Annotated in this window: 54 protein-coding genes (2 of these 54 cut by a window edge); 32 read left to right on the top strand and 22 right to left on the bottom strand. The window is 73.0% G+C overall.

The features are described from left to right. The 6 genes from ASG76_RS12055 to ASG76_RS12030 form a co-directional block, all read left to right on the top strand. On the top strand, positions 1-713 hold the 3' portion of the coding sequence (locus ASG76_RS12055) for a flavin-containing monooxygenase (protein ID WP_056603332.1). The gene continues 730 nt to the left of window position 1, outside the view; only the last 713 of its 1,443 coding nucleotides appear in the window; its start codon lies off the left edge, out of view; its stop codon occupies positions 711-713. 298 nt (positions 714-1,011) lie between these two features. After that, positions 1,012-2,319: an extracellular solute-binding protein gene (locus ASG76_RS12050; RefSeq protein ID WP_056604398.1), complete on the top strand. Its 1,308-nt coding sequence runs from the start codon at positions 1,012-1,014 to the stop codon at positions 2,317-2,319. A gap of 157 nt (positions 2,320-2,476) precedes the next feature. After that, positions 2,477-3,370 carry a carbohydrate ABC transporter permease gene (locus tag ASG76_RS12045; RefSeq protein ID WP_200948158.1) on the top strand — a complete coding sequence of 298 codons (894 nt, stop codon included), beginning with the start codon at positions 2,477-2,479 and terminating at the stop codon, positions 3,368-3,370. After that, positions 3,367-4,185, top strand: a complete 819-nt coding sequence (locus tag ASG76_RS12040; protein ID WP_056603327.1) for a carbohydrate ABC transporter permease — start codon at positions 3,367-3,369, stop codon at positions 4,183-4,185. Before ASG76_RS12045 ends, ASG76_RS12040 begins: the two co-directional genes overlap by 4 nt. After that, positions 4,182-5,693: a GH1 family beta-glucosidase gene (locus tag ASG76_RS12035; RefSeq protein ID WP_056603324.1), complete on the top strand. Its 1,512-nt coding sequence runs from the start codon at positions 4,182-4,184 to the stop codon at positions 5,691-5,693. Before ASG76_RS12040 ends, ASG76_RS12035 begins: the two co-directional genes overlap by 4 nt. 10 nt (positions 5,694-5,703) lie before the next feature. After that, positions 5,704-6,726, top strand: a complete 1,023-nt coding sequence (locus ASG76_RS12030) for a LacI family DNA-binding transcriptional regulator (protein WP_056604396.1) — start codon at positions 5,704-5,706, stop codon at positions 6,724-6,726. A gap of 4 nt (positions 6,727-6,730) precedes the next feature. Here the strand turns inward: ASG76_RS12030 and ASG76_RS12025 are convergent, their stop codons facing one another. Genes ASG76_RS12025 through ASG76_RS12015 form a run of 3 tightly spaced genes read right to left on the bottom strand, consistent with a single transcriptional unit; the run spans position 6,731 to position 8,558 of the window. Beyond that, complete coding sequence (locus ASG76_RS12025) at positions 6,731-7,126, bottom strand: arsenate reductase ArsC (protein WP_056603321.1); 396 nt, start codon at positions 7,124-7,126, stop codon at positions 6,731-6,733. Next, a complete protein-coding gene (arsB, locus tag ASG76_RS12020; protein ID WP_056603317.1) occupies positions 7,123-8,205 on the bottom strand; it encodes an ACR3 family arsenite efflux transporter in 1,083 nt (360 codons plus the stop codon). The genes ASG76_RS12025 and arsB overlap by 4 nt, the downstream gene beginning before the upstream one ends. Continuing rightward, on the bottom strand, positions 8,202-8,558 hold the full coding sequence (locus tag ASG76_RS12015) for a metalloregulator ArsR/SmtB family transcription factor (RefSeq protein WP_414858324.1): 357 nt from the start codon (positions 8,556-8,558) through the stop codon (positions 8,202-8,204). The genes arsB and ASG76_RS12015 overlap by 4 nt, the downstream gene beginning before the upstream one ends. Positions 8,559-8,634: 76 nt before the next feature. Here ASG76_RS12015 and ASG76_RS12010 point away from each other — a divergent pair, with 76 nt between their 5' ends. The 4 genes from ASG76_RS12010 (at position 8,635) to ASG76_RS11995 (ending at position 12,755) form a co-directional block, all read left to right on the top strand. After that, positions 8,635-9,054 (top strand): ArsI/CadI family heavy metal resistance metalloenzyme, encoded by a 420-nt coding sequence (locus tag ASG76_RS12010; protein WP_056603315.1) that lies wholly within the window; start codon positions 8,635-8,637, stop codon positions 9,052-9,054. Positions 9,055-9,286: 232 nt separating this feature from the next. Beyond that, positions 9,287-10,795 carry a DEAD/DEAH box helicase gene (locus ASG76_RS12005; RefSeq protein ID WP_056603312.1) on the top strand — a complete coding sequence of 503 codons (1,509 nt, stop codon included), beginning with the start codon at positions 9,287-9,289 and terminating at the stop codon, positions 10,793-10,795. Between the two features lie 183 nt (positions 10,796-10,978). Beyond that, on the top strand, positions 10,979-12,058 hold the full coding sequence (locus tag ASG76_RS12000; protein ID WP_056603309.1) for an LLM class flavin-dependent oxidoreductase: 1,080 nt from the start codon (positions 10,979-10,981) through the stop codon (positions 12,056-12,058). A gap of 10 nt (positions 12,059-12,068) precedes the next feature. Next, positions 12,069-12,755: a CPBP family intramembrane glutamic endopeptidase gene (locus tag ASG76_RS11995; protein ID WP_056603306.1), complete on the top strand. Its 687-nt coding sequence runs from the start codon at positions 12,069-12,071 to the stop codon at positions 12,753-12,755. 4 nt (positions 12,756-12,759) lie between these two features. Here ASG76_RS11995 and ASG76_RS11990 read toward each other — a convergent pair whose 3' ends face one another. The 3 genes from ASG76_RS11990 to ASG76_RS11980 all read right to left on the bottom strand — a co-directional run bounded on the left by ASG76_RS11990 (position 12,760) and on the right by ASG76_RS11980 (position 15,823). Beyond that, positions 12,760-13,665: an NAD(P)H-binding protein gene (locus ASG76_RS11990; protein WP_056603303.1), complete on the bottom strand. Its 906-nt coding sequence runs from the start codon at positions 13,663-13,665 to the stop codon at positions 12,760-12,762. A gap of 103 nt (positions 13,666-13,768) precedes the next feature. Further along, positions 13,769-15,088, bottom strand: a complete 1,320-nt coding sequence (locus ASG76_RS11985; RefSeq protein WP_056603300.1) for a cation:proton antiporter — start codon at positions 15,086-15,088, stop codon at positions 13,769-13,771. Positions 15,089-15,211: 123 nt separating this feature from the next. Then, complete coding sequence (locus ASG76_RS11980; protein WP_056603297.1) at positions 15,212-15,823, bottom strand: helix-turn-helix domain-containing protein; 612 nt, start codon at positions 15,821-15,823, stop codon at positions 15,212-15,214. An 84-nt stretch (positions 15,824-15,907) separates the two neighbouring features. Here ASG76_RS11980 and ASG76_RS11975 point away from each other — a divergent pair, with 84 nt between their 5' ends. The 4 genes from ASG76_RS11975 to ASG76_RS11960 all read left to right on the top strand — a co-directional run bounded on the left by ASG76_RS11975 (position 15,908) and on the right by ASG76_RS11960 (position 21,834). After that, positions 15,908-17,119 carry an acetyl-CoA C-acetyltransferase gene (locus ASG76_RS11975; RefSeq protein WP_056603293.1) on the top strand — a complete coding sequence of 404 codons (1,212 nt, stop codon included), beginning with the start codon at positions 15,908-15,910 and terminating at the stop codon, positions 17,117-17,119. Between the two features lie 115 nt (positions 17,120-17,234). Continuing rightward, positions 17,235-19,457, top strand: coding sequence for a 3-hydroxyacyl-CoA dehydrogenase NAD-binding domain-containing protein (locus ASG76_RS11970; protein WP_056603290.1), 2,223 nt, complete (start codon positions 17,235-17,237; stop codon positions 19,455-19,457). Positions 19,458-19,607: 150 nt separating this feature from the next. Next, complete coding sequence (locus tag ASG76_RS11965) at positions 19,608-20,306, top strand: ABC transporter ATP-binding protein (RefSeq protein ID WP_056603287.1); 699 nt, start codon at positions 19,608-19,610, stop codon at positions 20,304-20,306. Next, the gene (locus tag ASG76_RS11960) at positions 20,290-21,834 is read left to right on the top strand and encodes a hypothetical protein (protein ID WP_056603284.1); all 1,545 of its coding nucleotides are present in this window, start codon (positions 20,290-20,292) and stop codon (positions 21,832-21,834) included. Before ASG76_RS11965 ends, ASG76_RS11960 begins: the two co-directional genes overlap by 17 nt. A gap of 24 nt (positions 21,835-21,858) precedes the next feature. On the opposite strand, the gene ASG76_RS11955 is transcribed toward ASG76_RS11960, so the two are convergent. Then, positions 21,859-22,359: a DUF4282 domain-containing protein gene (locus ASG76_RS11955; RefSeq protein WP_056603281.1), complete on the bottom strand. Its 501-nt coding sequence runs from the start codon at positions 22,357-22,359 to the stop codon at positions 21,859-21,861. 169 nt (positions 22,360-22,528) lie between these two features. Between ASG76_RS11955 and ASG76_RS11950 the strand changes: the two genes are divergently transcribed. The 12 genes from ASG76_RS11950 to ASG76_RS11895 all read left to right on the top strand — a co-directional run bounded on the left by ASG76_RS11950 (position 22,529) and on the right by ASG76_RS11895 (position 36,605). Continuing rightward, complete coding sequence (locus ASG76_RS11950; protein ID WP_056603278.1) at positions 22,529-23,152, top strand: PadR family transcriptional regulator; 624 nt, start codon at positions 22,529-22,531, stop codon at positions 23,150-23,152. Next, the gene (locus ASG76_RS11945) at positions 23,149-23,871 is read left to right on the top strand and encodes an ABC transporter ATP-binding protein (RefSeq protein ID WP_056603275.1); all 723 of its coding nucleotides are present in this window, start codon (positions 23,149-23,151) and stop codon (positions 23,869-23,871) included. The genes ASG76_RS11950 and ASG76_RS11945 overlap by 4 nt, the downstream gene beginning before the upstream one ends. Next, positions 23,868-26,498, top strand: coding sequence for an ABC transporter permease (locus ASG76_RS11940; protein WP_056603272.1), 2,631 nt, complete (start codon positions 23,868-23,870; stop codon positions 26,496-26,498). The genes ASG76_RS11945 and ASG76_RS11940 overlap by 4 nt, the downstream gene beginning before the upstream one ends. 57 nt (positions 26,499-26,555) lie before the next feature. Further along, complete coding sequence (locus ASG76_RS11935) at positions 26,556-27,224, top strand: TetR/AcrR family transcriptional regulator (RefSeq protein WP_321164089.1); 669 nt, start codon at positions 26,556-26,558, stop codon at positions 27,222-27,224. Then, positions 27,221-28,000 (top strand): TIGR03084 family metal-binding protein, encoded by a 780-nt coding sequence (locus tag ASG76_RS11930; protein ID WP_056603269.1) that lies wholly within the window; start codon positions 27,221-27,223, stop codon positions 27,998-28,000. Before ASG76_RS11935 ends, ASG76_RS11930 begins: the two co-directional genes overlap by 4 nt. Beyond that, on the top strand, positions 27,997-29,703 hold the full coding sequence (locus ASG76_RS11925) for an acyclic terpene utilization AtuA family protein (RefSeq protein ID WP_056603266.1): 1,707 nt from the start codon (positions 27,997-27,999) through the stop codon (positions 29,701-29,703). The genes ASG76_RS11930 and ASG76_RS11925 overlap by 4 nt, the downstream gene beginning before the upstream one ends. Beyond that, complete coding sequence (locus ASG76_RS11920) at positions 29,700-30,845, top strand: acyl-CoA dehydrogenase family protein (protein ID WP_056603263.1); 1,146 nt, start codon at positions 29,700-29,702, stop codon at positions 30,843-30,845. Before ASG76_RS11925 ends, ASG76_RS11920 begins: the two co-directional genes overlap by 4 nt. Positions 30,846-30,867: 22 nt before the next feature. Beyond that, a complete protein-coding gene (locus ASG76_RS11915; RefSeq protein WP_157559090.1) occupies positions 30,868-31,341 on the top strand; it encodes an SRPBCC family protein in 474 nt (157 codons plus the stop codon). Positions 31,342-31,355: 14 nt separating this feature from the next. After that, entirely contained in the window at positions 31,356-32,993 is a 1,638-nt protein-coding gene (locus tag ASG76_RS11910; RefSeq protein ID WP_056604382.1) for an acyl-CoA carboxylase subunit beta, read from the top strand. Continuing rightward, the gene (locus ASG76_RS11905; protein ID WP_056603261.1) at positions 32,990-34,951 is read left to right on the top strand and encodes a biotin carboxylase N-terminal domain-containing protein; all 1,962 of its coding nucleotides are present in this window, start codon (positions 32,990-32,992) and stop codon (positions 34,949-34,951) included. Before ASG76_RS11910 ends, ASG76_RS11905 begins: the two co-directional genes overlap by 4 nt. Further along, a complete protein-coding gene (locus ASG76_RS11900; RefSeq protein ID WP_056603258.1) occupies positions 34,948-36,108 on the top strand; it encodes an acyl-CoA dehydrogenase family protein in 1,161 nt (386 codons plus the stop codon). The genes ASG76_RS11905 and ASG76_RS11900 overlap by 4 nt, the downstream gene beginning before the upstream one ends. A gap of 113 nt (positions 36,109-36,221) precedes the next feature. Next, a complete protein-coding gene (locus ASG76_RS11895) occupies positions 36,222-36,605 on the top strand; it encodes an MmcQ/YjbR family DNA-binding protein (RefSeq protein ID WP_235529562.1) in 384 nt (127 codons plus the stop codon). A gap of 1 nt (position 36,606) precedes the next feature. Here ASG76_RS11895 and ASG76_RS11890 read toward each other — a convergent pair whose 3' ends face one another. The 14 genes from ASG76_RS11890 to ASG76_RS11825 all read right to left on the bottom strand — a co-directional run bounded on the left by ASG76_RS11890 (position 36,607) and on the right by ASG76_RS11825 (position 49,657). Continuing rightward, positions 36,607-37,158: a protein-L-isoaspartate O-methyltransferase family protein gene (locus ASG76_RS11890; RefSeq protein ID WP_056603253.1), complete on the bottom strand. Its 552-nt coding sequence runs from the start codon at positions 37,156-37,158 to the stop codon at positions 36,607-36,609. 16 nt (positions 37,159-37,174) lie between these two features. Continuing rightward, complete coding sequence (locus ASG76_RS11885; protein WP_056603250.1) at positions 37,175-37,654, bottom strand: cupin domain-containing protein; 480 nt, start codon at positions 37,652-37,654, stop codon at positions 37,175-37,177. Next, entirely contained in the window at positions 37,651-38,115 is a 465-nt protein-coding gene (locus ASG76_RS11880) for a VOC family protein (protein WP_056603247.1), read from the bottom strand. Before ASG76_RS11880 ends, ASG76_RS11885 begins: the two co-directional genes overlap by 4 nt. 20 nt (positions 38,116-38,135) lie before the next feature. Then, complete coding sequence (locus ASG76_RS11875) at positions 38,136-38,573, bottom strand: helix-turn-helix domain-containing protein (RefSeq protein ID WP_235529560.1); 438 nt, start codon at positions 38,571-38,573, stop codon at positions 38,136-38,138. A 206-nt stretch (positions 38,574-38,779) separates the two neighbouring features. Continuing rightward, complete coding sequence (locus ASG76_RS19115) at positions 38,780-39,658, bottom strand: hypothetical protein (protein ID WP_056603242.1); 879 nt, start codon at positions 39,656-39,658, stop codon at positions 38,780-38,782. Between the two features lie 34 nt (positions 39,659-39,692). Next, positions 39,693-40,244, bottom strand: coding sequence for an RNA polymerase sigma factor (locus ASG76_RS11865; RefSeq protein WP_200948157.1), 552 nt, complete (start codon positions 40,242-40,244; stop codon positions 39,693-39,695). Between the two features lie 108 nt (positions 40,245-40,352). After that, on the bottom strand, positions 40,353-41,129 hold the full coding sequence (locus ASG76_RS11860; RefSeq protein ID WP_235529558.1) for a DUF1295 domain-containing protein: 777 nt from the start codon (positions 41,127-41,129) through the stop codon (positions 40,353-40,355). Beyond that, a complete protein-coding gene (locus tag ASG76_RS11855; RefSeq protein WP_056603239.1) occupies positions 41,123-42,445 on the bottom strand; it encodes an SAM-dependent methyltransferase in 1,323 nt (440 codons plus the stop codon). The genes ASG76_RS11860 and ASG76_RS11855 overlap by 7 nt, the downstream gene beginning before the upstream one ends. After that, entirely contained in the window at positions 42,442-43,782 is a 1,341-nt protein-coding gene (locus tag ASG76_RS11850) for an SAM-dependent methyltransferase (RefSeq protein WP_235529557.1), read from the bottom strand. Before ASG76_RS11850 ends, ASG76_RS11855 begins: the two co-directional genes overlap by 4 nt. Next, a complete protein-coding gene (locus tag ASG76_RS11845) occupies positions 43,779-45,788 on the bottom strand; it encodes an FAD-dependent oxidoreductase (RefSeq protein WP_056603236.1) in 2,010 nt (669 codons plus the stop codon). Before ASG76_RS11845 ends, ASG76_RS11850 begins: the two co-directional genes overlap by 4 nt. Positions 45,789-45,849: 61 nt before the next feature. Further along, positions 45,850-46,590, bottom strand: a complete 741-nt coding sequence (locus ASG76_RS11840) for an anti-sigma factor domain-containing protein (RefSeq protein WP_056603233.1) — start codon at positions 46,588-46,590, stop codon at positions 45,850-45,852. Further along, entirely contained in the window at positions 46,587-47,201 is a 615-nt protein-coding gene (gene sigK / locus ASG76_RS11835) for an ECF RNA polymerase sigma factor SigK (protein WP_056603230.1), read from the bottom strand. Before sigK ends, ASG76_RS11840 begins: the two co-directional genes overlap by 4 nt. Before the next feature lie 25 nt (positions 47,202-47,226). Continuing rightward, the gene (locus ASG76_RS11830; protein ID WP_056603227.1) at positions 47,227-47,877 is read right to left on the bottom strand and encodes a fasciclin domain-containing protein; all 651 of its coding nucleotides are present in this window, start codon (positions 47,875-47,877) and stop codon (positions 47,227-47,229) included. Positions 47,878-48,103: 226 nt separating this feature from the next. After that, positions 48,104-49,657, bottom strand: a complete 1,554-nt coding sequence (locus tag ASG76_RS11825) for a molybdopterin-dependent oxidoreductase (RefSeq protein WP_056603224.1) — start codon at positions 49,655-49,657, stop codon at positions 48,104-48,106. 65 nt (positions 49,658-49,722) lie between these two features. On the opposite strand from ASG76_RS11825, the gene ASG76_RS11820 reads away from it, so the two are divergent. The 3 genes from ASG76_RS11820 to ASG76_RS11810 all read left to right on the top strand — a co-directional run bounded on the left by ASG76_RS11820 (position 49,723) and on the right by ASG76_RS11810 (position 51,684). Then, a complete protein-coding gene (locus ASG76_RS11820; RefSeq protein ID WP_321164088.1) occupies positions 49,723-50,478 on the top strand; it encodes an enoyl-CoA hydratase-related protein in 756 nt (251 codons plus the stop codon). A 70-nt stretch (positions 50,479-50,548) separates the two neighbouring features. After that, positions 50,549-51,259 carry an SDR family NAD(P)-dependent oxidoreductase gene (locus tag ASG76_RS11815; protein ID WP_200948155.1) on the top strand — a complete coding sequence of 237 codons (711 nt, stop codon included), beginning with the start codon at positions 50,549-50,551 and terminating at the stop codon, positions 51,257-51,259. Further along, complete coding sequence (locus tag ASG76_RS11810; protein WP_056603218.1) at positions 51,256-51,684, top strand: hypothetical protein; 429 nt, start codon at positions 51,256-51,258, stop codon at positions 51,682-51,684. Before ASG76_RS11815 ends, ASG76_RS11810 begins: the two co-directional genes overlap by 4 nt. Before the next feature lie 7 nt (positions 51,685-51,691). Here the strand turns inward: ASG76_RS11810 and ASG76_RS11805 are convergent, their stop codons facing one another. After that, positions 51,692-52,651, bottom strand: a complete 960-nt coding sequence (locus ASG76_RS11805) for a hypothetical protein (protein ID WP_157559089.1) — start codon at positions 52,649-52,651, stop codon at positions 51,692-51,694. 198 nt (positions 52,652-52,849) lie between these two features. On the opposite strand from ASG76_RS11805, the gene ASG76_RS11800 reads away from it, so the two are divergent. The 3 genes from ASG76_RS11800 to ASG76_RS11785 form a co-directional block, all read left to right on the top strand. Further along, positions 52,850-55,024, top strand: coding sequence for a HelD family protein (locus ASG76_RS11800; RefSeq protein WP_056603212.1), 2,175 nt, complete (start codon positions 52,850-52,852; stop codon positions 55,022-55,024). Then, a complete protein-coding gene (locus tag ASG76_RS11795; protein ID WP_056603209.1) occupies positions 55,024-55,854 on the top strand; it encodes a hypothetical protein in 831 nt (276 codons plus the stop codon). The genes ASG76_RS11800 and ASG76_RS11795 overlap by 1 nt, the downstream gene beginning before the upstream one ends. 323 nt (positions 55,855-56,177) lie before the next feature. Then, positions 56,178-56,513, top strand: partial view of a glycosyltransferase family 2 protein gene (locus ASG76_RS11785; protein ID WP_056603203.1) — the beginning only. It continues 1,788 nt past the right edge of the window; the window shows 336 of its 2,124 coding nt (coding positions 1-336); it begins with the start codon at positions 56,178-56,180; its stop codon lies beyond the right edge, outside the window.

Raw genomic sequence — 56,513 nt, 5'->3', positions numbered from 1 at the left:
CGGTGCAGTCCGCGCTCTACCAGCTCAGCCGGCGCCGGCCCGCCCTCGTGCGCGGGCTGGTGCGCAAGGCCAACGTCGCGATGCTGCCGCCGGGCTACCCCGTCGACACCCACTTCCGTCCGACCTACGACCCGTGGGACCAGCGGATGTGCCTGGTGCCCGACGGCGACCTGTTCCGCGTGATCAAGCAGGGCCGGGCCGACGTCGTGACCGACCGGATCCGCACCTTCACCGAGACCGGTCTCGAGCTCGAGTCGGGCGCGCACCTCGACGCCGACCTCGTCGTCACCGCCACCGGCCTCAACGTGCGCGTCTTCGGTGGGGCGACGCTCAGCGTCGACGGCGAGGTCGTCGAGCCGTCGCAGACCATGGCCTACCGCGCGATGATGCTCTCGGGCGTGCCGAACTTCGCCTTCACCATCGGCTACACCAACGCGTCCTGGACGCTCAAGGCCGACCTCGTCGCGGAGTACGTCGTCCGCGTGCTGGCGCGGATGCGCGCCACCGGCACCCGGTCGGTCGTCCCGGTGCGCGACGAGTCGGTCGCCGAGGTGCCGCTGATGGACTTCGACGCCGGCTACGTCCAGCGGGTGGTGCACACGCTGCCGCGCCAGGGCACCGTCGCCCCGTGGGCGCTCAAGCAGAACTACCTCTACGACGCCCTCGCGCTGCGGCGGGCCCGGCTCGACGACGGGGTGCTGCGCTGGTCGTGACACGGTGTCGCGATCCCCGGATATCCGGGGAAGCTCGAGCCTCCACCCCGAAGCTTCGGGGGTGAACCTCCAGTTTCCCCGGATATCCGGGGAAACCGACAGAGCCCCAATGCCGAGCCTAATGGAAGCGCTCCCACAAATATGACCGAGATGCGCGAGCGACCATTGACACCTCGATGTGACGGCCGCCATAGTGAGCCGCGGACGGAAGTGGAAGCGCTCTCACACCTTCTCCCACCGTCCACTCCCGGCCCGGGCGACCAGTCCCGGCATCTCGCAGGACGGCAGGAGTGCAGTGGTGCAGACATCAGGGCAGACATCAGGTAGGCCTTCGAGGCCCCGGCGGGTCCGACTCGCCACGAGCGCCCTGCTGGCGCTCACCCTCGCGACGACGGCGGCCGCGTGCGGCGGCGGCGGCGACGAGGGCACGACCGCGGACGGCAAGATCAAGCTCACCGTGGCGACCTTCAACGAGTTCGGCTACGAGGAGCTCATCGACGAGTACAACGCGATGCAGGACGACGTCGTCGTGGAGCAGAAGAAGGCGGGCACCGCCAACGAGCACCAGGACAACCTCTACACCAAGCTCGCCGCGGGCTCCGGCCTCTCCGACATCGAGGCGATCGAGGTCGACTGGTGGTCGGCGCTGATGGAGCAGTCCGACGCCTTCGCCGACCTCTCCGACCCCGAGGTCGAGGGCCGCTGGCTGGACTGGAAGGCCGAGGCGGCGACCACGCCGGACGGCAAGCTCATCGGCTACGGCACCGACATCGGCCCCGAGGGCATGTGCTACCGCTCCGACCTGTTCAAGAAGGCCGGGTTGCCCACCGACCGCGAGGAGGTCGCAGCGCTCTTCGCCGACTGGGACTCCTACTTCGAGACCGGTCGCCAGTTCGTCAAGAAGGTGCCCGGCACCGCGTGGTACGACTCCTCGGGCGGCACCGCGCAGGCGATGATCAACCAGGTCGAGTACTCCTTCGAGGACGAGGACAACACCGTCATCGCGGCCGACAACCCCGAGGTGAAGGCGGTCTTCGACGCCGTCACCCAGAATGCCGCCGACGGCCTGTCCACCGGCCTCACGCAGTGGAGCGAGGACTGGACCGCGTCCTTCCAGGACGACGGCTTCGCCACCATGGCCTGCCCGGGCTGGATGCTCGGCGTCATCGAGGGCAACGCCGACGGCGTCGAGGGCTGGGACATCGCCAACGTGTTCCCCGGCGGCGGCGGCAACTGGGGTGGCTCCTACCTCACGGTCCCCGCGCAGGGCGACCACATCGAGGAGGCCAAGGCGCTCGCCGCGTGGCTCACCGCGCCCGAGCAGCAGATCAAGGCCTTCGAGGCCAAGGGCACCTTCCCCAGCCAGGTCGACGCCCTCGACGACCCGACCCTGACCGGCGCGACCAACGCGTTCTTCAACGACGCACCGACCGGCGAGATCCTCGCCGAGCGCGCCGAGGCGGTGCCGTTCATCGCCCACAAGGGACCGAAGTTCGCCGACATCAACACCGCGTTCCAGCAGGCCATCCAGCGCGTGGACGAGGGCAAGGAGTCGCCCGACGAGGCCTGGGACTCCTTCCTCGCCGACGTCGAGCGGCTGGGCTGAGTCGATCCCGATGGAAGCAGCGCCCACCGCAGTGAACCCTGCAGTGAACCCCGCGGTGAACCCTGCCGCGGCGCCAGTCGGGGACACCGGTGCGCCGGTGCCCCCGACTGGGGCGCGGCCCACCGGTGCCGGTCCCCGGCCCGCGTGGCGGCAGGCGATGACGCGGCTGGACACCAGGCTCACGCCCTACGTGTTCGTCTCGCCGTTCTTCCTGCTCTTCCTGCTGGTGGGCATGTTCCCGCTCGGCTACACCGCGTGGGTCTCGGTCCACCAGTGGGGCCTGCTGTCGGGCCAGGGCGACTACGCCGGCCTCGACAACTACCGCCGCGTCCTGGAGGACCGCTACTTCTGGAACGCGCTGCGCAACACCTTCAGCATCTTCCTGCTCTCCTCGATCCCGCAGGTGCTCGTCGCGCTGGGCCTCGCCGGCCTGCTCGACACCCAGCTGCGCGGGCGCACCCTGTGGCGGATGAGCGTGCTGCTGCCCTTCGTGGTGGCCCCGGCCGCGGTCGCGCTGATCTTCGGCAACGTCTTCGGTGACCGCTACGGCCTGGCCAACGAGGTGGTGCAGGCCGTCGGGCTCGACCCGATTCGCTGGCACGTGGACACCCTCGCCAGCCACGTCGCCATCGCCTCGATGGTCAACTGGCGCTGGACGGGCTACAACGCGCTGATCTTCCTCGCCGCCATGCAGGCCGTGCCGCGCGAGCTCTACGAGTCCGCCGCGCTCGACGGCGCCGGACGCGTACGCCAGTTCCTGTCGGTGACGGTCCCGATGATCCGCCCCACGCTGGTCTTCGTGGTCATCACCTCCACCATCGGTGGCCTGCAGATCTTCGCCGAGCCGCGCCTCTTCGACACCCAGGGCCTCGGCGGCTCCGACCGGCAGTACCAGACGCTGACCATGTACCTCTGGGAGCTCGGCTGGCGGGTGCGCGACCTCGGCATGGCCTCGGCCGTGGCGTGGCTGCTGTTCCTCATCATCGTGGTCTTCGCGGTGCTCAACCTGGCGATCAGCCGCCGGGCCGGATCCCTGCGAGGTGCCCGATGAACCGTCGCCCCGGCTACCTGGTCTACGGCCTGCTCACCGCCTTCGTGCTCGGCTCGTGCGCGCCGCTCTACTGGTCGTTCCTCGTGGGCTCGCACAGCCGCGAGGTGCTGACCAAGCGGGTGCCGCCGCTGATCCCGGGCGGCCACTTCTGGGACAACGCGCAGCGCGCGTTCGACGCCGTACCGTTCTGGAAGGCGCTGGGCAACAGCCTCGTCGTCTCGGGCACGGTCGCCACCTCGGTCGTCTTCTTCTCCACCCTGGCCGGCTTCGCCTTCGCCAAGCTGGCGTTCAAGGGACGTACGCCGCTGCTGGTCTTCGTGGTGGCCACGCTCGCGGTCCCCACCCAGCTCGGCGTGATCCCGCTGTTCATCGTGATGGCCAAGATCGGCTGGGTCGGCTCGCTGTGGGCGCTGATCGTGCCGGGGATGGTGACGGCGTTCGGCGTGTTCTTCATGCGCCAGTACCTCCTCGACGCCGTGCCCGACGAGCTGATCGAGGCCGCGCGCGTCGACGGCTGCTCGGTCTTCCGCACCTTCTGGAGCGTCGCGGTGCCCGCCGCCCGGCCGGCCGCCGGGATCCTGTGGCTGTTCACCTTCATGGCCACCTGGACCGACTTCTTCTGGCCGCTCATCGTGCTGCCGGCCAGCAACCCCACGGTCCAGATCGCACTCCAGCAGCTCCAGAGCGGCTACTACGTCGACTACAGCCTGGTGCTCGCCGGCGCCACGGTCTCGACGGTGCCGCTGCTGGTCCTCTTCGTCCTCGCCGGTCGCCAGATGGTCGACGGCATCATGCAAGGAGCAGTCAAGGGATGACCGTCCAGACCTGGCCCGTCGCCACGCCGAGCCCCGACCAGCGCGCCGTCCGCTTCCCGCGCGACTTCGCGTGGGGCATGGCCACCGCGTCCTACCAGATCGAGGGGGCCGTCGACGAGGACGGACGTACGCCGTCGATCTGGGACACCTTCTCCCACACGCCCGGGGCCGTGCTCGGTGGCGACACCGGCGACGTCGCCTGCGACCACTACCACCGGATGCCGGCCGACGTGGACCTCCTCGCCGACCTCGGTGCCACGACGTACCGCTTCTCGGTGGCGTGGCCGCGGGTGCGCCCGGACGCGGGGCCGGTCAACGCGGCCGGCCTCGCGTTCTACGACCGCCTCGTCGATGCGCTCCTCGCGCGCGGCATCGCGCCGTGGCTCACGCTCTACCACTGGGACCTGCCCCAGGTCCTCGAGGACGCAGGGGGCTGGACCAACCGCGACACGGCGCACCGCTTCGTCGACTACGCCACCGCGGTGCACGACGTGCTGGGCGACCGGGTGCCGACGTGGACGACGCTCAACGAGCCGTGGTGCTCGGCGTTCCTGGGCTACTCCGCGGGCCACCACGCCCCGGGGCGGCAGGAGGGGCCCGCGGGCCTCGTCGCCGCGCACCACCTGCTGCTCGGCCACGGCCTGGCCGCTGCCGAGCTGCGCAGCCGTGGCGCCGACGGCGTCGGCCTGAGCCTCAACCTCACCGTGCCCGACCCCAGCGACCCGTCCGACGCGGTCGACGTCGACGCCGCGCGTCGCATCGACGGACTGCACAACCGGCTGTTCCTCGACCCGGTGCTGCGCGGGTCCTACCCCGCCGACGTCCTGGGGGACACCGCCCACCTGGAGTGGCAGGGCGCCCCGTGGACCGACGTCGTGCGCGACGGCGACCTCGAGGTCATCTCCACCCCGATCGACGTGCTGGGCGTGAACTACTACCACGGCAACGAGGTGTCGGGTCATCCGCGCACCGACGTCGTGGGCCTCGACGCCGACCACCCCGACCGCGTCGCGCTGTCGCCGTTCGTGGGCTCCGAGCACGTCACCTTCCCCAGCCGCGGGCTGCCCCTGACCGACATGGGCTGGGAGATCCAGCCCGACGGGCTGCACCGGCTGCTGCGCCGCCTGCACGACGACTACCCGCACCTCCCGATCCACCTCACCGAGACCGGCGCCGCGTTCGCCGACCGGCCCGGCGCCGACGGCGAGGTGCACGACCCGGACCGGATCGCGTTCCTCGACTCCTACCTCCGCGCCGTGCACCGCGCGATCGAGGAGGGCGTCGACGTGCGCGGCTTCTACCAGTGGTCGTTCATGGACAACTTCGAGTGGGCCTTCGGCTACGCCAAGCGCTTCGGCCTGGTCTACGTCGACTACGAGACGCAGGCGCGCACGCCGAAGTCGAGCGCACGGTGGTACGCCGCCGTGGCCCGTTCGGGCGAGCTGCCGCCGCCTGCCGCCGGTCCGGGTGTGGAGGAGATGGCCGCGCCGGGGCCCGCGGGCGACTAGCGTGGCGCGGGTGAAGACGCCACACGCCGGGTCACCCACCCTCGACGAGGTGGCTCGCGTCGCAGGCGTGTCGCGGGCGACCGCGTCGCGGGCGATCAACGGCGGGCAGCGGGTCAGCCCGCGCGCCCAGTCGGCCGTCGACACCGCGGTGCGCAGCCTGGGCTACGTGCCCAACCCGGCGGCCCGCAGCCTCGTCACGCGGCGTACGGACTCGATCGCGGTCGTGGTGCCCGAGCCCGACGACCGGGTCTTCTCCGACCCCTTCTTCGCCGGCACGCTGCGGGGCGTCAACCGGGTGCTCGCCGAGCGCGACATCCAGCTGGTGCTGCTGCTCGCCCGCCCGGGCGCCTCGACGGCGCGCACGCTGCGCTACCTCACCAACCGCCACGTCGACGGCGCGCTCGTGACCTCGCACCACCGCGACGACCGGCTCGCCGAGCACCTGGCCGACATCGGCCTGCCGTGCGTCTTCGGCGGCCGGCCGTGGACCGGCGGCGACCGCGTGGCCTACGTCGACGTCGACAACACCGCCGGCGAGCGCGAGGCCACCGAGGTGCTCATCGCCCGTGGCTGCACCCGCATCGGCACGATCGCGGGGCCCGCCGACATGACCGCCGCGGCCGACCGCCTCGAGGGCTGGCGCAAGGCGATGGCGATGGCCGGCCTGCGCGACGACGCCGTGGTCCACGGCGACTTCACCGAGGCCAGCGGCGAGACCGCGGCCCGCGAGCTGATGCAGCGCCACCCCGACCTCGACGGCCTCGTGGTCGCCTCCGACCTCATGGCGGTCGGGGCCCTGCGCGTCCTGGCCGAGCTCGGCCGTCGCGTGCCCGACGACATCGCGGTGGTCGGCTTCGACGACCTCGGCGTCAGCGAGCGCACCACCCCGCCGCTGACCACCGTGCGGCAGCCGGTGGAGGAGATGGCCGAGCGCGCCACCCGCCTGCTGCTCGAGCGGGTGGACGCGGCCGACGGGGCGCACCCGATGCGGCTGATCATCCCGCCGACCGTGGTGCGGCGCGCGAGCGCCTGACGGCTCACGACAGCGAGGCGATGAGCTCCTCGACGCGACCGCGGATCTCGTCGCGGATCGGGCGCACCGCCTCGATGCCCTGCCCGGCCGGGTCGTCGAGCGCCCAGTCCTCGTAGCGGGTGCCGGGGTAGAACGGGCACGCGTCGCCGCAGCCCATCGTGATCACGACGTCGGAGGACTCCACGGCCGCGTCGCTGAGCAGCTTGGGCTGCTCGCCGGCGATGTCGATGCCGACCTCGGCCATCGCCTCGACGGCGACCGGGTTGATGCCCGCGGCGGGCGCGGACCCGGCGGACAGCACCTGCACGCGGTCGCCGGCGAGGTGGCGCAGCCAGCCGGCGGCCATCTGGGAGCGGCCGGCGTTGTGGACGCAGACGAACAGGACGGTGGGCGTGCTCATCGGGTGGTCTCCTGCGGGATGAAGGGATGGGGGAAGCGGTTGCGCAGCGCGAGGCTGACGTAGACGAGGCCGACCAGCACGGGCACCTCGATCAGCGGACCGACCACGCCGGCGAGCGCCTGGCCCGACGTGACGCCGAACGTCGCGATCGCGACGGCGATGGCGAGCTCGAAGTTGTTGCCGGCCGCGGTGAACGCGAGCGTCGTCGTGCGCTCGTACGTCATCCCGAGCCCGCGCCCGAGCGCGAAGCCGCCGCCCCACATCAGGGCGAAGTAGGCCAGCAGGGGCAGCGCGATCCGGGCCACGTCGAGCGGCTTGCTGGTGACCTGGTCGCCCTGCAGGGCGAAGAGCACCACGATCGTGAACAGCAGCCCGATGAGCGCCCAGGGTCCGACGCGCGGCAGGAACGTCGACTCGTACCACTCGCGGCCGCGCAGCCGCTCGCCGTAGGTCCGCGAGAGCCAGCCGAGGAGCAGCGGGATGCCGAGGAAGATCAGCACGGACTTGGCGATCTGCCACGCCGAGACGTCGAGCGCGGCGCTGTCGAGCCCGAGCCAGCCGGGCAGGACCTCGAGGTAGAACCAGCCGAGCCCGGCGAAGGCGATGACCTGGAAGACGGAGTTGAGCGCCACCAGCACGGCGGCGGCCTCGCGGTCACCACAGGCGAGGTCGTTCCAGATGATGACCATCGCGATGCACCGCGCGAGCCCGACGATGATCAGCCCGGTGCGGTAGGCCGGCAGGTCGGGGAGCAGCAGCCACGCCAGGGTGAACATCAGCGCCGGCCCGACCACCCAGTTGAGCACCAGCGACGCGACGAGCATCCGGCGGTCGGCGGTCACCGTGTCGAGCCGGTCGTAGCGCACCTTGGCGAGGACGGGATACATCATCACCAGCAGCCCGATGGCGATGGGCAGGGAGATGCCGTCCACCTCGACCGCGGACAGCGCGTCGTCGAGCCCGGAGACGGCCCGTCCCAGCAGCAGTCCTGCCGCCATCGCCAGCCCGATCCACAGGGGCAGGAAGCGGTCGAGGGTGGAGAGTCGCTCGACGACGTGGGTCTCGGCGGGCGCGCTCATGCGGCACCGCCGATAAGGGCCGCCACGTCGGCGAGCACCTCACGGCGTACGCCGTAGTAGACCCACACCCCGCGCTTGGTCCGGTCGAGCAGGCCGGCCTCGTGCAGTACCTTGAGGTGGTGGCTGATGGTCGGCTGGGAGAGGTCGAAGGCGTCGTTGAGGTCGCACACGCACGCCTCGCCGCCCTCGCTGGCTGCGACGATCGACACCAGCCGCAGTCGGACCGGGTCGGCCAGTGCCTTGAGCAGCGGCGCGAGCCGCTCGGCCTGGTCGGCGGAGAGGGGTTCGCGCATCAGGGGCGAGCAGCACGCGGCCGTCTCGACGGGGGTCAGGGTCAGCTGAGACTTCGACACAGATCAATATTGACAGAGGTCGATGGATGCGGCAATCTCGGACATAGACATTCATCAATATATGGAAGGACCCACCATGTCCCGCCTGCAGCTCGCCCTCAACGTCGACGACCTCGAGACGTCGATCGCCTTCTACTCCACCCTCTTCGGCACCGAGCCGCACAAGGTGCGCCCGGGGTACGCCAACTTCGCCGTCGCGCAGCCGCCCCTCAAGCTGGTCCTCATCGAGAACACCGGCCAGGGCGGCAGCATCAACCACCTCGGCGTCGAGGTGGAGGACGTCGACACCGTCGACGCCGAGCTGACCCGCCTGGCCGCGGCGGGCTTCGCCACCACCGAGGAGCGCGACACCACCTGCTGCTACGCCCAGCAGGACAAGTTCTGGGTGCAGGGCACCCCGGACGGGGAGCGCTGGGAGGTCTACACGATCACCGACGACGCGCCCGTGGAGGCGGTCGAGGCGGTCGAGGCGGCAGGCTCGGTCTGCTGTGCGTGACCCCCGGCCGGGCGGCTGAGGGGAGGCTCACATGGCGCGGGATTCAGCGGAACACCACCAGCCCCGCTAGTGTTGAGCACTCAGACGCCCGGCCGGTCTTGCCCCGGGCGCAGGCCTCGCCCGACACGCTCGTGGCGAGACCCTTCCTCACACTGAGGCACGTACGCCGCACATCCCGTCGAGAACGACGCAGCGGCTCACGGTGGCGAGACGCCAACCGAAAGCAACTCACATGAACTTCGCCGAGCTCGGCGTGCCCTCCTCGCTGGTCCAGATCCTCGAGCAGCAGGGCATCACCACCCCCACTCCCATCCAGGCCGCGACGCTGCCCGACAGCCTCGCCGGCCGCGACGTCCTCGGCCGTGGCCGCACCGGCTCCGGCAAGACGTACGGCTTCCTGCTGCCGCTGGTCGCCCGCCTCGACGCGAGCAAGCTGCCGGCCATGCCGCGCAAGCCGCGCGCACTGATCCTGGCCCCGACGCGCGAGCTCGTCGGCCAGATCCACGCCTCCCTGGCCCCGCTCGCCAAGGCCACCGGCCTCTCCAGCGTCGTCATCTACGGCGGCGTCGGCCAGGGCCCGCAGGTCACCGCGCTCAAGAAGGGCGTCGACATCGTCATCGCCTGCCCCGGTCGCCTCGAGGACCTCATGGGCCAGGGCCACGCCGACCTGTCCGCCATCGAGGTCACCATCCTCGACGAGGCCGACCACATGGCCGACCTCGGCTTCCTGCCCGGCGTGCGGCGCATCATGGACAAGACGCCCCGCAACGGCCAGCGGATGCTGTTCTCGGCCACGCTGGACAAGGCGATCGACGTCCTGGTCAAGCGCTTCCTCACCAACCCCGCCACGCACGAGGCCGACTCGGCGCAGTCGCCGGTCGGCACGATGCACCACCACGTGCTGCACCTCTCGCGCGAGCAGCGCGTGCCGGTGCTCGTCGACCTGACCAGCGCCCCCGGCCGCACGGTGGTCTTCACCCGCACCAAGCACGGCGCGAAGGCGCTGACCCGCCAGCTCAACAAGTCGGGCGTGCCCACCGTCGAGCTGCACGGCAACCTGTCGCAGAACGCGCGCACCCGCAACATGGCGGCGTTCCACGCCGGCGAGGCGAGCACGCTCGTCGCGACTGACATCGCCGCGCGCGGCATCCACGTCGACGACGTCGCGCTCGTCGTCCACGCCGACCCGCCGGTCGAGCACAAGGCCTACCTGCACCGCTCGGGCCGTACGGCGCGCGCGGGCAACGAGGGCACCGTCATCACCCTCATGACCGACGAGCAGCAGCGCGACGTGCGCGACCTGACCCGTCTGGCCGGCATCAAGCCGACCACCACCAAGGTCAACGGCCCCGGCCACCCGATGCTCGCCGAGCTCGCCCCGGGCGAGCGCACGCTCGTGCCCGGCGGCCTCGTCGTCGAGGCGCCCGCCTCGACCGGCGGTGGCGGTCGCTCCACCGGCGCCAACGCACAGCGCAAGCGCGCCCGCCGCACGGGTGCGACCAACGGCCAGTCGCGTCGCGGCAACCCGACGTCGTACACCAGCGAGACCCCCAGCGGCTCCGCGGGCGGCTCCACCGGTGGCGGCCAGCGTCGACGCTCCGGCGGCGGCCAGGGTTCGGGTGGCGGCCAGTCCTCCCAGGGTGGCGGCGGCAACCGCCGTCGCAGCGGTGGCGGCCAGTCCGGCGCCTCCTCCAGCGGCGGCCGCGCGCACAGCGCGTCGTCGTTCAGCCGCGGTCGCTGACCTCGCGCCCCGCGAAGGGGCATGACTCCTCATCAGGGATCCCCGGTCAGCCGGGGATCCCTGATGTTGTCAGGCGTTGCAGCGGCCGACAACGTCAGCGATCCCCGGYCAGCCGGGGATTCCTCCGAGGAATGGATCCCCGCTCCGACTCGTTGACCCTTCAACGACCTACGGAGGAGCGACATGACCGAGCCCGAGCGCACGACGTTCGACCACAGCGTCCTCGGCACCCGCGAGCACATCTCGCTGGGCCTGGACACCTTCGGCGACGCGCCCCTCGACGGCGCCCCGGGCAACCATGCCGAGACGCTGCGCGAGGTCGTCGCGGAGGCGGTCCTGGCCGACCGCGTCGGCGTCGACTACATCGGCCTCGGTGAGCACCACCGCGCCGACTACGCCATCTCGGCCCCCGACGTCGTGCTCGCCGCGATCGCCGGGCAGACCGAGCGGATCCGGCTCGGTACGGGCGTGACGGTGCTGTCCTCCGACGACCCCATCCGGGTCTACCAGCGCTTCGCCACCCTCGACGCGGTGAGCAACGGGCGTGCGGAGGTGCAGCTCGGGCGCGGCTCGTTCATCGAGTCGTTCGGGCTCTTCGGCCTCGAGCTCGGCGACTACGACCGGCTCTTCAGCGAGAAGCTCGACCTCTTCGCCACGCTCCAGCACGAGCAGCCGGTCACGTGGGAGGGCAGCGTCCGCCCGCCGCTGGTCGAGGCGAAGGTCTACCCGACCACCACCGCGGGCAAGGTCCCTGCGTGGGTCGGCGTGGGCGGCACCCCCGAGTCCGTCGTCCGCGCGGCGCGCTACGGCATGCCGCTGATGCTCGCCGTGATCGGCGGCTCGCCGGCGGCGTTCGTCCCCCTCGCCGAGCTCTACCGCGACGCCCTCGGCCAGCTCGGGCACCCCGAGCTCCCGATCGGCATGCACTCCCCGGGACACGTCGCCGCGACCGACGAGCTGGCCCGCGAGCAGCTCTACCCGCATCAGGCCGACCTCTACACCCGCCTCGGCCGTGAGCGCGGCTGGCCGCCGTACTCCCGCATCCAGTTCGAGCAGGCCGCGTCCGCGCAGGGTGCGCTCTTCGTCGGGTCCCCCGAGACCGTCGCGCAGAAGATCGCGTGGGCCGCGCGGACGCTGGGCCTCTCGCGCTTCCAGCTCAAGTACTCCGTCGGCTCGCTGCCGCACGACCAGCGGCTCGAGTCGGTGCGGCTCTACGGCGAGGAAGTGGTGCCTCGGGTCCGCGAGCTGTTGGCGGGCTCCTAGGCTGGAGGCCATGCGCACCTTCATCCGACGATCGCTGTGGGACGTGGTCCCGCGCGACCAGCGCGACAGCGACGAGGCCTTCCGGCGCCGGCAGGTCGTCGCCGCCATCGTCGTGCTCGTCGGTGCCGGGGTGCTCGGCTGGTCGCTGCGCCTCGAGCCGGGTGGCAACACGTTCTACGTCGCCGCGGTGCTGCTCGCGGGCATCTGGGCCGCCGGCGCGTTCCTGTCCGGCCGGCTCCACCTGGGCCGGATCTCCGGCGGCGAGGTCTTCATCCGGCCGGTGGTCGCCCCGATCCTGCTCGGGCTGCTGCTCGTCGGGATCTTCGTGCTCGGCTCGCTGGTGGTGCGCGAGATCGGCCCGCTGGCCGACTACGTCAGCTCTGTCCTGGCCTACGCCGACGAGGGATCGCTGACCGTGCTGGCGGTCATCACCTTCTTCAACGGCATCGCCGAGGAGCTGTTCTTCCGCGGTGCGATGTACGCCGCCATCCCGCGCCACCCGGTGCTGTGGACCACCCTGGCCTACGTCGTCGCGACGCTGGCCACCGGCAACATCATGCTCGGCTTCGCCGCCATCATCCTCGGCGCGGTGTGCGGGCTGGAGCGCCGTGCGAGCGGCGGCGTGCTGGCGCCGATCCTCACCCACATCACGTGGTCGCTGTCGATGCTCTTCCTGCTGCCGCTGCTGTTCTCGTGAGCCCTCAGGGCTGGGCGCGCGCCGCCGCGTCGCGCTCGGCCAGCGCGCGGCGTACGGACTCCTCGTAGGACACCGGCTCGCCCGGCACCACCTCGCGGATCGAGGTGTCAGTCACGACGACCTCGTGCGACATCGAGTCGATGAGGTTGCGCCCCGTCGTGGCGTCGACGTCGGTCACGAGCGCGAGCCACCGCGACGATAGCCGCGGCGTCAGCACCGGCACCGTGATGATGGGGATGGAGCGACCGTTGATGAGCTCGGCCGCCACTCGCATCATCTCGAGGTAGGTCAGCTGCTCGGTGCCACCGATCTCGAAGACCCGCCCCAGTGCGCGCTCCTCGTCGACGACACCGACGATGTAGCGGATCACGTCGTCGAGGGCGATCGGCTGCGTGCGGGTGTGCACCCACTTGGGCACCACCATCGCCGGCAGGTTCTTCACCAGCTGGCGGGTGATCTCCCACGAGATGCCGCCGTGCCCGACCACGATCGCGGCCCGCAGCACCGTCACCGGTACGCCGTCCTCGCCGAGCAGGTGCTCGACCTCGCGCCGCGAGCGCAGGTGGGCCGAGAGGTCGTCGTCGTCGTCGCCGAGGCCGCCCATGTAGATGATCTGCTTCACGCCCGCGGCCGCGGCAGCAGCGCTGAAGTTGCGCGCCGCCTGCGCGTCCTTGCGCTCGAAGTCGGGGTCGTCGAGGGAGTGCACGAGGTAGACCGCGACGTCCACGCCCTCGAGCGCCGGGACCAGGGAGTCGGGGTCGGAGACGTCGGCCCCGACCGGCCGGCCCTGGCCGTCGTAGGAGTCCGGGCGCCGCGTCATCGCGCGCACGTCGTGGCCGGCCTCGACCAGGGCGGGGACCAGGCGGCGACCGATGAAGCCGGTCGCACCGGTGACGAGAACTGTGCTCATGCGGGGTCCCCTCGGCGTTGGTCGGAGGAGCGTAGCGGGGGAGAGGAACGTCGTGGGGTGCTCGACATGCCCCCACTCTGTCAGCCCGGTCCGCACCGGCGCCTCACCGCGACCGCGCCGCCGCCTCCCGGCGCGCGTCGAGGCGCGACATCGCGGGGGTCGCCGTGGCGCCGTGCAGCAGCACCGAGACCACCACGGTGAAGGCGACCGTCGACCACAGCCAGCCCTCGCCGGGCACGTGCTCGTGGCTCGCTGCGTAGGCCAGGTAGAACAGCGAGCCCACCCCGCGCACGCCGAAGAACGCGACGGCCAGCGTCTCGCCGCGGTCGAGCCCGCCGTCCTCGCCCTCGGCGCGGGGCCGCACCGCCAGCGCGACCCAGCCCGCGAGGGGGCGCACGACGAGCACCAGCGCCAGCGCGACCACCACGCCGCGCCAGTCGAGCTGCTCCAGCACCCCGCGCGTCATCGCCATGCCGAGGAGCAGCAGCACCATCAGCGTCATCAGCCGCTCGAGGCGCTCGACCACACCGTGCATGGCGCGTTGGTAGGAGTGGCCCCGCTCGGACGCGCGCACCCGCATCGCGCACACGAAGACCGCGAGGAAGCCGTAGCCGCCCACGATCTCCGCGGCGCCGTACGCCGTCAGCAGCGCGGCGAGCGCGAGGAGGGGCTCGCCGTGCTCGGCCAGGCGCAGGTTGTCGTTGCGGGCCCGGAACGCCTGTCGGCCGAGCAGCCAGCCGATGCCGAGGCCGATGGCCACACCGAGCGCGATCTTGCCCAGGACGTACCACCCGACCCACGTCACGGCGTCCGTGGCGGCGAACCCGCCGGCCAGCAGGAGCAGGGCGAGGTGGACGAAGGGGAACGCCAGGCCGTCGTTGAGGCCGGCCTCGGCGGTGAGGGAGAAGCGGATGTCGTCGTCCTCCTCGCGCTCCTCGCCCTCGGGGTCGTCGATGTCGTCGGTGAGCGGCTCGCCGACCTGCACGTCGGAGGCGAGCACGGGGTCGGTCGGGGCGAGCACGGCGCCCAGCAGGAGGGCCACCGCCGGCGTCAGCCCGGCCACCCACCAGCCGAGGAGTGTCGTGCCGAGGATGGTCAGCGGCATCGTCACCAGCAGCAGCCGCCACACCGGCGACCAGGTCCGCCAGGAGCGCCACGAGCGCATGTCGAGGCCCCGGTCGATCGCCAGGCCGACGCCCATGAGGGCGACCAGCACCGTGAACTCGGTGACGTGGGTGAGCAGCTCGCGGTTGTCCTCGGGCTGCAGGCTGATGCCCTCGGGCAGCGGCAGCAGGCCGATCGCCATGCCGACGGCGACGAGCACCATCGGCGGCGACAGCGCGATGCGCCGGGTGAGCTGCGGCAGGACGATCGCCAGGAGGAGTGCCAGGCCGAGGAGCAGGTAGACCGCGGCCCCGGTCATCGGAGGCGGCGGGTCGGGACCGGCAGGTCGGGCGTCAGGGGCGGGGGCACGTCACCAGCCTCCCAGTGCTGCCCGCCGGGCGTGACATCCCGACGGGCGTCCCGTGCGTGGGGCCCGGTCGGCTCAGTGCGGACGACGCGCGTCGTAGGAGGCCTGGCTCTCGTCGATCGCCTGCTCGTAGGCCATGACCAGGCCGGCGATGGTCAGCGGCTTGAGGCGGTGGACGAACTCGCGCAGCTGCTCGGCGGTGTAGCCGGCCTCGCGGAACTGTGGCCACACCTTGGTGCGCACGATCTCCGAGAGCTCTTCGGCGACCTGCCTGCCGTGCTCGGCGTAGACCTCGGCGACGGCCTCCGCGGCCTCGGCCGAGATGCCCATCCCCGACAGCCCTCCCGGCACGTCGACGTCGCGGTCGCCCGTCACCGGCGCCAGCAGCGAGAGGTGGAGGGCGATGTCGGAGGGGGTCGCGGCCTCGGGGATCTGCTCGACGTACTTCTCGATCGCCGAGAGCGTGAAGCCGTGGCCCTGCAGCTCGCGGACGAGCTCGAGGCGGGCGACGTGGTCGGGGCCGTAGTAGCCCGAGCGGCCGCGCCGCACGGGGGAGGGGACCAGGCCGCGCGAGGCGTAGAAGCGGACGTTGCGCGCGCTCACCCCGGTGCGCTCGGTCAGCTCGTCGAGCGTCAGCAGGTCGGTCTCCGGCTCGATGTTCGGGTCGGTCCCCAGCTCGGTCTCCACCGCTCCATCCTCTCGTGGCGTCGCTGCGCGTGACGCGGGACACACCCGTTTGACTGTGACAGTAATGGTGTCACAATCAGCCACATGGCAGAAGCATTCGTCTACGACCACATCCGCACTCCTCGCGGCCGCGGCAAGGCCGTCGGTTCGCTCCACGAGGTCAAGCCGGTGGACCTGGTCGTCGGACTCCTCGACGAGCTCAAGACCCGCAACCCCACCTTGGACACCGCACGCGTCGACGACGTCGTGCTCGGCGTCGTGACCCCCATCGGCGACCAGGGCGGCGACATCGCCAAGACCGCCGCGCTCAAGGCCGGCTACCCCGAGACCGTGGCGGGCGTGCAGCTCAACCGCTTCTGCGCCTCGGGCCTCGAGGCGGTCAACCAGGCCGCCCAGCGCGTGCGCTCCGGCTTCGAGGACCTCGTCATCGCCGGTGGCGTGGAGTCGATGAGCCGCGTGCCGATGGGCAGCGACGGCGGCGCGTGGGCGATGGACCCGGCCACCGCTCTCGAGACGGGCTTCGTCCCGCAGGGCATCGGGGCCGACCTCATCGCCACGATCGAGGGCTGGAGCCGCGCCGACGTGGACGCCTACGCCGCCGAGTCGCACCACCGCGCCGCCAAGGCGTGGGCCAACGGCTACTTCGACGACGCCGTCATCCCGGTCAAGGACCTCAGCGGCGTGACGGTGCTGGAGCGCGACGAGACCGTGCGCCCCGACACCTCGGTCGAGGGCCTCGCCGGCCTCAAGCCGTCGTTCGCCCAGATCGGTCGCGACGCCGGCTTCGACGACGTGGCGCTGGAGAAGTACCACTGGGTCCCCGCGATCGACCACGTCCACCACGCCGGCAACTCCTCGGGCATCGTCGACGGCGCGGCCGTGATGGCGATCGGCACCGAGGAGATCGGCACGTCGCTCGGCCTCACGCCGCGTGCGCGCATCATCTCGACCGCCGTGTCGGGCGCCGACCCCACGATCATGCTCACCGGTCCCGCCCCGGCCGCCCGCAAGGCGCTCTCGCGCGCCGGGCTCGAGGTCGACGACATCGACCTGTGGGAGATCAACGAGGCCTTCGCCGCCGTCGCGATGCGCTTCATGCGCGACATGGGCATCAGCCACGACGTCACCAACGTCAACGGCGGCGCCATCGCGATGGGCCACCCGCTCGGCGCCACCGGCGCGATGATCCTCGGCACCCTGATCGACGAGCTCGCCCGTCGCGACCAGAAGCGCGGCCTCGCCACGCTCTGCGTCGGCGGCGGCATGGGCATCGCCACCATCGTCGAGCTCGTCTGACCTTTCCCTCCGTTGGTCGAGGAGGTCGCGAAGCGACCGTCACGAGACCATCCCCACCTGCCCAGCCTGGTCTCGTGACGGGACTTCGTCCCTCCTCGACCAGCGAAGGAGAGCAATGAGCACCACTGACACCCAGACCGCGGTCCGCTACGACCGCGACGCCGACGGCATCGTCACCCTGACCCTCGACGACCCGACCGCCAGCGCCAACACGATGAACGAGCTCTACCAGTCGTCCATGGAGGCGGCCGTCCAGCGCCTGCACGACGAGGTCGACGACGTCACGGGCGTCGTGCTGGCGAGCGCGAAGAAGACCTTCTTCGCCGGCGGCAACCTCAAGAGCATGGTGAAGGCGACGCCCGACGACGCCGACGAGATCTTCGCGATGGGCGAGGCGGTCAAGGCCAGCCTCCGCAAGCTGGAGACCTACCCGCGTCCCGTCGTCGCCGCGGTCAACGGCGCCGCCCTCGGTGGCGGGCTCGAGATCGCGCTGGCGGCCAACCGCCGCATCGCCGTCGACGACCGCTCGGTCAAGATCGGCCTGCCCGAGTCGACGCTCGGCCTGCTGCCCGGCGGCGGCGGGGTCACCCGCGTCGTACGCATGCTGGGGCTGCAGTCCGCGCTGATGGACGTGCTGATGCCCGGCACGCAGTTCGACCCGCAGGGGGCGCTGGCCAAGGGGCTCATCGACGAGGTCGTGCCGACCCGCGAGGAGCTCGTGCCGGCGGCCAAGGCCTGGATCCTCGAGCACCGCGACGACGAGGACGCCGCGCGCAACCCGTGGGACCGGGCGGGCTACAAGATGCCCGGCGGCACCCCGAGGACCCCGGCGCTCGCCCAGTTCCTGCCGGCGTTCCCGGCGCTGCTGCGCAAGCAGACCAAGGGCGCGGTCTACCAGGCGCCCCGCGCGATCATGAGCGCCGCGGTCGAGGGTGCGCAGGTCGACTTCGACACCGCCTCGCGCATCGAGAGCCGCTACTTCACCAACCTCGTGGTCAACCAGCAGGCCAAGAACATGATCCAGGCCTTCTTCTTCGACCTCCAGGCGATCAACTCCGGTTCGCTGCGCCCGCAGGGCGTCGAGCGCTGGCAGGCCACGAAGGTCGCCGTCCTCGGCGCCGGGATGATGGGTGCGGGCATCGCCTACTCCTGCGCCCGCGCCGGGATGCAGGTCGTGCTCAAGGACGTCTCGGTCGAGGCTGCCGAGAAGGGCAAGGCGTACACCGAGAAGCTCAACGCCAAGGGCGTGGAGCGCGGCAAGCTCTCGCAGGCCAAGGCCGACGAGCTGCTCGGCCGGATCACCGCCACCGCCGACGCCGCCGACCTCGCGGGCTGCGACCTGGTGATCGAGGCCGTCTTCGAGGACCCGTCGCTCAAGGCGAAGGTGTTCGCCGAGGTGGCGCCGTACGTCGACGCCGACGCGCTGCTGTGCTCCAACACCTCGACCCTGCCGATCACCGAGCTCGCCACCGGCGTCGACCGCCCGGCCGACTTCATCGGGCTTCACTTCTTCAGCCCCGTCGACAAGATGCCGCTCGTCGAGATCATCCGCGGCGCGGAGACCTCCGACGCCGCGCTGGCCAAGGCCTACGACGTCGTCCAGCAGATCCGCAAGACCCCGATCGTGGTCAACGACTCGCGCGGCTTCTACACCTCGCGCGTCATCGGCACGCAGATCAACGAGGGCCTCGCGATGCTCGCCGAGGGCGTGCACCCGGTCTCGCTGGAGCGCGCCGCGACGTCGGCCGGCTTCCCGGTCGGGCCGCTGCAGATCAGCGACGAGCTCAACATGGAGCTGATGGCCAAGATCCGCAAGGCCACCGAGGACGCCGCCGAGCGTGAGGGCATCGACCTCGGCGACTACCCGGCCGGCGAGGTCATCTCCACGATGATCGGCCTCGGTCGCCCCTCGCGGCTCAAGGGCGCGGGCTTCTACGACTACGACGACAACGGGCGGCGTACGACGCTGTGGCCCGGGCTCGCCGAGACGTTCCCCGTCGCCGAGCAGCAGCCCCCGATCCGCGACGTGCGCGACCGGATGCTGTTCATCGAGGCGCTCGAGACCGCGAAGTGCTTCGAGGAGGGCGTCATCACCTCCGCGGCCGCGGCCAACATCGGCTCGATCATGGGCATCGGCTTCCCGGCGCTCACCGGCGGCGCGGCCCAGTTCATGACCGGCTGGCAGGCGCTCGACGAGACCGGCCACGGTGTCGGCCCGATCGGCTTGGCCGCCTTCGTGGCCCGCGCCGACGAGCTGGCCGAGGCCTACGGCGAGCGCTTCCGCCCGACGGCGGGCCTGCGCGAGATGGCGGAGAAGGGCGAGACCTTCCCCGCCTGAGCCTCGCCGGCTCGGCGCTGTAACGCCGGGTTGGTGGATGTTCTACCTATGTTCTGCGGTAGGTAGAACAAGCACCAACCCGGCGTTACAACAGGTGCCGGCTCTCGCAAAGCGCCCGCACGGAGGCCGCCGGTCGGGGAGAATCACCGGGTGACCCCCACCCCCGCGGTCGTCGTCCGCGACCTGCACGTGCGCTTCGGCGACGTCGAGGCCGTCTCCGGGGTCGACCTGGTGGCCGCGAGCGGCCGGGCGACCGCGCTGCTCGGGCGCAACGGCGCCGGCAAGTCGACCACCATGAAGGTCCTCGCCGGCGTGGTGCCACCGACCGCGGGCGAGGTGACCGTCGCCGGGATCGACGCCGCCAGCGACGCCCTCGGCGTCAAGCGGGTGGTGGGCTACTGCCCTGACGTCGGCGGCCTCGTGCCTCGCGCGACGCCGTGGGAGCACCTGCAGCTCAGCGCGCGCCTGCGTCGCATGGACCACTGGGAGGAGCGCGGGCGCGACCTGCTCGAGCGCTTCGAGCTCGGCGACGTCGCGCACCGCGTCGTCGGCGGCTTCAGCCACGGCATGAGCCGCCGCCTCAGCGTCGTGCTCGCCGCGCTCCACGAGCCGGCCGTCCTGCTGCTCGACGAGCCGTTCGACGGCGTCGACCCCCTCGGGGTCGAGGCCACGCTCGAGGTCGTCGCCGACGCCCGCGCCCGTGGCGCGTGCGTGCTGCTGTCCACCCACCTGCGCGACCTCGCCCTCGAGGCGTGCGGCGACGCGGTCGTGCTGCGCGGAGGCAACCGGGTGGCGGCGATGGATGCCGCCGACCTCACCGGCGAGGCCTACCGTGCGCTCCTCGACTGACCGGCGCGGCTGGGCCGACGCCGCGCGCGACACCGCGCACCTGGTGGCCTTCCGCGCCCGGACCGTACGCCGACCAGCGGGCACCGTGATCGGTGCGGTCGTCGCCCTCGCGCTCACCGCCGGCTTCGCGCTGGGGCCGGCGCTCGTCAACCTCTCGGCCCTCGACTCCCCGGCCCTCGACCGGGCGCTCGCCACGCTGCAGGGCAACCTCGGCGGGGCCTTCGTGGGCATCCTGCTGCTGGCCGTGAGCTCCTCGATGGGCAGCGGCGGCGGCCGCGAGCTGCTCTCGCGCAGCGAGGCCGCGATCCATCCGATCAGCCCGGTGACCGAGCACCTCGGCGCGCTGCTCCTGGCTCCGCTCAACCTCGCCTGGCTCGTGCAGACCTGGGGCCTGCTCGCCGTCACGGCGCTGGTCACCGCGCTCGAGCGTCTCCCCGGTGCCCAGCTCGTGGTGCTCGCCTGGGTGCTCGCCGCCACCGCTGCCGGCCAGGCGCTCGGCTGGACCGCGGAGGGCGTGCGGCGCACCACCCACGGCGTGGTCGTGGTGCGGGTCGTCGCGGGCGCGGTCGTGCTGGTCGTCGCCGGCCTGCACCTCGCCGGCGCGCTCGGGCCCCTCGTGCGCGCGCTGCCCACGACGTGGGTGGCGCAGACGGGGCAGACGTCGCAGTGGCCGGTGGCCGTCGCGGTGCTGCTCGTGATCTTCCTGGCGGCGGTCGCCCTGGGTGCGCGGCCCGCGGCCTGGGCGCTCGGCCTGCCGCCGCGCGAGGAGCTGCGCGTGCAGTCCGGTGTGCACGAGGCGCGCCCGGCACCCGAGCCGCGGTGGGGCTCGCCCGACCGCGCGCTGCTGCACCGACTCGACCGAGGGTCGGTGTGGCGCTCGGTCGGCATGCGCCGCGGCCTGGTGGTGCTGGGCCTCGGCCCGGGGCTGGTCGCGCTCGTCGCAGGCCTGGAGTGGAGCTCGGTGATGCTGCTGCCCGGGCTCACCGCGAGCGGCGCCGCGCTGCTCTTCGGCGTCAACGCCTGGTGCCTCGACGGCAAGGGCATGGTCTGGCGCGAGACCCTGCCGGTGTCGGCGCGCGACGTGTTCGACGTACGGGCGCTGGTGGTCGCCGAGTGCACCGCCGCGGTGTCGGGTGCGACCGTGGTGCTTGCGCTGCTGCGCAACGGGCTGCCGCCGCTCGTCGTGGGCGCGAGCGTGCTGTCGTGCTGGGCGGTGGTGCTCGTGCAGGTGCTGGCGATCGTGATGACGTGGTCGATCCGCTCGCCCTACTCCGTCGACCTGTCCTCCCCGCGGGCCACACCGGCGCCCCACGCGGCGATGGCGGGGTACGCCGGCAAGCTGTCGCTGGTCACCACGCTCACGGGCATGTTCTTCACCGGGCTGGCCTCGCTGCCGTGGGTCTGGGTGCCGCCGCTCCTCGCGCTGCCCTTCGTGGCCTGGTCGGGCTGGCGCCTGGTGCGGGCCCGCCGGCGGTGGCTGGCTCCCGCCGAGCGCGCCCGTGTGGTGCTCACCGTGGCGGCGGTCTGAGCCGACCCGCCGCCACGGCGCGCCTCACGTGCGCGGCAGGCGCCGGTTGATGTCCTCGCTCATGCGGGTGATGGCGATGTAGAACTCGCACATCATCCGGAACAGGCAGAGGTAGAGCAGCCCGACGATCGGGCTCACGACGAGCGTCAGGATGCCGAGCCCGGGGCTGTCGCTGAAGAAGCCGCTGAGCGCGAAGAAGAGCGTGCCGAGACCGATGACCACCAGCCCGATGATGTAGACGACCTTGATGATCATCGGGGTCACGAACGTCGCGAAGCTGAGGTCGAACAGCGCGCCGACGAAGCCCTTGCGGCCGGTGCCCGTGGGGCCCCCGCCGTAGCCGCCGCCGTAGCCACCGGTGTCGTAGCCGCCGTAGGAGCCCGAGGTCGGGGGCTGCCCGTAGGAGCCGCTCCCGTAGGAGCTCGCGGCCGGGGGCTGGCCGTAGGAGCCCGCCGGCGGCTGTCCGTAGGGGGAGGTGGGCTGGTCGCCGTAGGGCTGCTGCGGGGTGTCGCCGGACTGCGTCATGGGGCTCTCCTGGTGGGTGCGGCCGCGCGCTTCGGTGCGCCGGTCGCACCCCTCCTGCCCCTCGAGCCCCGTCCCAAACACTCCTCGGGACGCGCGCGACGAGGATGCATACGTGGTATACATACCCGGTATCCATCGGCCACGGGGGGCGATGGTCGAGGAGGCGCGGATGTCGATCAGGCAGGCGATGCTGGCGATCCTGGAGCAGGGGCCGATGTACGGCTACCAGCTCCGGGCCGAGTTCGAGCAGCGGACGGGCGAGACCTGGCCGCTCAACATCGGGCAGGTCTACACAACCCTGACCCGGCTCGAGCGCGACGGGCTCGTCGAGGTCGTCGGACACGGGGGTGCCGACGACGGCGAGGAGGCCGCGAGCGACCGCCAGCACGTCAGCTATCGCGCCACCGAGGCGGGACGGAGCGAGGTGTCGATGTGGTTCGCCACGCCGGTGCCTCGCTCCCAACCGCCGCGCGACGAGCTCGCCATCAAGCTCGCGCTCGCGGTGACGCTGCCCGGGGTCGAGGTGGCCGGCATCATCCAGCGCCAGCGCAGCGCGACGATGTCCTCGCTGCAGGACTACACCCGCCTCAAGCGCAGCGGCCGTGCCGCGGCGCCCCAGGAGCCGGCCGACCTGGCCTGGAGCCTGGTGCTCGACGCGCTCGTCTTCGACGCCGAGGCCGAGGTGCGCTGGCTCGACCACTGCGAGGCGAGGCTGCGGCGGGCGGCGCTCGACCGCAGCGACGTACGCCGTGACGCCCCGGCGGCGTCGACCACCGAGGGGATCACCCGATGAACGCCGTGGTCCACCTCGCCGCCGTGTCCCGGGTCCATGGCGAGGGCGCCACCGAGGTCCACGCCCTGCGCAGCGTCACCTTCCGCGCCCACCCCGGCGAGCTCGTCGCCGTCATGGGCCCGTCGGGTTCGGGCAAGTCCACCCTGCTCACCCTCGCCGGCGGCCTGGACGCCCCGACCACGGGCTCGGTGTGGATCGAGGGCACCGACCTGGCCTCGCTCGACAACGCCGGGCGCGCGCGCATGCGGCGTACGTCGGTGGGCTACGTGTTCCAGGACTTCAACCTCATTCCCGCCCTCACCGCCGCCGAGAACGTCGCCCTCCCGCGCGAGCTCGACGGGGAGAAGGGCAAGGTGGCGCGGCGCCTCGCGCTCACCGCGCTGGAGGAGGTGGGCATCGCCGATCTCGCCGACCGCTTCCCCGACGAGATGTCGGGCGGGCAGCAGCAGCGCGTGGCCATCGCCCGCGCGATCGTCGGCGAGCGCCGGCTGATCCTGGCCGACGAGCCCACCGGCGCCCTCGACACCGACACCGGCGAGGAGATCCTGCGGCTGCTCCGCGCCCGCTGCGACGCGGGCGCCGCCGGCGTGATGGTCACCCACGAGGCGCGCCACGCCGCGTGGGCCGACCGCGTGGTCTTCCTGCGCGACGGCGTGGTGGTCGACGAGACCGGCGCCGACGAGCCCGAGGCGCTCCTCGCCGGCGAGGCCGGTCGGTGAGGGGCTGGCGCCCGGCCCTGCTCATCGCCTGGCGCGACGCGCTGCGCCACCGGGGCCGCAGCGCGCTGGTGCTGGTGATGATCAGCCTGCCGGTGCTGGCGGTGAGCGCGGCCGCGGTGCTGATCCAGACCGCCGAGGTGAGCGGCACCGAGGGCGCGGACCGCACCCTCGGTGCGGCCGACGCCCGGGTGCGCACGGAGGGCGGCGGGCAGGTCGTCCAGGGTGTCGACCCCAGCCGCGGCGAGTACGCCCAGCTCGAGGTGGACCCCGACGACCCGCTGACCGCTGCCGACGTCCGCGCGGTGCTGGGCGCCGACGCGCGCCTGGTGCCGATCGCCACCGGGTGGCAGCGCGCGCGGCTCGGCGACCGCGTCGTCGACTTCTCCACGACAGGTGTCGACCTCGGCGACCCGCTCGCCGAGGGACTGTTCGACCTCGAGCGCGGGCACCTGCCCGGTGCGCCCGGCGAGGTCGTGGTCAACGACGCGATGCTCGCCAAGGGCTTCGCGCTCGGCGACGAGATGCAGGTCGGCGGGTCGACGCTGACGATCGTGGGGGTCGGCCGCGATGCCACCGTCCGGAAGTACCCCGTGGTCCTCGGCGCGCCCGCGGACCTGCCCGACGAGTCGGTCGACCGGCGCGAGTGGCTGGTCGCCGCGGGTCCGGTGTCGTGGGCCCAGGTGCGCGAGCTCAACGCGGCCGGGGGCATCGTCACCTCCCGCGCCGTGCTGGCCGACCCGCCCGACGTCGCGTCGATGGCCGAGCAGATGGGCTACGACACCGGCCGCAACGAGATGGCCGCGATCGTCGCGCTCGTGATCGTGATGGCGCTCATCGAGGTCGTGCTGCTGGCCGGGCCGGCCTTCGCGGTGGCGGCGCGGCGCCACGCCCGCACCCTCGCGCTGATCGCCGCGTCCGGCGGCACGCCCGCCCAGGCGCGGCGCGTGATCCTCGGCAGCGGCGTCGTGCTGGGCCTCGTGGCTGCGGGCCTGGGCCTGGTCGCGGGTGTGGTGGCCGCGTGGCTGCTGGTGCCTGCGGTCCAGCGCTTCAACGGGGAGTGGTTCGGGCCGTTCGAGCTCCCCTGGCTCTACCTGCTCGCGATCGCGGTCTTCGGCGTGCTGTCCGCGATCCTCGCCGCCGTCGTGCCGGCCTGGCTCGCGAGCCGGCAGGACGTGGTCGCCGTGCTCGCCGGACGCCGTGGCGACCGCCGCCCGCGTGCCTCCACGCCCGTGGTGGGCGTGGTGATGCTCGGTGTGGGCATCGCCGCGTCGTCCTACGGCGCCCTCACCTCCGACAGCGGCAACGGCGCGCTCTGGATCGCCGGCTCCGCCATCGTCTCCGTGCTGGGGATGGTGCTCGTGGTGCCGGTCGTGGTGTCCGGCGTGGCCCGGGTCTCGGGCCGCCTGCCGCTGACCGCGAGGTACGCCGCCCGCGACGCCGCGCGGCACCGCACCCGCACCGTGCCGGCCGTGGCCGCCGTCGCCGCGACCGTGGCCGGTGTCGTCGCGCTCGGCATCGCCAACGCCAGCGACGAGCGGCAGAACGAGATGACCTACATGCCCAACGCACCCATGGGCACCGGCGTCGTGTCGTGGGGGCCGGGCGTGCTGCCGGGCGAGCAGGCACCCGACCCCGACGAGGTGTGGGACCGGATCGAGGCCGCTGTGCGCAGCGCGGCCCCGGAGGTCGGCTTCCAGCCCATCCGCGGCCTGGAGGAGAGCTACGACCCCGAGGGCTGGACCTCCACCAACGTCGAGGTCCCCGGACAGGACCAGGAGCTGTGCTGCCTGAGGACCTACGGGCCCAGCGTCGCGATCGCCGACTCGGCCGCCGAGCTCGGGATCGAGGGCGACACCGCCCGCCGGGTCGACGCCGCGCTCGACGACGGGCTCGTGGTGGTGCTCAACGGGAGCGTGGACGGACGCAGGGACGCCGTGCTGAGCCAGCAGACCTATCGCGAGGGGGTGGACGAACCCGCCGCCTCCTCACGGCAGACCGTCCCCGCCGAGCTGGTGGCCTGGGACCAGCGGGCCTACGGCGCGGCGCCCGCGAGCTCGATCATCCCGACCGCCACCGCCGCGCAGCTCGACCTCGACGTGGTCGTGGGCAGTGCCCGTCTCACCGGTGACCTGGACGCCGCCACCTCGACGCGGATCAAGGAGGCCGTCGAGGCCGTCGACGGTGCCTCGCTGTACGTCGAGCGCGGGTACCAGCGCCCCGACGAGGCGGTCGTGATCCTGCTGGTGCTGGGCGCCCTCGGGGGCGTGCTGATGCTCGGGGGCACGCTGACCGCCACCTTCCTCGCGCTCTCCGACGCCCGCCCCGACCTCGCCACGCTGTCCGCGGTGGGGGCCGCTCCGCGCACGCGGCGGCGGGTGGCGGCGTCGTACGCCCTCGTCGTCGGGTTCGTCGGCGCCGTGCTCGGCGCCGCGGTCGGCTTCATCCCCGGGGTCGCGATCTCGCGTCCGCTCACCTCGGGCTACGGCGGGTTCGGGCCTGATGGCCCCTTCCTCGACGTGCCGTGGCTGCTGATCGCGGTCATCGTCCTGGCGTTGCCGCTGCTCACCGCGGCGGTCGTCGGGATGACGGCCCGCTCGCGGCTGCCGTTGGTGGCTCGGCTGGACTGACCACCCCCACAAAAAGTCAGGCTTGACTGTTTGTTTGTACGACGGCAGGCTGGGCCCGTGACCTCCCCGACCCAGGCCCCCCGGGTGCCGCAGGCCGACCGGAGCCGCGCGATGCGCGCCCGGCTGCTGGAGGCGACGGTCGAGCTGCTGGTCGAGCGCGGCTTCGCCGGCACCTCCACCACGCTCGTCTCCGAGCGGGCGGGCGTCAGCCGGGGCGCGCAGCTGCACCACTTCCCGACCAAGAACGACCTCGTCGTGGCGGCCGTCGAGCACCTCACCGAGCGTCGCGGCGCCGAGCTCGCGGCGTCGTTCGCCGAGCTGGGTCCCGGGTCGCTGGGGTCGGGTGCGGAGCGGCGCACGCGCCTGCGGCGGATGCTGGAGATGCTGGGCGAGCACTTCGCCTCGCCCGTCTTCGCGGCCGCGCTCGAGCTGTGGGTCGCCGCACGCACCGACGACACGCTGCTCGCCGCGGTCGCGCCGCTCGAGCAGCGGGTCGGGCGCGAGCTGCACCGCATGACCGTCGCGGCCCTGGGGGTCGACGAGTCGCAGCCGGGCGTGCGCGAGCTGGTGCAGGCCACCCTCGACCTGGTCCGCGGCCTCGGGCTGGCCGCGACCATCTCCGACGACTCGGCGCGACGCCGCCGCATCCTCACCGAGTGGGCCGCCGTGCTCGACCGTGAGCTGGCCCGACAGACCGACACCGAGCTCGCGGAGGAGCGACCATGAACGACGTCCTGAGCCAGGTGCTCGCCGACCTCGCGGCCGAGGGGGAGCGCCTCGACGCGCTCGTCGCCGGCCTCGACGAGGCCGGCTGGCGCACCCCGACGCCCGCGGCCGGGTGGGACGTCGCCGCCCAGGTCGCCCACCTCGCCTGGACCGACGAGGTCGCGATCAAGGCGGCGACCGACAAGGCCGCGTGGGACGAGGTCGTCCTCGGCGCGATCGCGGACCCCGACGGCTACGTCGACGCCCAGGCGCACGCGCTCGCCCAGGACGACGACCTCCTCGGCCGGTGGCGCCGATCGCGCGCCGACCTGCGCCGCGTCCTGGAGGAGCGGCCGGCCGGGGAGAAGATGCCGTGGTTCGGTCCGCCCATGTCGGCGACCTCGATGGCCACCGCGCGGCTGATGGAGACCTGGGCCCACGGGCTCGACGTGCACGCGGGCCTCGGCGCCGCCGTGGAGGACACCGACCGCATCCGCCACGTCGCGCACCTCGGCGTCCGCAGCCGCAACTTCGCCTACGCCGTCCACGGGCTCGACGCACCCGCCGAGGAGTTCCGCATCGACCTCCTCGCGCCGTCCGGGGACGTGTGGACCTGGGGGCCCGACGACGCGGCGCAGACCCTGACCGGGAGCGCCGGCGACTTCTGCCGGCTCGTGACCCAGCGCGTGCACCGCGCCGACACCGACCTGGTCGCCACCGGCGCCGACGTCGACCGGTGGCTCGACATCGCGCAGGCCTTCGCGGGCGAGCCGGGCGAGGGGCGGGCGCCGAGATGAGCGTGCTGAGGATCGGCAACTGCTCCGGCTTCTACGGCGACCGCCTCAGCGCGATGCGCGAGATGCTCGAGGGAGGTGAGCTCGACGTCCTCACCGGTGACTACCTCGCCGAGCTGACCATGCTGATCCTCGGACGTGACCAGCTCAAGGACCCGTCACTGGGCTATGCCCGGACGTTCGTGCGGCAGGTCGAGGACTGCCTCGGCCTGGCCCTCGAGCGCGGCGTGAAGATCGTCGCCAACGCCGGCGGACTCAACCCCGCGGGCCTCGCCGACCGACTCCGCGAGGTCGCGCGCGGCCTCGGCCTCGACCCGCAGGTCGCCCACGGCGAGGGCGACGACGTGCGCCACCTGTCCTTCCCCGGCGCCCTCACCGCCAACGCCTACCTCGGCGGCCTCGGCATCGCCGCCGCGCTGACCGGCGGCGCCGACATCGTCGTCACCGGGCGCGTCACCGACGCCTCCCTGGTCGTCGGCCCGGCCGTCGCGCACCACGGCTGGAGCGCGACGTCGTACGACGAGCTGGCGGGCGCGGTCGTCGCCGGCCACGTCATCGAGTGCGGCACCCAGGCCACCGGCGGCAACTTCAGCGGCTTCCGCGACCTGCCGCGCCGCGACCTGCCGCTGGGCTTCCCGGTCGCGGAGGTCGCCGCCGACGGCTCGTGCGTCATCACCAAGCACGCCGGCACCGGCGGCGCGGTCACCGTCGACACCGTGACGGCGCAGCTGGTCTACGAGATCCAGTCCACCCGCTACCTCGGCCCCGACGTCACCGTCCACCTCGACTCGGTGCGCCTGGAGCAGCAGGGCGAGGACCGGGTCGCGATCTCGGGCGTGGTCGGCGAGGCGCCGCCCGAGCGCCTCAAGGTCTGCGTCAACGAGCTCGGCGGCTGGCGCAACCAGGTCGAGCTCGTCCTCACCGGGCTCGACGTCGAGGCGAAGGCCGAGTGGGTCCGTGAGCAGCTCGGCTCCCGGCTCACCGCGGCCGAGGTCGTGTGGTCCGACGTGACTGCGCCGCCTGTCGACGCGGCCACGGAGGAGGCGGCGTCCACGCTGCTGCGCTGCACCGTCAAGGACCCCTCGCCCGACCCGGTCGGGCGCGCCTTCACCTCGGCCGCCGTCGAGCTCGCGCTCGGCTCCTACCCCGGCTTCACGATGACCGCGCCGCCCGGCGCCGCGACGCCGTTCGGGGTCTACCGCGCCGAGCACGTCGACCGCGCCGACGTCACCCACACGGTCGTCCACGCCGACGGCCGCCGCGAGGTGGTTGCCGACCCGGGGACGTGCTCCCCGCTCGCCGAGGCGCCCGGCGCCCGCCCCTCGCCCTACCCCGGGCGTCCCGACTCGCTTACCCGGCGGCTGCCGCTCGGCACCTTCGTCCACGCGCGCTCCGGCGACAAGGGCGGCGACGCCAACGTCGGCCTGTGGGTGGCGCACGACGGCGCGGACCCGGCGACGTACGACGCCCGCGTGCAGTGGCTGTTCAAGCTCATGTCACCGCGCGGCATCGGCACGCTGCTGCCCGAGGCCGCCGACCTCGACGTCGAGGTGTGGCTGCTGCCGCACCTCGGTGCGGTCAACCTGGTGGTCCACGGCCTGCTCGGCGAGGGGGTGGCGGCCTCCACCCGCTTCGACCCGCAGGCCAAGGGGCTCGGCGAGTGGCTGCGCTCGCGCCTGGTCTCGATCGAGGAGAGCCTCGTATGAGCCTGGTTTCCTCTCCCGACCACGACGCCCTGCGCGCCACCGGCGCTGAGTTCGTGCGCCGCGAGGTCGTGCCGCACCTGCAGGAGTGGGAGGACGCCGGGGAGATCCCGCGCGCCCTCCATCGCACCGCGGGCGAGCTCGGCCTGATCGGCGTCGCCTTCCCCGAATCGGTGGGCGGGGGCGGTGGCGACCTGCTCGACTCGCTCGTGCTGCAGGAGGCGATGTTCGAGGCGGGCGCGTCGAGCGGGCTGATGGCCGGGCTCTTCACCGCCGGCATCGCGCTGCCGCACATCGCGGCCAGCGGCGACGCCGACCTGGTCGACCGGTTCGTGCGTCCGACGCTGGCCGGCGACCTGATCGGCTCGCTCGCGATCACCGAGCCCGGCGGGGGGTCCGACGTCGCGCGCATCACCACGCGAGCGGTGCGCGAGGGCGACCACTACGTCGTCGACGGCGCCAAGACCTTCATCACCTCCGGCGTCCGCGCCGACTTCGTGACCGCGGCCGTGCGCACCGGTGGCCCCGGCCACGGTGGCATCTCGCTGCTGGTGATCGAGAAGGGCACGCCCGGCTTCACCGTCGACCGTTCCCTGCGCAAGATGGGCTGGCACTGCTCCGACACCGCCGAGCTGTCGTTCGTCGACTGCCGCGTGCCCGTGGCCAACCTCGTCGGCGTCGAGGGGTCGGGCTTCGGCCAGATCGCCGACCAGTTCGTGGTCGAGCGCATCGCGCTCGCGGTCCACGGCTACGGCATCGCCGCCCGCTCCCTCGACCTCGCCGCCGCCCACTGCCGCGACCGGGAGACCTTCGGCCGACCGCTGCTCGCCAACCAGGTCGTGCAGCACACGCTGGTCGAGATGCGCCGCCAGGTCGAGGTCGCCCGCACCTACACCCGCTCCGTGGCCGAGCGCCACGTCGCGGGGGAGTTCGTCGTTGCCGAGGCCTGCCTGGCCAAGCAGACCGCGGTGGACTGTGCGGCGTACGTCTGCGACCGGGCAGTCCAGCTCTTCGGCGGCTCCGGATACATGCACGGGACCGAGGTGGAGCGGCACTACCGCGACGCGCGGATCCTGCCGATCGGGGGCGGCGCCGACGAGGTGCTGCGCGACCTGACGGCCAAGCTCATGGGTTATGCCACGTGACCACGACAGAGAAGGAATCTCGATGATCAAGCTGCTGCCGTCCCTGGGTGACGAGGTGTCGGTCTGGATGGACGCCCCGCCCGCCAAGGTGTGGGACCTCGTCAGCGACGTGACCCGGATCGGGGAGTTCAGCCCCGAGACGTTCGAGGCGAAGTGGACCCGCGGTTCCACCGGGCCCGCGGTCCGCGCCTACTTCGCCGGCCACGTGAAGCGCAACGGCGTCGGTCCGACGTACTGGTCGCCGTGCCGGGTCACCGCGTGCGAGCCGGAGAGGGTCTTCGAGTTCTCCGTCGGCACCGACGCGGTGACGGTCAACAACTGGGGCTACCGCCTCGAGGCGAAGGACGGCGGCACCCTCGTCACCGAGTACTTCCGCCTCGAGCCGTCGCTGCCGACGCGGATCTACTGGACGCTCCTCGGCGCGCTGCGCGGGCGCACCAACCGCAAGGGCATGCGTACGACGCTGGAGCGGATGAAGGCGGTGGTCGAGAAGTGAGCAACCGCGAGGCGATGCTGGAGAAGATCGCCGACCTCGACGCCCAGCACGCGGTCGCGGTGGCCGGGGGCGGCGAGAAGTACGTCGCGCGCCACCACGCGCGAGGCAAGCTCACCGCCCGCGAGCGCATCGAGCTGCTCCTCGACCCGGGGAGCGCCTTCCTCGAGCTCTCGCCGCTGGCCGGCTGGGGCTCCGACTTCACCGTCGGCGCGTCCGTGGTCACCGGCATCGGCGTGGTCGAGGGCGTCGAGTGCATGATCAGTGCCAACGACCCCACCGTGAAGGGCGGCGCGAGCAACCCCTGGACGGTGAAGAAGATCTTCCGCGCCTCGCAGATCGCCGGGGAGAACAACCTCCCGACGATCTCGCTGGTCGAGTCCGGCGGGGCGGACCTGCCGACGCAGAAGGAGATCTTCATCCCCGGCGGCAAGCTGTTCCGCGACCTGACCCGCGCCTCGGCCAGGCGCCAGCCCACGATCGCGCTGGTCTTCGGCAACTCGACCGCCGGCGGGGCCTACGTCCCGGGCATGAGCGACTACACCGTCTTCGTGCGCGGCGGCGCCAAGGTCTTCCTCGGCGGCCCGCCGCTGGTGAAGATGGCCACCGGTGAGGAGTCCGACGACGAGTCGCTCGGCGGTGCCGAGATGCACGCCCGGGTCTCCGGCCTCGCCGACTACCTCGCCGAGGACGAGCACGACGCGATCCGGATCGGGCGGCGGATCGTGGCGCGCCTGAACCGGCGCCGACCCCCCGTCGCGATCCCCGGATATCCGGGGAAGCTGGAGCCTCACCCCCGAAACTTCGCACTGGAACCTCGAGTTTCCCCGGATATCCGGGGAAACCAACCGAGCACCTTCGCCGAGCCCGACGCCGACCCCGAGGGCCTCCTCGACCTCATCCCGACCGACCTCAAGGAGCCGTTCGACCCGCGCGAGGTGATCGTGCGGATCGTCGACGGCACGAGCGAGCACAACGGGCGCGCGTTCGACGAGTTCAAGCCGCTCTACGGCACCTCGCTGGTGACCGGGTGGGCCGAGATCCACGGCCGCCCGGTCGGCATCCTGGCCAACGCGCAGGGCGTGCTCTTCTCCGAGGAGGCGCAGAAGGCGACGCAGTTCATCCAGCTCGCCAACTCCTCGCACACGCCGCTGCTGTTCCTGCACAACACGACCGGCTACATGGTCGGGAAGGACTACGAGCAGGGCGGCATCATCAAGCACGGCGCGATGATGATCAACGCCGTCTCCAACTCCACCGTGCCGCACCTGAGCGTGATCATGGGCGCGTCCTACGGCGCCGGCAACTACGGCATGAACGGTCGCGCCTTCGACCCGCGCTTCCTCTTCACCTGGCCGAGCGCCAAGTCGGCGGTGATGGGTCCGGCCCAGCTCGCCGGGGTGCTCGAGATCGTCGCGCAGCAGTCGGCGGAGTCGAAGGGCGAGACCTTCGACGCCGAGGGCTTCAAGGGCGTCAAGGACTACGTCGAGGCCTCGGTCGAGGAGCAGTCGCTGCCCTACTTCCTCTCCGGGATGCTCTACGACGACGGCGTCATCGACCCCCGCGACACCCGCACGGTGCTGGGCATCTGCCTCAGCGTCATCGAGAACGCGCCGATCCGCGGCGCCGAGGGATTCGGGGTGTTCCGACCATGATCTCCAGACTGCTGGTCGCCAACCGCGGCGAGATCGCCCGCCGCGTCTTCGCCACCTGCCGCCGCCTCGGCATCGAGACGGTGGCCGTGCACTCCGATGCCGACGCGCACCTGCCGTACGTCGCCGAGGCCGACCAGGCCGTACGCCTGCCGGGCAACGCGCCCGCCGACACCTATCTCCGCGTCGACCTGGTCATCGAGGCCGCGCAGCGCTCGGGTGCCGACGCGATCCACCCCGGCTACGGCTTCCTCTCGGAGAACGCCGACTTCGCCCGCGCCGTCGAGGCCGCCGGGCTGACCTGGGTGGGGCCGAGCCCGGAGTCGATCGAGGCGATGGGCTCCAAGGTCGAGGCCAAGCGGCTCATGCGCGAGGCCGGCGTCCCGACCCTCGAGGCCCCGGAGAACCCGACGGAGGCCGACCTCCCTCTGCTGGTCAAGGCGTCGGCTGGTGGCGGCGGGCGCGGCATGCGCGTCGTACGCCGTCTCGAGGACCTCGCCGACGAGGTCGCGGCGGCGCAGGCCGAGGCCGCCTCGGCCTTCGGTGACGGCACCGTCTTCGTCGAGCCCTACGTCGAGCGCGGCCGGCACGTCGAGGTGCAGGTCGTCGGCAACGGCCGCGGGCAGGTGCTCGTGCTCGGCGAGCGCGACTGCTCGGTGCAGCGTCGCCACCAGAAGGTGGTCGAGGAGGCGCCGGCACCGGAGCTCGACGGCGACGTCGCCGACGCCCTGCACGACGCCGCGCGCCGGGCCGCGGAGGCCATCTCCTACCGCGGTGCCGGCACGGTCGAGTTCCTCTACGACCCCGACACGGAGCGCTTCTTCTTCCTCGAGATGAACACCCGCCTCCAGGTGGAGCACCCCGTCACCGAGCTGGTCTGGGACACCGACCTCGTCGAGCTGCAGCTCCACGTGGCGGAGGCGTCGCAGTCGTCGGGGAGGCTGGGCTTCTCGACCGGCGGCGGCGAGCCGCAGCGCCACGCGATCGAGGTGCGCCTCTACGCCGAGGACGGGGCCTACGTCCCGCAGAGCGGCCGCCTGGTCACCTTCGAGGTCGACCACGACGTCGAGTTCGCCCTCGGCGGCGAGCGTGGGATCCGGGTCGACTCGGGCTTCGCCTCGGGGGACGAGGTGTCCACCTTCTACGACGCGATGCTCGCCAAGGTCGTGTCGTGGGCGCCCAACCGCGAGCAGGCGATCCGCCAGCTCGTCCGGGCGCTGCGGACGGCCCGCATCCACGGCGTCACCACCAACCGCGACCAGCTCGTGTCGATCCTCACCGACCCGGTCTTCGCGGCCGGGGAGATGACGACGACGTGGTTGGAGTCGCGTCCGATTCCCGCTGAGTCTCCCACCGACTCAGCAGCCAGCACGCGGGCGGAGGTGGTCGCCGGGGCCCTGATGCTGGCCGCCGACGACGCGGAGCGGCGTACGGTGCAGCAGGGCGTGCCGCCCGCGTGGCGCAACGTCGTCAGCCAGCCGCAGCGCACCACCTTCGAGGGCCACGAGCCGGTCGAGTGGTGGGGCACGCGCGACGGCTTCGCGGTCGACGGTGTCACGGTGCTCGAGGTGTCGCCGACCCGGGTCCGCCTCGAGGTCGACGGGGTGACCGCGGAGACGCGTGGACACATCTCGGTCGAGAGGCCGGGCGCCCCGCGTGAGGTGTGGGTCGACGGACCACTTCGGTCCGCGCGTCTGCGGGAGGTGCCGCGGTTCACCGACCCTGCCGACGCCGTCGCGAGCGGCTCGCTGCTCGCCCCGATGCCCGGCACGGTCGTGGCGGTGAAGGTCGAGCCCGGCGCCACGGTCGTCGCGGGCGACCCGGTGCTCGTGCTGGAGGCCATGAAGATGCAGCACACCGTGACCGCGCCGCACGACGGCACGGTCACCGAGATCAACGTCGAGCCCGGTGCGCAGGTCGCGTCCGGGGAGGTCCTGGCAGTAGTCGAGGAGAACCGATGACCAACTTCACCGAGTCCGACGAGCGCATCGAGCTGCGCCGCCAGGTGTCGAAGCTCGCGAAGGGCTACGGCCGCGAGTGGTTCGTCGAGCGCGCCCGCGCCGGCGAGAAGACCACCGAGCTGTGGCTCGAGATCGCCAAGGCGGGCTACCTCGGCATCAACATCCCCGAGGAGTACGGCGGTGGGGGTGGCGGCATCGGCGACGTCGCGGCCGTCTGCGAGGAGCTCGCCGCCCAGGGCTGCCCGCTGCTGATGATGGTCGTCAGCCCGGCGATCTGCGGCACGGTCATCGCCCGCTACGGCACCGAGGAGCAGAAGCAGCGCTGGCTGCCCGGCATCTGCGACGGCACCGCCACGATGGCGTTCGCGATCACCGAGCCCGACGCCGGCACCAACTCGCACAACATCACCACCACCGCCCGCCGCGACGGCGACGAGTGGGTGCTCAAGGGCCAGAAGATCTACATCTCCGGGGTCGACGAGGCCGAGAACGTCCTCGTCGTCGCGCGCACCCAGGACGCCGGCACCGGCAAGCTCAAGCCCTGCCTGTTCGTCGTGCCGACCGACTCGACGGGCTTCGAGTTCACCGCAATCCCGATGGAGATCGTCAGCCCCGAGAAGCAGTTCCAGGTCTTCATCGACGACGTGCGCCTGCCCGCCGACGCGCTCGTCGGCGACGAGGACGGCGGGCTCGTGCAGCTCTTCGCCGGCCTCAACCCCGAGCGGATCATGGCGGCCTCCTTCTCGACCGGCCTCGCGCGCCACGCGCTGGAGAAGGCGTCGGCGTACGCCAAGGAGCGCACGGTCTTCAAGGCGCCGATCGGCTCCCACCAGGCGGTCGCGCACCCGCTCGCGATGGCGCACATCGAGAACGAGCTGGCGCGGCTGATGACGCAGAAGGCCTCGGCGCTGGTCGACGCCGGCGACGACCTGGCGGCGGGCGAGGCGGCCAACATGGCGAAGTACGCCGCTGCCGAGGCGGCGGTGCACGCCGTCGACGCGGCCGTGCAGACCCACGGCGGCAACGGCATCACACAGGAGTACGGGATGGCCGGGCTGCTGGTCGCCGCGCGCGCGGGCCGGATCGCTCCGGTGAGCCGGGAGATGATCCTGAACTTCGTCGCGATGCACTCCTTGGGGCTGCCGAAGTCCTACTGACCTCCGCCGGCTCCGCCCGGCTCCGCCGGATCCGTCATCCGGACCCGCACTGATGGGGTCGGGTTCGTATGACGGAGCGGCGGCTGTCGGAGCCCGGTGGCAGGCTGTGCGCCGTGGCCCTCGCCGACCGTCCGCTCGTGCCCGAGGACTGGGTGCTGCGCATCGACGCGGTGCTCGGTGCGCTCCCGCGCTGCGCGCAGGAGGCGGCGTGGACGGGCACGCGGTGGCGGGTCGGCAGCGCGACGGTCGCGCACGTCTTCGGCGGCGAGGACCAGGTCTTCCGGATCACCTTCCGCGGCGAGCCCGACGAGGTGGCGGCGTTCGAGCACATGGGCCACCCCTACTTCCGCTCCAGCTGGGGCGGCAACGTGATCGGGATGGTCCTCGACGACGACGCCGGCATCGACTGGGACGAGCTGGGCGAGCTGCTGACCGACTCCTACTGCATCCAGGCGCCGGCCTCGCTCGCCGAGCAGGTCGTCCGCCCGGGAGGCTGACTCAGCGCAGCGGCACGAAGCGGTAGTAGCCGTGCTCGCTCACCTGCGCGCCCGGGTTGACCACGCGCAGCATGGTGCCCGCCACGGGTGCCACGAGCACCCCGTCGTCGGTGAGCTGGTCGACGAGCTCCTGCGGCAGCTCGTCGGCCTCGGCGGAGACCAGCACCCGGTCGTACGGCGCACCCGCGGGGTCGCCGAGCACGCCCGGGACGGCCTGCCGGATGCTCGCCCAGGGCCGGTGGGTCGCGGTGACGTGGGCCGCGCCCAGGCTCACGAGCGAGGGCTCGAGCTCCACGCCGACCACCGACCCGGTGGGGCCGACGAGGTGCGCCAGCAGCGCCGTCGTCCAGCCGGACCCGGCGCCGACGTCGAGCACGCGCTGCCCGGCCCGTACGTCGAGCAGGCGCAGCATGTCGGCGACGGTGCGCGGCTGGGAGTTGGTCTGCCCGGCCCCGATCGGCAGCGGACCGTCGTAGGACGCCCGGCGGCGGACCCCGCGCGGCAGGAAGTCGCGCCTCGGGGTCGCGTCGAAGGCTGCGTCGACCGCATCCACCCCTGCAGTGTGCGCCTCAGACCCAGGTGTTGTCGTGCTCCTGCATGAACCGGTCGTAGGCGTCCTCGTCGAAGTCGGCGATGCCCTCGGCGAGCTGCTCGAAGTAGGCCTCGCGGGGCGCGCCCGGCGCGAAGTGGAGCAGCATCTTCGCGGGGCCGTCGGCGTTGCGGAAGCCGTGGATGCCGCCGGCCGGCACGTGGACGAAGTCGCCCGCGGCGCACGCAGCCCACCGCGTGCCGTCGAAGATCGTGACGGTCCCCTCGAGGACGTAGAACGACTCGGTGATCGTGCGGTGGAAGTGGGCGCCCGGCCCGCTCTCGGGGCCGGCGAACTCCCAGCGGTAGAGACCGAACGTCCCGGTCGTCTCGCTGCCCTGGGCGAGGTAGAACACCTTGTTGCCGTTGGGGTAGACGACAGCCGGCTCGGTCCCGGCTCGTACGCCGTGGGCGGAGACCTCGCCGGAGCTGCCGTGGTAGATCGGCGGGGGATAGCTCACTGATCGACCGCCGCGGTGTCGTAGGCGTCCTGCACCTCGGCCGGCGTCGCGGCGTTGGGCTGGCTGATCCGGACGTGGTTGCCGAAGGGGTCGCGCAGGCCGAAGTCGGTGCCGTAGGGCTGCTCGACCGGCTCCTGGGTGATCTCGACGCCGGCGTCGCGCAGGGCGGCGTAGGTCGCGTGCACGTCGCTGCTCTGGAGGAACAGCCCACCCAGCGCGCCCTTGGTGACGAGCTCGCGGACCTGGGTCGCGGTCGCCTCGTCGTGCTGCGGGCCACCCACCAGCTCGAGGAGCAGGGCGGTGTCCTGGCCGGGCACGCCGACGGTCAGCCAGCGCATGAAGCCGAGGTCGATGTCGTCGCGCACCTCGAAGCCGAGGTGGGTGGTGTAGAAGTCGAGCGCCTCGTCCTGGTCGAGCACGGGCACGCTGCGGATGTGCAGGGAGGTGATGTGGTTGGTCATGACGACGACGCTAGCCAGCGTCACCGCTCGCGCGCTTCTCCGAAACGACTGTCCCGCTCGCGTGGCCGCGTCCAGGCCGCGATGAAGCACGACGGCACCGCGACGGGTGCGTGCTGGGCGCGGAACTCGGTGGGCGACATCCCCACCACCGTGCTGAAGGTCCGGCTGAACGTGCCGAGGCTAGCGAAGCCCACGTCCCACGCGACGTCGGTGACCGGGCGGTCGGTCTGGCGCAGCAACGTCATTGCCCGCTCCACGCGGCGACGCTGGAGGTAGCGGTGCGGGGTCTCGCCGTAGACCTCCTTGAACACCCGCCCGAACTGCGACGGGGAGAGATGGGCGAGCGCGGCGAGCGTCGGCACGTCGAGGGGCTCGGCGTAGCGGCGGTCCATCTCGTCACGCGCCCGCAGCATCCGGCGGTGCGTGTCCTCCCGCGGGGACGGCCGGCGCGCGCTCACGCAGCAGAACCTAGTCGCCCGTCCCGACACCCGGGGACCGAGCAGCGGCACGGTCCTCGGGACCGTGCCGCTGTGGTGCGTTGTCCGGACCGCTGCCGCTTCCTGGGGGGATCCGTGCCTCCGCGGGAGCGTGAGGCACGGGTGCGACGTACGGCCCCGCGGAACGCGGCCGCTCCGGCTCGGGAGCCGAAGTCTGGTGGGGGCGCCTAGCGGCTGCCCTTGCCGTTGTCGGAGCCGCCGTTGCCCGCGTCGGTCGGGCGACCGGTGGGGTCCGGCTTCGCCGTCGGGGCAGCGCTGGGCTTGCTGGTGGGCGTGCTGCTGGGCTTCGCGGTGGGCTTGCTCGTCGGCTGGGTGGTGGGCTTCGCCGTCGGAGTGGGCTTCGCGGTGGGCGTGGGCAGCGTGGTCGGCTTGCCGGTGGGCTGGGCGGTCGGCTTGCCGCCGGGGGTCGGCTTCGCCTTCGGCGAGCCGATCAGGTCGACGCAGAAGGTGGCGACCCGGTCGGGGCCGCCGGCGGCGGTCGCGAGGGCCCGGAAGGCGGCGCTCTCGAGGGAGCGTCCCTGCTCGGAGCGGTCGGTGGCCTGGAAGGCGCGGCACAGGCCGGCGAGGTCGGGGCTGGGCGCGGCGGACCCGTCGGGCGTCGCGGAGCCCTCGGTCTCGTCGCTGTCGTCGGAGGAGGAGGGCGTGCCGGTCGTCGCCGTGGCGGAGGAGGGGTCCGTGGTGCCCGCGGTGCCAGGTGACGGCGCGACGGCCTCGCTCGCGCGGTCCGACGCGCGGTCGGGCAGCAGGGGGAGGTCGACGGAGCTGGCGAGCGCGAATCCCCCCAACGCGAGGGCGACGACGGCGCCGGTGGCGACGACGGCCCGGGTGGCGGCGCGGCCGGCGCGGCGCGCGGGGGCGGCGGGCGTCGGCTCGAGGCGGGCGCGGTGGAACGCGGCCACGGCCATCTCCTCGCGGCGCAGCTCGCCCGGTCGGGCCGGTGCGGCCGCGGCCGACAGGGCCGACCCCAGCGCGCTGTCGACCGACGCGGGGTCGTCGAGCAGGCGCTCGGCGTCGCGTCGGGACAGGTGGCGGTCGGGGTAGCTCATCTCACTCCGTTCAGCGCTGGTGGGGGGCACGGTGTTACGGCTCCCGGGGAAGTTTCCTGGCCAGCTGCTTGAGACCGCGGTGCGCGGCGGCCCGCACCGCACCGGGTCGCTTGCCGAGGATCCGGGCCGCGGTCGGGGCGTCGAAGCCCAGCACGGTGCGCAGCATGATGGCCTCGGCCTGGTCGGGCGGCAGCGACGCGATGAGCGCCAGCGCGGCCTCGGACTGCACCCGGCCGAGGGTGTCTGCCTCGACGTCGGCGTCGTCCTGCAGGTCGACGAGGTCCTCGACGGGCTCGGGGCTGGTCGGTCTGCGGTTGAGGCGGCGGAGGTGGTCGACGGCCCGGTTGCGCCCGATCGTCGTCACCCAGCCACGGAAGCCGTCGGCGTCGCCGGCGAAGGTGTGCAGGTCGCGGAAGGCCTGCGACCACGCCTCGCTGGCCACGTCCTCGGCGTCGCTGGCACCCACCAGGACCGTGAGGTAGCGCAGCAGCCGGGGCTGCACCTCGCGGTAGACCTCGCGGAAGGCCGCCTCGTCCCCGGCGAGCATGAGCTCGACGGAGGCGTCGAGCGGATCGGGGTCGGGCACGCCGCCGATTCTTACCCGAGCGCGGGGCCGGTCGTCACCCCAGGGGTCGCTGCGGGGGGTCGGGGCAAGGGCCGGGGCAAGGGTCGGGGGAGCGTCGTGCGGGACCGGTCAGCGCCGCGGCGGACGCGGCACGAACAGCGGCACGCGGGCGGCGTACTCGTCCCAGCCGGGGCGCTTCGACATCGTCTTCTCCAGCAGCTTGGCGCCGGTGACGTTGCGGATGAAGAACGACATCGCGATCGGCGCGAAGACCGTGGCGAGGCCCTGCACCCAGCCGAGCGACAGCGCGCCGGCCGTCCACAGGCCCCACCACACGCAGGCGTCGCCGAAGTAGTTGGGGTGGCGGGTCCAGGCCCAGAGCCCGGTGTCGAGCACCGGGGGTCGCGACTCGCGGGGGCGGGAGCGGTACGCCGCGAGCTGGGCGTCGCCGACGACCTCGAAGAAGACGCCGACCGCCCAGATCGCCACGCCGAGCCACACCACGGGCCACCAGCGCACGTCGTAGGCCGCGGCCACGTGGAGCGGGAACGAGATGACCCACGCGACGACGGCCTGGGTCAGGAAGACGCGCAGCAGCACCTGGCCGGCGCCGGCGTGCCACCCGGGACCGCCGAGCATCTCCTCGTAGCGCGGGTCCTCGCCGTGGCCCTTCGAGCGCTTGGCGATGTGCCAGGCGAGCCGGCCGCCCCACAGCGTCACCAGCACAGCGAGCAGCCACGAGTGCGTGTCGGGCCAGACCAGGGCGAGCACGAGGGCGACGGCGACGAACACCGAGCCCCAGGCGACGTCGACCACGGCCACGCGGTCGACGCGCTTGCTGACGGCCGCCGTCACCCCCATCACGACGAGGGCCACGGCGAGCGCGACCAGGCTCTGGGTCACCACGAGCGGATCGGCTCCAGGGTGTGGTCGGCGCCGGGACGCACCGACAGGATCTGGTCGACGCCCATGCGGCCGTCGCGGAAGGCGAGCGCTCCGCCGACGAGGTAGAGCCGCCACACGCGCACGACCTCCTCGCCGACGAGGGCGCGGATGGCTTCGATGTTGGCCTCGAAGCGCTCGAGCCAGCCGTGGACGGTGAGGACGTAGTGCTCGCGCATGGCGTGCACGTCGCGCACCTCGAGCCCGCCGGTCTCGATCAGGTCGACGGTCTCGCCCACGGGGCGCATCGTCATGTCGGGGGCGATGAACGACTCGATGAAGGGGCCGCCGCCGGGGTGCTTGCCGCCACCCGCGCCCTGGCGCGACATCTGCTGGATGAGCACGCGACCGCCCGGCCTGACCGCGCGGCGCAGCACCTCGACGTAGGTCGGGTAGTTGAGGGCGCCGACGTGCTCGCCCATCTCGAGGGACCCCACGGCGTCGAAGTGGTCGCGCTCGGGCACCTCGCGGTAGTCCTGGAGGCGGATCTCGACGCGGTCCTGCAGGCCCCGCTCGGCGATGCGTGCATCGATGAACTTCTTCTGCTCCGCAGCGATCGTCACGCCGGTCACCTGCGCGCCGAAGTGCTCGGCGGCGTGCAGCGACAGCGAGCCCCAGCCACACCCCACGTCGAGCATCTTCATGCCGGGCTGGAGGCCGAGCTTGGTGCAGACCAGGTCGAGCTTGGCGCGCTGGGCGTCCTCGAGCGAGGTCTCCGGGGTGGCGTGGTAGCCGCAGCTGTAGGCCATCTGCGGCTCGAGGATGAGGGAGTAGAACTCGTTGGAGAGGTCGTAGTGGTGGCTGATCGAGGAGCGGTCGCGCGCCAGGCTGTGCAGCCGGCCCTTGATCCGCGCCTGCGAGGCCGGGGCAGCGGGCGGTCGCCCGAGCGCGCCGAGGCCCGAGATGGTGCGCACCGCGTCGACCAGCGCGCGCGGCGAGAGGCGTACGCCGGAGAGGCCGCGCTCGGCGCCCACGGCGAAGGCGTGCGTCAGCGCGGAGCCGAGGTCCCAGCCGTCCTGCTCGGGCACGTCGAGCTCGCCGGTGACGTAGGCCTGCGCCGCACCGAGCTCGCCGGGGTGCCACAGCAGCCGGCGCAGCGCGTCGGGGGAGCGGAGCACCACGAGCGGGCCGTCGGCGGGCCCGGCCACGGAGCCGTCCCACGCCTCGAGGCGCACCGGGAGGTCACCACCGATGAAGGGCCGCACCGCCTCGGCGAGGCGTGCGGCCACACCGCCGGTGGCGCCGGGTGCGGAGGTCGGGCGCGGAGCGGTCTGGGTCACTGGTCCTCCCGGGTGAAGGTGAGCTGTGAGACGTTGATGTAGCCACTGGCGAAGCCGGCCTGGGAGTAGGCGAGGTAGAAGTGCCACACGCGCACGAACATGTCGTCGAAGCCGAGGCCCAGCACCGCGTCGCGCTGCGCGAGGAAGCGGCGGTCCCAGCGCCGCAGCGTCTCGGCGTAGTGGCTGCCCATCTCGAGCTGCTGGACCACGCGGAGCGTGGTCTCGGCGCGGGTGATCTGGTCGATCACCTCGACGCTCGGCAGGAAGCCGCCGGGGAAGATGTACTTGTTGATCCAGGTGTGGCTGTCACGGGTGGCGAGCATCCGGTCGTGCGGCATGGTGATCGCCTGGATCGCGACCCGGCCGCCGGGCGCGAGCACCTGGTCGATGGTCGCGAAGTAGGTGCCCCAGAACTCGTGGCCGACGGCCTCGATCATCTCCACCGACAGCACCGCGTCGTACGTCGCCCCGGTCGCGGCCAGCGCGCGGTAGTCCATCAGCTCGACGTGCACGCGGTCACCGAACCCGGCCGCCGCGATGCGCTCCTCGGCCAGCTCGAGCTGCTCCACCGAGAGGGTGATCGTGTGCACGCTGGCGCCGCGCCGCGCGGCCCGGATCGCCAGCTCGCCCCAGCCGGTGCCGATCTCCAGCACGCGGGTGCCGGCCGTCACGCCGGCCTCGTCGAGGAGTCGCTCGATCTTGCGACCCTGCGCCTCGGCGAAGTCGGGTCCGTGGCGACGGGGGTCGTCGTGGTCGACGGGCTCGGGAGGGGTGGCGACGAGGTGCTCGCCGACGGAGCCGGGGCCCTGCGGGGCACAGGTCGTCGAGGTGTCGAAGAGGGCGGAGGAATAGCTCAGCGTCTCGTCGAGGAAGTGCGCGAAGAGGTCGTTGGACAGGTCGTAGTGGTGCGAGATGTTGGCCTGGCTGTTGGCCTCGGTGCTGCGGTGGTGGCTGGGCAGGCGCGGGGTGACGAACGCGCGCAGGCGCTGCAGCGGCTCCGGGATGAGGGAGGCGATGCGGGCGGCCGGCACGGTGAGGAACCCCGCGAGGTCGTCGGTGTCCCAGGCGCCGGTCATGTAGGCCTCGCCGAAGCCGATCAGGCCGTCGCGGCCGAGGCGGGCGTAGAACTCCTCGGGCCGGTGCAGCGTCATCGACGGACCGCCCTGGCCGAACCGGCGGCCGGTGGGCTCCTCGACGACGGTCACCTCGAGGCGGGCGACGGCGGCGCGGAACAGGCGCCTGGCCACGGCGGCGGACACCGCGGTGCGGGGCCCGCCCGTGAGCTGCTCCACGGCCGGCATGCCCTGCTGGGCTGGACGGTTCTTCTCGACGGTCACTGCACGCCCTCCTGGCGGTGGCGGGGTCGGGGACGGATCGGCAGGCGTCGGGCCCACAGCCAGATGCCGTGCGCGCGGATGAGCGCGCTGCCGCGGAGCGCGGCGCCCAGGGTCCTGCGGAGCGGCACGTCGGTGCGGGTGCCGGTGAGGCTGGCGCTGAAGGGCGCCGAGCCGGCTGCGGCAGCTGCCTCGGAGTGGCCCCGCAGGGTCACCGCGACGTGGAGCCGGTCGGTCGGGACGGGCACCGCGATGTCGTAGGTGCCGTCGACGCCGTGGAACGGCGAGACGTACATCGCCTTCTCGGTGCGTGCGCGGCCCTGCTCGTCGGGGTGGACGAGGTAGGCGTGGCGGTCGCCGTAGGTGTTGTGCACCTCCACGACCACACCGGCCTGGCGGCCCGCGTCGTCGAAGCACCAGAAGACGCTGATCGGGTTGAAGCAGAAGCCCAGCGAGCGCGGATGCGCGGCCATGAGGATCGTGCCGGGTCGCTCGCCCGTGCCGAGGCTCACGCCGTTGTCGGCGAGGAACCCCTGCACGTTGGCGCGCAGCGACCGCTCGGGCGAGCCGAGGTGGTCGCGTGCCTCGAAGCGGGCCAGCACCCCGTGGTCGGGCAGGTCGTCGAGGTCGACGAGCCAGCAGGTGGAGGAGTGCTCGAAGCTGCGGCGCACCGGCGTACGCCGCGTGTGGCGGATCGTCGTCTCGAACCGGCCCGGCGTCGGCAGCACCTGCGAGGTGCGGGTCCACGGCAGGCCGAGGCGGGTGGCGGCGGCGAGCCCGGAGCGGGCGCCGTCCTCGTGGAAGCCCCAGCCGTGGTAGGCCCCGGCGAAGGCGACGCGGTCGGTGTCGATCTCCGGCAGCCGGCGCTGGGCGGCCACCGACTCCGGGGTGTAGAGCGGGTGCTCGTACTCCATGCGGTCGATCACCGTGGCAGGGTCGACGAGGTCGTCGCCGCCGAGCGTGACGAGGTAGTGGGTGTCGGTGGGCAGGCGCATGAGGCGGGTCAGGTCGTAGGTGACCGTGACCGCCCCCGTCTCGTCCTCGGGCCGGAAGAAGTTCCACGACGCGCGGGCGTCGCGTGCCTGCGGCAGCAGCGAGGCGTCGGTGTGCAGGAGCGCCGGGTTGCTGCTGTAGGGGAGGGCCGAGAGCACCTCGCGCTGCAGGTCGGTGGGCGCCTCGAGCATGCCGAGCGCGTGGGAGGGATGGGTCGCGATGATGACGGCGTCGAAGCGCGTGGTGGCGCCGCTGCCGTCGGTGACCTCGACGCCGTCGGCGACCTCGCGCACCGACGTCACCTTCGTCTCGAGGCGTACGTCGTCCAGCTCGGCCGCGATCGCGGCGACGTAGGTGCCCGAGCCGCCGGTCACCGTGCGCCACTCGGGCGAGCCGAAGACGCTGAGCATGCCGTGGTGGTCGAGGAAGGCGAAGAGGTAGCGCGCGGGGTAGTCCAGCGACGTCGCGGGGTCGCACGACCACACCGCGGCGACGAGGGGCTCCATGAAGTGGCGGACGAACCCGGCGGAGAACCCGCCCTCGGCGAGGAAGTCGCGCAGCGTCTGGTCGTCGCCGGCGGCGTCAGCGGAGGCGAGCACCGCGCGGGCACGGCGGTGGAAGCGCGGGATTTCCAGCAGCATCCGCCAGTGCGCGCGCGAGCGCAGCGACGAGCGCTGGGCGAACAGGCCCCGGGGCCCGAGCGCTCCGGCGTACTCCACACCCGTGCCGGCATCGCTGACCGACAGCGACATCTCCGAGGGCTGGGTGGCGATGCCGAGCTCGGCGAAGAGCCGCAGCAGCGTGGGGTAGGTGCGCCGGTTGTGGACGATGAAGCCGGTGTCGATGGCCAGCTCGCCGTCGCGGGTCGGCACGCGGTGCGTGTCGGCGTGACCGCCGAGCCGGGCGTCGGCCTCGAACAGGGTGACCTGGGACGTGCGCGAGGCGACGTGGGCGGCCGTCAGCCCGGCGACACCGGAGCCGACGACCGCGACGCGACGCTGTCCCGAGCCGGTCACGCGGGGTCCCTGTGGCGTTGTTCGGAGGAGCGGAGCGGGGGAGAAGAACGTCGTGGGGTGCTCATGTGGCCTCGGTGAGGTCGAAGACGGCGATCGGGTCGCTGGTGGGCTGCTTCGAGCCCTCGTCGGGCTCGACGGTGATGCCCACCGCCGCGGCCTGCGCGGCCGAGCCGTCGAGGACGACGGTCTGGTCGGCGACGTCGGGCATCACCCCGGCCGAGGTGAAGGTGTCACCGTCGATGAACCACAGCTCGTAGGCCTTGCCATCGGGGGCCGAGACCATGTCCTCGGTGGTGATGACGGCCTTGTCGGCGCTCTTGGAGCGCACGACGGTCGCGCGGCCGGCCTCGCCGAGGTCGAGGAAGACCTCCTCGGCGTCGGGGGCCTGGAGCACCTGCTCGGCCGCGGTCAGCTTGGTGACGTCGCCGGAGTCGTCGGTGGCCCAGGGCTGGGTCACCATGGCACCGACGCCGACGATGATCGCGAGTGCCGCCGCGACCAGAAAGGGCATCCAGCCCCGCCCCCGAGCCGCCGGTGCGCCGGCCCGGTGGTCGGGAGCCGTGCGGCGGACCTCGGGTGCGAGCGGACGGACCTGGGAGATGCCGGCGAGCACGGACTCGCGCAGGGCGGCCGGAGGCGGCGTGGCGACGGTCTCGGCGAGCAGGGCCGCGGTCTCGCGCAGCTCCACCACCTCGGCCCGGCAGTCCTCGCACTCGGCGAGGTGCTGCTCGAAGCGAGCGCGCTCGAGGTCGTCGAGCGCGTCCAGCGCGTAGGCGCCCGTGAGCTTGTGCATGTCGCTCATGACGCAACTCCCATCAGGTCTCGCAGGCGGATCAGTCCGTCGCGTATGCGTGTCTTCGCGGTGCCCAGAGGGACATCCAGCAGGGTGGCGACCTCGGTGTGGGTGTAGCCACCGAAGTAGGTGAGCTCGACGGCCTGGCGCTGGACGTCGGTCAGTGTGGCGACGGCGTTGCGGACCCGGGCCGCCTCCAGCGAGGCCTGTGCGGCCTCGGAGGTCTGGTCGTGGTCCACGGGAGCTGTCTCGCGGTTCCAGGTCTCGTCGCGAGCGGTGGCCGCCTCGACCGAGCGGACCCGGTCGACGGCCTTGCGGTGCACGATGGTGAGCAGCCAGCCGGCTGCGCTGCCGCGTGCGGGGTCGAAGCGGGTGCTGGAGCGCCACGCGTCGAGGTAGGCCTCCTGGGTGACCTCCTCGGCGTGCGCGGGGTTGCGGACCACCCGCAGCGCGAGGCCGTAGGCCCGCGCGGACGTCGCGTCGTAGAGCTCTGCGAAGGCTGCCTCGTCGCCGAGGGCGGCCTGCCGGAGCAGGTCGGACAGCCTGGTTGCGTCGCCCCCGGACGGGGCGCCCTGGGGCGCCCCGTCCGGTACGGGCCTCACGTGGTCCACGTCAGTCATCCTTGCCTAGTCGTCAGGAGACGAGTCACATCTTCGGCATCATGACCGAGTCGATGACGTACACGGTGGCGTTGGCGGTCGGCACGTTGCCGCAGACGACGGCCGCGCCCTCGGCGGTGAAGTCCTCGCCGGAGCCCTCGACGGTGATGGTGTCACCGGCCAGGGTCTCGTGCTCGCCCGCGACGTCCTCGGGGGAGAGCTTGCCGGCCACGACGTGGTGGGTCAGCACCGTGGTCAGGGCCTTCTTGTCCTTGAGCAGGGCGTTGAGGTCCTTCGCCGGGATCTTGGCGAAGGCGTCGTCGGTCGGGGCGAAGACGGTCAGCGCGTCGGCGGAGTTGAGCGTGTCGACGAGACCGGCCTGGGTCACCGCGGCGACCAGCGTCTTGAGGAGCGGGTTGTTGGAGGCGGCGGTGGCGACCGGGTCGTCGGCCATGCCCTCGACCGAGCCGGGGCCGGAGGTCGGGACGCCGGCGCAGCCCGCGCCGAACGGACCGTCAGCCATGGGCTCCTCGGAGGGGGAGTCCGACTCCATGGGGGCCTCGGAGGTGCTCTGCGAGGTGGTGGGCTCGCTGGCGGCGTCGCTGTCGCTCTCGCTGCCACAGGCAGCCAGGCTCATGGACGCGGTCAGCGCGAGGGCGGCGAGGCCCAGGGTGCGGGTGCGGAGCTTGGTGTTCATGGCGTGTGCCTTTCGACGTTCGTGCGATTCGGAGTGGGCCGTGTGGCCCGCTGTCGAGAGGTGTTCGGGGCGGTCCGCGGACCGGATGGGTCGATTCCCAAAAACTTTTGACAAGCCCTGGACAGGTGCGCGGACACAGCCGTCGGGCGGTGGGTGACGCAGGTCCAGGAGGCCCAGGACCTGCGCCACTCACCGCCCGACGGATGTCTGGGGGGAGCTGGTGGCGCTACGCGACGTTGACGGAGATCTCCTGCAGGCCCGACGAGCCCTGGGGGAAGGGACGCATCCGCACGGGCGTCTGCACCTCCCCGTCCTTGTTCGTGGCGCGGCAGGCGATGAAGTGCTGCCCCGGCTCGGCGTCCCACTCGTAGAACCACTGGCGCCAGTAGTCGTCGCTCACCTGCGGGCCGAGCGTGGCCGGGCGCCACGCCCCACCGTCGACGCGCACCTCGACCTTGTCGATGCCGACGCCCTGCGCCCAGGCGATGCCCCCGACGACCACCGTGCCGGCCTTGCTCTCCGACAAGGGACGCGGGGTGTCGATGCGGCTCGACAGCTTGATGGGGGCGTCGATCGCCCAGTCGCGCTCGGTCCAGTAGGCCTGCTCGGCGTCGTACGTCGTGAGCGTCATGCGGGTGATCCACTTGCACGCGCTCACGAAGCCGTAGAGCCCCGGCACCACCATGCGGGCCGGGAACCCGTGCTCGCGCGGCAGCGGCCGGCCGTTCATGGCGATGGCGATCATCGCGTCGCGCCCGTCGAGGGCGACGTCGAGCGGGGTCGAGATCGTCATGCCGTCGACGTCGGTGGACAGGATCTGGTCGGCCTTCGTCGCGTCGATGCCGGCGTGGGCCAGCACGTCGGCGAGCGGCACCCCGAGCCAGCGGGCGGCACCGATGTAGGGGCCACCGACCTCGTTGGACACGCAGGTCAGCGTGATGTCGCGCTCGATCGTCCTCATCTCGGACAGCTCGGCGAAGGTCAGCGTGACCTCCTGCTCGACGTCGCCGTCGATGGTGAGCGTCCACGAGTCGACGTCGACGGCCGGCACCGTCAGGCGGGTGTCGACGCGGTAGAACTCGCCGGTCGGGGTGCGCAGCGGGCTGATGCCGGCGTACTTCTGCTCCAGGCCGGTGGGGAAGGCAGGCGCGGGGTCGGTGGCGGCCGGCAGCGCGACGTCGGTGCCGCCGAGGCGGTACGACGTCACCCAGCGGCCCAGCGCCCCCATGGCCACTGCGGCCGCGGCGAGGCCGCCGGTCGCCAGCACGACCCCGCGCCGGCTCGGACCGTCGACCCCCGGCGACGGCCCGTCAGTGCCCCGGTCGTCGCGGTGGCCGTCGATCCGGTGCAGCCACCACAGGGCGGTGGGCGCGACGGCTGCGGCGACCAGGGCAGGAACGAGGTCCAGCGGCCCGGAGCCCGGGCGCAGGACGGCGAGCACGCCGGCGACGGCGGCGAGGCCCACGAGGACGAGCAGACCAGGCGTCTCGCGGCGCCGGGCGACGACACCGGCCACGGCGGCGAGCAGCAGCACGACCACGACGACCGACCCGACCAGCACGGTCTTGTCGGCGCTGCCGAACTGCCGGATCGCCCACTCCTTGAGCGGGGTCGGCGTCAGGTCGATGACGGTCGAGCCGACCGCCAGCACGGGCGAGGCCGCCGGCACGGTGAGGGCGGCGACCAGGTGGGCGGCCGCGAGGCCGACGACGGTGGCCAGCACGCCGTACGCCGCATGGCGGAGCGTGGCGGCACGGGTCGACGTCTCGGGGGTATGCATGGGAGGTGTTCGGAGCCCGGCGCCGCGCGGATGGGGTGGGGGTGGGGTGCGGCAGGATGTCGTCCATGACCGACGCCCCCGCCGAGCTGGTCCACCTCTCCGTCGCCGACGGCATCGCGACCATCACCCTCGACAGCCCGCACAACCGCAACGCGCTCAGCCGCCGGCTCGTGACCGAGCTGTTCGCCCACCTCGAGCAGGCCGGCGCCGACGACGACGTGCGCGTCGTGCTGGTGCGCAGCTCGGGGAAGGTCTTCTGCTCCGGCGCGGACCTGACCGAGGCGTCCTCGGAGGGCATGGAGGAGGGCACCCGCCGGATCGTCGCGCTGCAGCGGCTCGTCGCCACCCTCGACAAGCCGGTGGTCACCGCCAACCTCGGCGCCGTGCGGGCCGGCGGCATCGGCATCGTCGCGGCCGCCGACGTCGCCATCTGCGCGGAGGAGGCGACGTTCGCGCTGACCGAGGTCAAGCTCGGCCTCGCCGCGGCCATCATCAGCCTCACCGTCCACCACCGGATGAACCCGCGTGCGGCGGCGCTCACCACGCTCGGCGGCGAGGTGTTCACCGGCGCCGAGGCGGCGGCGTACGGCCTGGTCACCAGGGCCGTGCCCGCCGAGCGCCTCGACGAGGAGGTGGCCGCGGTCTGCGCGAGCCTGGCCACCGGTGCCCCGCAGGGCCTGCGCGAGTCGAAGCGCATCCTCAACCGCGACCTCGTGGCCCGCATCGACGCCCTCGGCGAAGAGATGGCCACCACCAGCACCCGCCTGTTCGCCAGCGACGAGGCGCGCGAGGCGATGACGGCCTTCCTGAGCAGGAAGTAGCCGCTCGCTGCATCCGGACGGCCCCCGCGGCGCGAGAAGGAGGCGGTAGGACGACGACGAAGGAGACCGCGTGAGCCAGCAGCACCAGCCAGGCCGGGGGCGTGAGCTCGCCGGTGCCCGGATCGCGGTCGTGGGTGCCACCGGCGCGCTCGGCTCGCTCGTCGCCGCCGAGCTCGAGCGCCGGGGTGCCCGGCTGCTGGTGGTCGGCCGCGACGCCGGACGCCTCGAGGCGCTCGGCACCGGCGTGCCGGTCGTGGCCGACCTCGGCGACGCGGCGGCCGGTGACGCGGTCGTGGCCGCGGCGCGCGAGCACCTCGGGGGGCTGGACGGACTGGTCAACGCCGCGGGCGTGGTGGCCTTCGGGTCGCTGGTGGACACCCCCGACGAGGTGGTCGAGGAGCTCTTCCTGACCAACGTCGTGGGCCCGCTCTTCCTGCTGCGCCGCGTGCTCCCGCTGCTGGAGGAGTCGCAGGGCTTCGTGCTGCAGCTCAGCGCCGTCGTGGCCGAGCGACCGATGCCGCGGATGGCGGCGTACTCCGCGAGCAAGGCGGCGCTCAGCGCGGTCGCGACGGCGCTGCGCACCGAGCTGCGCCGCAGCCGGGTCGAGGTCCACGACGTGCGACCGCCGCACACCGAGACCGGCCTGGCGTCGCGCCCGCTGGCCGGCGAGGCCCCCGGCCTGCCCGCCGGCCTGGCCCCCGACGACGTGGCCCGGCGGATCGTGGACGCGCTCGCCGCCGGCGAGACCGACGTCCCCGCGAGCGCCTTCGCCCCTCGATGAGCCTCGCCGATCCCCAGCCGTGGCTCCTGCTGGCGGCCGCGGCGCACCTGGGCTTCCAGGTGACGGTCGACCTGGTCGTCTACCCGGCCCTGGGTGAGGTGCCGCGCGAGGCGTGGTTCGTCGCGCACGACCGGCACTCGCGGCGCATCACCCCGGTCGTCGCGCTCGTCTACCCTCCACTCGTCGTGCTGCTCGGCTGGGCCGCGGTCGCCGAGCCGCGGTCGACGGGCACGTGGGTGGCGGTCGCGGGCGGCCTGCTGGCCGTCGGTGCCACCGCCGCGGTTGCCGCACCGACCCACGGCCGGCTGTCGTCGGCCTCCGTGGCCGAGCGGCCGGCGCTGATGCGGCGCCTCGACCGGGCCGACCGCGTCCGCACGATCGGTGCGGTGGTGTGCGTCGTCGGGGCCGTGCTGCTGCTGGCCTGAGGCCCTGTCAGGGCCGGCTGCGCTGCACGAGCCGCACGAGGCCCGGCTCGGCCAGGCCGAGGTAGGTGTCGACCGGCGGCGTGCCGACGGCCGCCTGGACGGTCGAGCACCGGGTGGTGTCGATCGCGAGCGTGCGGGCGGTGCCGGTGGCGTCGGTGAGCACCACGACGTACGACGTCGCGCCGGGGTCGGGCTCGCAGTCGGCGACCGCGCCCAGCCAGACCCGGGTGGTGGCCGCGGAGCGCACGGTCTCCGCGACCGGCAGCCCGACCTGCCACTGGTCGACCGGCTCGCGCCGGCGCCCGTCGCCGCGGTAGGCACAGACGTCGGCCGCGACGGCGGGCAGCGCCAGCAGGGGCACCGTGGACTGCCAGCGCTCGCGGGGCGGCTCGACGAGCAGGCCTGCGGAGGCACCGTCGGCGTTGGTCCGCACCGTGGTGAGCTCAGACGGGCAGGTCACGGGCGCGGGCATCGCGCCGGGCGGTCCGGCCTCGCCCGCCGCCTGCATCAGCAGGGTCGTCTCGAGCTGGGCGAAGAGCACCTGGTCGCGCGCGCTGCACCCGGTGTCGCCCGCGATCTCGGCGACGCGGCCGTCGGCGAGGCCCACCTCGATCCGGAACAGGCCGGTGGGGCCCGGCGTCTCCTGGAAGGGCGTGCACTCCGGCCGGCCGTCCTGCGTCTCGGCGAGGCTCGCAGCGACGCTCGCGGCCAGGTCGCCGGTCACCACGCCCTGCGGGTGGCGCACCCGCTGCGCCGCGCCCTCGTCGGCGAGGGGGCAGAAGCGCACCCACGCCGCAGGCTGCACGCCGACCTCCCCGACGGGTGCGTCGGCGCGAGCCACGCAGGTCGGGTCGACGGCCGGCGTGGCCGCCCGCTCGTCGGGTGCGAGCCCGGGCAGCAGCCTCGGCACGGCGACCACCAGCGCGACCACCAGCGCGGCCGCGATCGCCGCCGCGACGGCGACCACGCGCCGACGCCCCACCCGATCCGACCGCTCAGGCCCCACCTGCGCTCCTCCCACGCCCCCATCCAACTCGACGCGCGCCCGGGGCCGCGGGTTCCGCCGATGCGCGGCAAGTCTGCGGGTGGGACGGCGGCGGGTACGATTCTCGACTCTGCCCGTGAGGGACGGGCAGCGGTTCATCGGGGGATGAGGAGCGGGATTTTGAGCGAGGAGCTCGAGGCGCGGGAGATCGCGGCGGAGCAGCAGTACGTCGACGAGGTCTACGTGCAGCTCGAGGCGTCGGCGCGCAGCGCGCGGGCGCTGGCGGCGGAGGGCCACCAGCGCGGCCGGCTGGAGCACGAGGGCGGCCTCGTCGAGCGCGACGCGATGGTCTTCCAGGCCGCCAAGCGCATCGCGCAGCTCGACGCCGCGCACGAGGGCCTGGTGTTCGGCCGGCTCGACCTCGACCCGGCCATCGACGTCCTGCCGCGCTACATCGGCCGCATCGGCGTGCGCAACGCCGAGCGTGACGTGCTGCTGATCGACTGGCGCGCGCCGGCCGCCGGGGTGTTCTACCAGGCGACCGCCGCGACCCCGCAGGGCGTCGTACGCCGTCGGGTGCTGCGATCGCAGCACCGCACGGTCATCGGCGTCGAGGACGAGCTGCTCGACGACGAGGCCGAGACCGACCTGCCGATCGTCGGCGAGGGTGCGCTCATGGCGCAGCTCTCGCGGGCCCGCGACCGCTCGATGCACTCGATCGTGGCCACCATCCAGGCCGAGCAGGACCAGGCGATCCGCGCGCCCGGCAAGGGCGTCGTGTCGATCTCCGGCGGCCCCGGCACCGGCAAGACCGTGGTCGCGCTGCACCGCGCGGCCTTCTTGCTCTACTCCGACCGTCGTCGCTACGAGGGCGGCGGCGTGCTGGTCGTGGGCCCCAGCGGCGTCTTCATGCGCTACATCGAGCGGGTGCTGCCCAGCCTCGGCGAGACCGCGGTGGCGCTGCGCTCGCTGGGCGAGGTCGTCGGTGGCCTCCGCGCGACCAGGCACGACGAGCCGGCCGTCGCGGACGTCAAGGGCGCGACGCGGATGGCCGAGCTGATGCGCCGCACGGCCCGCCAGCACGCCCCCGGTGCGCCCACCAGCTTCCGCATCTACTGGCGCGACGAGATCATCGTGCTCGACCCCGGCCTGCTGGGCCGGCTGCGCCGCCAGCTCATGTCGCAGGGCCGCCGCAACCGCCAGCTGCCCCGCGTGGCCAGGACGCTGCTCGACGCGATGTGGCGCCAGGTCACCGGCGAGCGCGGCAAGGAGCGCGGCCGCGAGGCGTTCGACGACGACATGCTCGGCCACGAGGGCTTCGTCGAGTTCGCCACCGCCTGGTGGCCCCCGCTCGACGCACCCACCGTCTTCGGCTGGCTGCGCGACCCCGAGTTCCTCTCCCGCGTCGCGGAGGGCGTGCTGAGCCGCGAGGAGCAGCTGCTGCTGCTCAAGTCGTGGTCGGGCGACCTCTCGATCGAGGACGTCCCCCTCATCGACGAGCTGCGCTACGCCCTCGGCGACGTGCCGCAGCGCACCGACGACGAGCGCGACCTCGACGAGACCGGGCTGCTCGAGGGCGGCGTCGACCTCCAGGAGCTCACGACCGTCGCCGAGCGCGACTACGCGCCCGGTGGCCTCGCCTGGTCGGCGCCCACCCACCGCATCGAGGACGACGGCTACGCCCACGTCCTCATCGACGAAGCCCAGGACCTCACGCCCATGCAGTGGCGGATGGTCGGCCGGCGCGGTCGCGCCGCGAGCTGGACCATCGTCGGCGACCCCGCCCAGTCGTCGTGGCCCGACGCCCCCGAGGCCGCCCGGGCGCGCGCCGAGGCGCTGGAGGGCAAGGAGCTCCACGAGTTCCACCTGTCCACCAACTACCGCAACTCCGCCGAGATCTACGCCTTCGCCGCCGACTACGCCGGCCGTGTGGGCCTCGACGCCGACCTGCCCGACGCCGTACGTCGCACGGGCGAGGAGCCGCAGGTCGTCGGGCCGGTCGACGACCTCGAGGCCGCCGTGCGCGACGCCGTCGTCACGACCGCCGGTCGCGTCGAGGGCACCGTCGGGGTCGTCGTGCCGGTCGCGCGGCGCTCCGAGGTCAACGCGTGGCTGGCGTCGTGGCCCGAGCTCGCGTCCGACGCGGCCGGCGCCCGCGCCGCGGTCGACTCCCGCGTCACCCCGAGCGGCGAGGACCGCGTCGTCGTGCTCACCGGGCTCGACACCAAGGGCCTGGAGTTCGACGGGATCGTCGTGGTCTCGCCCCAGGAGATCGAGGACGAGTCGGCGACCGGCCGTGCCACCCTCTACGTCGTGCTGACCCGTGCCACCCAGCTGCTGACGACCGTCGGTTGATGGCGCGCAGGACCTCGGGCCCGGTCCTGGCCGCGGCGACGCTGGTCGTCGCGACCCTCGGCGTGCTCGCACCCGCCCCGGCGCAGGCCTCGATCGCCCGCGGCGACACCGTGGACTCCGACCCGGCGCCGACGTGGGGGTGGGAGCCCTTGTTCGTCGACGGCTTCGACGGCCCTGCCGGCGTGGCGCCGGAGCAGTGGCACACCATGCTCGGGCAGGGCGCGGCCCTCCAGAACGGGCAGGGCCAGCTCGACGTCGGGCACCTGGCCCAGATCCGCACCAACACCGGGTGGACGCTGCCGACGGGCTCGCAGGTGCGGGTCACCGCCAGCCTCGTCATGCCGGACACGGGCAGCAACTACGCCGCCTTCTGGGTCCAGCACCCCAACGGCATCGACCCGCGCGAGATCGACGTCATCGAGAGCTACGGTCCACTCAAGCCCGCGGGCGCCCAGCTGGGCTCGCACATCTGCTACGACGACACCCCCGAGACCGCGGTCAACGCGTGCGTCGCGACCGGTCGGGCACCCGAGCTGTGGCCGGTGACGCAGGCGTTCCCGGTCGGGGCAGCGCCGTGGGACACCTACTGGCAGTACGCCGCCGAGTTCACCGTCGGCGGCGACACGGTCGCCTTCTCGGCCGACGACGGCCAGGGCCACCACCCCTACGAGATGGCGCTGACGCCGGACGCACGCCGGGTGCCCGGCAATGCCACGCCGTTCCACCTGCGCCTGTCCAACAAGGACGTGCTGCCCCAGTACGCCGTCCCCGGCGGCACTCGCGCCACCATGCTCGTCGACTGGGTCGCCGTCGACGTGAAGCGGCCGTAGCGTCCTGCCCGCGGGCGCCGACGCGGGAGTTCCGCGCCGCGGATCCTCACCGCGACTTCGTATACATCGACGTCGCCAGCCCCCTCGTCGCCGCCATGACCGCCCCCCGGCCGGTCACGTGCGCACCGTCGACGTCGGCAGCGCGGTACGGAACACGATCGGCGACCGCGCACGCGACGTACGCGATGCCGCTCGGCTGGGAACCCCGATGGAGCCAGCGCGACGGCACCGCCGGCCTCAGGAGTGGATCGCCACCCAGATCGACCGGACAGGCCTCGCCCCGCATAGGGTGGCCGTGCAACGTGTCGTCCGAGAGGGAGCCTGTGCCTGTTGACCTGCCGACCGTCCTGATCGTCCTGATCGAGCGCTCCAGCGCTCCCGAGCCCCGTCAGGTCGAGGCCTGGCAAGAGGCGCTCGAGGCCTACCCGGGTGGCGGACGCATCGTGCGCGCCTGGGCCGGCTTGGGCGTGGTGCCGGCCGGCATCGACTACCCCACGCCGGCGGCGGCGGTCGCGGTGCTCGGGGTGCCCGCTGACTCGCCCGTGGTCGTCGCGGAGGCGTACGCCGTGCCCGGACCCCACCTGATGGAGCGGCTGGTCGGGGAGGCGCTGCTGTCCCCGGACCGTGTCGTCGACGCCCGCGCGCTCCCCGTCGAGCTG

Origin of the sequence: Nocardioides sp. Soil774, from assembly GCF_001428125.1 — a bacterium.
In the GTDB taxonomy this organism is placed as follows: domain Bacteria; phylum Actinomycetota; class Actinomycetes; order Propionibacteriales; family Nocardioidaceae; genus Nocardioides.
The sequence above is the reverse complement of the archived record's forward strand: the minus strand, read 5'-3'. Positions and strand labels throughout refer to the sequence as shown.

What these genes read in the sequence shown, in the direction of transcription:
- ASG76_RS12040 (WP_056603327.1), top strand. Translation starts at nt 3,367, where the DNA reads ATGAACCGTCGCCCCGGCTACCTGGTCTACGGCCTGCTCACCGCCTTC.
- ASG76_RS11880 (WP_056603247.1), bottom strand. Translation starts at nt 38,115, where the DNA reads ATGACCAACCACATCACCTCCCTGCACATCCGCAGCGTGCCCGTGCTC.
- ASG76_RS11955 (WP_056603281.1), bottom strand. Translation starts at nt 22,359, where the DNA reads ATGACGCAGTCCGGCGACACCCCGCAGCAGCCCTACGGCGACCAGCCC.
- ASG76_RS11975 (WP_056603293.1), top strand. Translation starts at nt 15,908, where the DNA reads ATGGCAGAAGCATTCGTCTACGACCACATCCGCACTCCTCGCGGCCGC.
- sigK (WP_056603230.1), bottom strand. Translation starts at nt 47,201, where the DNA reads ATGACTGACGTGGACCACGTGAGGCCCGTACCGGACGGGGCGCCCCAG.
- ASG76_RS11985 (WP_056603300.1), bottom strand. Translation starts at nt 15,088, where the DNA reads ATGACCGGGGCCGCGGTCTACCTGCTCCTCGGCCTGGCACTCCTCCTG.
- ASG76_RS12035 (WP_056603324.1), top strand. Translation starts at nt 4,182, where the DNA reads ATGACCGTCCAGACCTGGCCCGTCGCCACGCCGAGCCCCGACCAGCGC.
- ASG76_RS11970 (WP_056603290.1), top strand. Translation starts at nt 17,235, where the DNA reads ATGAGCACCACTGACACCCAGACCGCGGTCCGCTACGACCGCGACGCC.
- arsB (WP_056603317.1), bottom strand. Translation starts at nt 8,205, where the DNA reads ATGAGCGCGCCCGCCGAGACCCACGTCGTCGAGCGACTCTCCACCCTC.
- ASG76_RS11830 (WP_056603227.1), bottom strand. Translation starts at nt 47,877, where the DNA reads ATGAACACCAAGCTCCGCACCCGCACCCTGGGCCTCGCCGCCCTCGCG.
- ASG76_RS11840 (WP_056603233.1), bottom strand. Translation starts at nt 46,590, where the DNA reads ATGAGCGACATGCACAAGCTCACGGGCGCCTACGCGCTGGACGCGCTC.
- ASG76_RS12010 (WP_056603315.1), top strand. Translation starts at nt 8,635, where the DNA reads ATGTCCCGCCTGCAGCTCGCCCTCAACGTCGACGACCTCGAGACGTCG.
- ASG76_RS11915 (WP_157559090.1), top strand. Translation starts at nt 30,868, where the DNA reads ATGATCAAGCTGCTGCCGTCCCTGGGTGACGAGGTGTCGGTCTGGATG.
- ASG76_RS11920 (WP_056603263.1), top strand. Translation starts at nt 29,700, where the DNA reads ATGAGCCTGGTTTCCTCTCCCGACCACGACGCCCTGCGCGCCACCGGC.
- ASG76_RS12000 (WP_056603309.1), top strand. Translation starts at nt 10,979, where the DNA reads ATGACCGAGCCCGAGCGCACGACGTTCGACCACAGCGTCCTCGGCACC.
- ASG76_RS11900 (WP_056603258.1), top strand. Translation starts at nt 34,948, where the DNA reads ATGACCAACTTCACCGAGTCCGACGAGCGCATCGAGCTGCGCCGCCAG.
- ASG76_RS11905 (WP_056603261.1), top strand. Translation starts at nt 32,990, where the DNA reads ATGATCTCCAGACTGCTGGTCGCCAACCGCGGCGAGATCGCCCGCCGC.
- ASG76_RS11910 (WP_056604382.1), top strand. Translation starts at nt 31,356, where the DNA reads ATGCTGGAGAAGATCGCCGACCTCGACGCCCAGCACGCGGTCGCGGTG.
- ASG76_RS11810 (WP_056603218.1), top strand. Translation starts at nt 51,256, where the DNA reads ATGAGCCTCGCCGATCCCCAGCCGTGGCTCCTGCTGGCGGCCGCGGCG.
- ASG76_RS11995 (WP_056603306.1), top strand. Translation starts at nt 12,069, where the DNA reads ATGCGCACCTTCATCCGACGATCGCTGTGGGACGTGGTCCCGCGCGAC.
- ASG76_RS12025 (WP_056603321.1), bottom strand. Translation starts at nt 7,126, where the DNA reads ATGAGCACGCCCACCGTCCTGTTCGTCTGCGTCCACAACGCCGGCCGC.
- ASG76_RS11950 (WP_056603278.1), top strand. Translation starts at nt 22,529, where the DNA reads ATGTCGATCAGGCAGGCGATGCTGGCGATCCTGGAGCAGGGGCCGATG.
- ASG76_RS19115 (WP_056603242.1), bottom strand. Translation starts at nt 39,658, where the DNA reads ATGAGCTACCCCGACCGCCACCTGTCCCGACGCGACGCCGAGCGCCTG.
- ASG76_RS12045 (WP_200948158.1), top strand. Translation starts at nt 2,477, where the DNA reads ATGACGCGGCTGGACACCAGGCTCACGCCCTACGTGTTCGTCTCGCCG.
- ASG76_RS11990 (WP_056603303.1), bottom strand. Translation starts at nt 13,665, where the DNA reads ATGAGCACAGTTCTCGTCACCGGTGCGACCGGCTTCATCGGTCGCCGC.
- ASG76_RS11945 (WP_056603275.1), top strand. Translation starts at nt 23,149, where the DNA reads ATGAACGCCGTGGTCCACCTCGCCGCCGTGTCCCGGGTCCATGGCGAG.
- ASG76_RS11930 (WP_056603269.1), top strand. Translation starts at nt 27,221, where the DNA reads ATGAACGACGTCCTGAGCCAGGTGCTCGCCGACCTCGCGGCCGAGGGG.
- ASG76_RS11825 (WP_056603224.1), bottom strand. Translation starts at nt 49,657, where the DNA reads ATGCATACCCCCGAGACGTCGACCCGTGCCGCCACGCTCCGCCATGCG.
- ASG76_RS11820 (WP_321164088.1), top strand. Translation starts at nt 49,723, where the DNA reads ATGACCGACGCCCCCGCCGAGCTGGTCCACCTCTCCGTCGCCGACGGC.
- ASG76_RS11925 (WP_056603266.1), top strand. Translation starts at nt 27,997, where the DNA reads ATGAGCGTGCTGAGGATCGGCAACTGCTCCGGCTTCTACGGCGACCGC.
- ASG76_RS12005 (WP_056603312.1), top strand. Translation starts at nt 9,287, where the DNA reads ATGAACTTCGCCGAGCTCGGCGTGCCCTCCTCGCTGGTCCAGATCCTC.
- ASG76_RS11795 (WP_056603209.1), top strand. Translation starts at nt 55,024, where the DNA reads ATGGCGCGCAGGACCTCGGGCCCGGTCCTGGCCGCGGCGACGCTGGTC.